Origin of the sequence: Trichocoleus sp. FACHB-46, assembly GCF_014695385.1 — a bacterium.
In the GTDB taxonomy this organism is placed as follows: Bacteria; Cyanobacteriota; Cyanobacteriia; order FACHB-46; family FACHB-46; genus Trichocoleus.
This window is the reverse complement of record NZ_JACJOD010000067.1, coordinates 1-57,671: the sequence shown is the minus strand read 5'-3', so window position 1 is coordinate 57,671 and position 57,671 is coordinate 1. Positions and strand designations below refer to the sequence as shown.

Sequence of the window (57,671 nt, the reverse complement as noted above, 5' to 3'; positions counted from 1 at the left end):
AATCCCAACATTTCGTTTACGCAACTGATTGATGAAATGGAGACTGTGACAGAACCAGCAGCCGTTGAGGGGATTTTGGATCAGCTTTTGGCGAAGTTGCAGCGGAAGCGACAGCATTTGAGTGACAGTAACCGAGAACAGCTTGAGGCGATCGCCGGGATGCCTGTTGGCGATCTAGTGCCACATTTGAAGCAGAGTGATTCGGCGCAGGTGCGGGAATGGTTCCGGCAGCGGAAGGCGATCGCGGAGATTTTGGATCGGCAGGATGGGGGGATGGCTCCAATCTTGATTTCTCACCACGCAGACGAGCTACACAGCATCGAGCGGGGCTATGGCAATGCGGAACGACCTCAAGACTATTTGGACAGCTTCAAGGCCTTTTTACTGGAGAATCTGAACCAAATTCCAGCGTTGATGGTGGTGACACAACGACCTCGAGAGCTAACGAGGGCGCAATTGAAGGAACTGAAGCTATTACTGGATGCGAAGGGCTACTCAGAAACCACACTCCAGGTAGCTTGGCGAGACGCGACCAACGAGGATATTGCAGCTTCCATTATTGGCTTTATCCGGCAGGCCGCTTTGGGTGATGCGCTGATTCCTTACAGCGATCGCGTGGATCGAGCGATTAAGCAAATTTTGGCAAGTCAAGCTTGGACACCACCACAGCGGAAATGGCTGGAGCGCATTGGCAAGCAATTGAAGGTCGAAACGATTGTTGATCGGGAAGCTTTAGATCAAGGCGAGTTTAGAACTCAAGGCGGTGGTTTCGATCGATTGAACAAGACTTTTAACGGTCAATTAGAGACGATTTTGATAGAGGTTGGCGATTACGTTTGGCAGGAAGTTAGTTAATTTCAAGGGGTCAGGCATGCCTTATGGAAAACAGTGACTGGGGAGAATGGGATGGATCACAATGGAGCAATCGAGAAGCTGAAAACTTCAAACGTCTGCTAGAGATTCTAGATAGGGGCACAGATTTTTGGAATGAGTGGAGACAGCACAATCCTCGTACAACTTGTGACCTTCACGGAGCAACTTTTAAGAATAAAGATTTAAGTAAAGTTAATTTTGCAGATGTAAACTTAAGTTCTTCAGATTTCACAAATGCCTGCCTTAGAGAGGCTAATCTAAAAAATGCAGACCTAAGCTATGCAAATTTAACAAATGCTGATATTAGTAACGCCAATCTTGAGAGCGCTAAGTTACATCAAGTAACTATGCCCAATAAAGTAGTTCATGGAGAATTACTGAACTCAACCCTTGAAATTCATCTTCAGCATTATATTCCTTGTCTTAACGACTTACGAGTTTGGTACTTTAGAGCTAGGGAAACAGGACGGAACCAGGATTATCTTGACAATATTCAGTCGTTTGCACAGGAGTTCAAGAAAGGAACTCCCAATGCAGAACAAGATCCAACAATCCGCAATTCTGAAATAGCTCTGTCCGCCATTGATATAGAGCATTTAAGCGAAGATGAATCCAATTATAGAAAATTAGTTTCTCAAGCCGTTAAGGATGCTAAATCTATTCTTGACTATCGAGGGAAAGACGCCAAGATTAACAATAAGAAAATTAGAGAATATAGTTCTATTCAAGGGAGCTATAGACTTTGTTACTTCTATCAGAAAGCAACATTAGAAATTGCGGAAAAGGAAAAAATTCTACTCTGTTATCAGCTATCTGGACAATCACAATTAGGTGTACAGCGTATTCACAATCGGCTTGCGACTTTCCTAAACCATGAAGCTAAGCATCTCAAACCTGAACTAAATCGATCGTCAAATACCAATTTGAGCCAGACAAGCTTGAAAAGGATTTAGCAAAGTTCCCAAAACTTCGTTGGGTTCTTTGATGTAGTACTGGAGCGTGGCACTTGAGGCGATGTTGCCTTTGAGGATGAGAAATTTCTAGGTGTTGATCCCAGAGGTGGCCCGCTTGGTTGGCTTCGTTGTCGGAGCAACCTAAGTTTTTCTCGTTGCGGATGCGATCAACTTCGAGGGCGCGGTACCCAGAGCGGATGGTGATGCGTCCGAAGGTGGTTTGGAGCGGTTCGAGAAGTTCTTCGCAGAGGTGTTTGTTTGCCGCGATCGCCAAGTCTGGATCTTCGGGAATGTTAGGAATGCTGTAGAAGTTGGCCACTTCGCTGTAGAGAAAGTCGCGCATGAAGAAGTTTTGGGAGAGGCGAACTCGTCCAAGATTTTCCAGGCTCTTGACTGATGCTGGTTTTTGCATACGCTAGATAAGCTGAGAACTTTGGTTCTACGGTAACCGCGATCGCCTAGGAATCCGATGAGCGCAACGAGTGATATTGTCCAAAAGCTGTGGAGTTTGTGTCATGTCCTGCGGGACGATGGCATTACTTATTTGCAGTACGTGACCGAGCTGACCTACCTGCTGTTTCTCAAGATGATGCAGGAGACGGGGAACGAAGGGCAGTTACCGGAGGGCTATCGCTGGGGCGATTTAACTAACAAAGACGGGGTGGAGCAACTGACGTTTTACCGAGCGGCGTTGCTGCATTTGGGGTCGGAGGAATCGGCGCAACGAGTGCAAGCGATTTTTGCCAATGCTCAGACAGCGGTAAAGCAACCACGCATCCTGAAGAAACTGGTGCAGAGCATTGATGAGCTGGACTGGTACTCAGCTAAGGAAGAAGGGTTGGGTGACCTATATGAGGGGTTGCTAGAGAAGAATGCAAGTGAGAAGAAGTCGGGGGCAGGGCAGTACTTTACGCCGCGTCCGTTGATTGACTGCATGGTGGTGCTGATGCAGCCGCAGTCAGGGGAACTGATCCAAGACCCCGCAGCGGGGACAGGTGGATTTTTGATTTCGGCAGACCGCTACATCAAGCAGCGCACGGATGAGTTGTTTGAACTGAGCGAAGCGGAGCAGGTGTTTCAGCGGCAGCAAGCATTTTATGGAATTGAGTTGGTGCAGGACGCCCACCGCTTGTTGCTGATGAATATGATGCTGCACGGGATTGAGGGGGCCGTGACGCTGGGCGATACCTTGGCACCCGATGGGCAGCGGTTGGCGAAGGCTGATGTGATTTTGACGAATCCGCCGTTCGGCACCAAGAAGGGTGGAGGAATGCCGACGCGGGATGACTTCACCTATCCCACTTCCAACAAGCAGTTGGCGTTTTTGCAGCACATCTATCGATCGCTAAAACCGGGGGGACGAGCAGCGGTGGTGTTGCCCGACAACGTGCTGTTTGAGGATGGGCAGGGGCGCTCGATTCGGGCAGATTTGATGGACAAGTGCAATCTGCACACGATTCTGCGATTGCCGACGGGGATTTTTTACGCGCAGGGGGTGAAAACCAATGTGCTGTTCTTCCAGCGAGGCAAGACAGAGAAGGGCAACACCCAGGCCGTGTGGATTTACGATATGCGAACCAACATGCCCAGCTTTGGCAAGCGCATTCCGCTGACTCGTGAGCATTTTGCAGAGTTTGAGCAGTGCTATGGCGATGCCCCGAACGGTAGTAGCTCGCGGGTGGATTTGGGTGAGGAGGGACGGTTCCGCTGCTTTACGCGAGAGCAGATTGCCAAGCGCAACGAAAACCTAGACATTTCCTGGCTGCGGGATGAGAGTTTGCAGTCGGGGGATGACCTGCCAGAACCGGAGGCGATCGCGGCTGAGATTATGGAGAAGTTGCGGATTGCGACGAAGGAAATGGAAGCGCTGATGGTGTTGCTGGAAGGGGAGGAAGCAGCAGAGGCAACCAGTGCTTCGGTGGGAATGCCAACTTTAGAATAGGAACAACCAACGATTCGCAACAACTCATTAAAGGCGATCGCAGGTATTGAAACCATTATTACAAACGCTGATTATGTATAATCTTGACCTTGATTTACAGCAAATAATCCGCGATCGCCTCCACATCTCTCTATCAGATATCGAGGCGTACTGTCAGCGTTGGCAGATTACTGAGTTTGCGCTGTTTGGCTCGGTGTTACGAGATGACTTTCGCTCCGATAGTGATGTCGATGTTTTAATTACTTTTGCACCGAGTCGGCGATGGAGTTTGTTTGATTTGATGGAGATGCAAAGGGAACTGGAAACAGCATTTGAGCGCAAGGTTGATCTAGTTCAGAAAAAAGAGTTAAAGAACCCCTATCGTCGAGCCAATATCTTAAAGACCCATCGAGTAGTTTATGCAAATTAATGATCGCGATGCCGCTTCTCTGTGGGATATGGCGCAGGCGATTCGGCGGATTTTAGAGTTTACCCAAAATTCTTCGCTGGAAGACTATTTAAACAGCATTTTTATGCAAAGTGCGGTGGAGCGCCAGTTTGAAATTTTAGGAGAAGCTGCCCGCCGGATATCACTAGAGTTTCAACAACTACATCCAGAGATTGATTGGAGCAACATCATTGGGCTAAGAAATGTAATTGCTCACCGCTATGAGCAGGTCAACCAGGAAAACTTGTGGCAGATTATTGAAGCGCTTTTACCTGGTTTACTGGTACATATTGAAGGGTTATTACCACCTCTCCCAGAGGAAGATTCACTTTAACAGAATGATCGCCCATCTCCACGTTAAATTCTGCTTCCATAATTTTTGATTTGATTACAAGGTATGAGTAACGAATTGATTGAACTGCCTGAAGGTTGGCAATGGGCAGAATTTGCAGATGTCACCACCAACTATGATGGTACAAGAATCCCAGTAAGTAGCTCAGATCGGCAAAATAGGCAGGGGGATTTTCCTTACTATGGAGCCTCTGGAATTATTGACTATGTTGATGATTACATTTTTGAAGGAGAGTACTTACTAATTGCCGAGGATGGAGCAAACTTGTTGAGCCGCTCAACTCCAATTGCATTTAATGCTAATGGCAAGTTTTGGGTAAATAACCACGCTCATGTTGTTCAAGTAATTAAAGATTTAGTATTAAATTCTTATCTACGAGATTATATTAACTCGACCGATTTAAGGTTTTATATATCTGGTTCAGCACAACCTAAACTAAATCAAAAAAACCTTAATCGGATTCCCATTCCTCTTCCGCCTCTTGATGAGCAGAAGCGGATTGTTGCCAAGATTGAGGAGTTGCGCGATCGCCATCAACGTGCAAAACAAGCCCTTGAAGCCATTCCAGAATTGTGCGATCGCTTCCGTCAATCTGTCCTTGCTGCTGCCTTCCGAGGCGATTTAACAGCCGACTGGCGCGAAGAAAACCCAGATATTGAAACTGCTCAAGAGTTGGTAGAACGTACTACGGCTCAGCTCACCTCTGGTAAAACAACAGGACGCGCAGCAACGATCAATATCATTCCGGGACGCGCAGCATTGAGTGTTGGAGATCCCCAAACAGCAGTTCCTAAAAACTGGTGTAGAGTCCCTTTACTTAAAATTGCTCGCTTAGAGAGTGGTCATACTCCAAGTAGGAAGCATCCAGAATACTGGGACGGGGATATAGCCTGGCTCGGGATTGCCGATGCACGTGAACATCATGGCAAACACATTTTCGATACATGTCAGCATACTAATGAAAAAGGTTTAGAAAATTCAGCAGCTAGGCTGCTCCCAAAACACACAGTTTGTTTATCAAGGACTGCATCAGTAGGCTATGTTGTGATCATGGGAAAGCCAATGGCAACTAGCCAAGATTTCGTGAATTGGATTTGTAGTGATGCCTTGCTTCCCGACTTTCTTATGTACGCCCTTCTCGCCGAGAATGAACATCTATTGAAATTTGGTAAGGGAACAACTCACACAACAATATATTTTCCAGAAGCTAAATCCTTTCACATTACTTTGCCTCCTCTAGAAGAACAGAAAGAGATCATTAGGAGGATTGGTCTATTTCTTAAGGCAATTTATAAAGTTGAGCAGGAGTATAAAATTGCTCAACCCCATCTCGATCACCTCAATCAATCCATTCTCGCCAAAGCTTTCCGGGGTGAACTCGTTGAGCAAGACCCCAACGATGAACCTGCATCGGTTTTACTTGAGCGCATCCGAGCCGAGCGCGAGAAGGCAGACAACGGCAAAAAGACCAAAGGTAGACAAGCGAAGCAACTCAAGCTGGAGGTGTGAACGCTACATCCTCATAAATCAGCGCGATCGGGCAGGAGAAATCGAGGCTTTCTAGATAGACCTCCTCCCCCTCACCGTAGGGGTTCAACTCCCACTTGCCCGCTGCATTCAACCGGAAACACTCCACCTCTGCCGTTTCCGCATTGATCAGCACATACTCTCGCAGCGTTGAGATCCGGCGATACTGAGCAAACTTGCCCCCTCGGTCATACGCCTCCGTACTTGGTGACAACACCTCCACAATTAGCGACGGGTACTGAATCAACCGCACCGCCGAGCGATCGCGCTCATCACAACTCACCATCACATCCGGGTAATAAAACGGCCCCTGAGCTTGAGCCTGCACCTTCACATCGGCCATAAACACCCGACAAGGCCCACCCCGCACATGTCCCCGCAACGCCGCAGCCAAATTCAGCGCGATCGTGTTGTGCGCCACCGTCCCCCCAGTCATGGCAAACACTTCGCTACCCACATACTCATACCGGAGTGGCTGTTGTGCCTCCCACTCTAAATACTCTTCTGGGGTAGAATACCGGGACTCTGGGCTAGCAATCATCCGCGATCGCTCCTGTAACTCAACCTCGTACCTTTCACTCTAACAGCGCCTACATGGCCGTTCTCATTCTTAACATCCGTAACGAAGTCGGCCAAGCCCTGACCTCCATCGAGGGCATTCCCTTCAGCATTGCCATCCAGCAAGGCAATAAACTCGCCGTTCAGCAGACCGCTGACCTCACCTACGCCAGTGCGACACTGGTTGATGTCACTCCGGGTCAGTACATTGCGATCGCCACCCATCCCCGAGTCGAACCGGTCGCCGCAGCCTTCCAATTCCAAGTCACCAGCGATGAAGACCTGATCCTGATTTTGTTCGTATACTTAGAGTCAGAACGGGTGTTGCTGAACATTGAAACTTTTGTAGAGCCCTGACCCATGCGAGTCCTTGATCCAAAATCCCTAATCGCTTACCGCTATCGAGTCCGCATGCTCAGCCGTGAAGTTTGTGAGCAAGCCGACCCACGCATCCGCGTCAATATTGCCAAGCAATTAGCCAATGCCGCTACAGAGCTAGCCGTGTTAGAAGCTCAAGAACTGGCCCGCCTCACCCCCACCGAACCCGCATAGAAGTGGCAAAAGAAGAACGTCCCCTATCCGGGCCAGAACTCGTCCAAGAAGTGTGCCGTCGCATTCGAGTTGCTAGAAGCTACTGGGATGCTCACAACAATGCTGCCTGCCGCCGAGAACGCGATCGCGCCCTAGCTCTCTACAACACCCTGACTCCCGAGCAAAAAGACCAAATCCCCCAAGTCCTACGAGTCTGGCTCCGCTATCGCAGCGAAAAGTACTTCGGCGCTCACCGCACTCCACCCCAGAAACAGCAAAAGAAGCGATCGCGCTAGCAGTCAGTTCAAAAACATCAGTTAATTGACTTTAAGGAAAATCAACTGCAAATCAGAAAGGAATGGCTGCTGTTTAAGTTGTCGTATTTGAGGATTTTTGAGTCACACTCAAACTGCTCATGCCGCCCAACTGGATTCTCTGATAAATCCCTTGAGTTGGAGCCAGCCAAACTTTGCCTGTTCCTCGAAAGGTTTGCAGCAAGCCTTCTCCACTTGTGAACGTTCCAAACAGGCTCTTCGTTGACTTTTCTACTGTAAATTCGATGTTGCCCGTCCGCATCAAGGCAAAATTGCCATCCACCTTCAGTGTCTCATTGTTCAGTTGAACGCAGCGGACCTCATTAGCAGGCACAGGCAATTCAAATACACAAATACCATTGCCTTTCACCCTCGTTTGAAATAATCCCTCACCACCCAAGAACGCTGATGAGAGATTTTTCTGCATTGCAACCCCAACTTCCAGCGATCCTTCGGCACAGAAAAATAACCCTTTATCGGCAATTAACTCCTCATTACGAAGTTGGTAAATCAGAAAATGGCCAAACGATGGTTCTAGGTAAAGCTCGCCTGTTCCTCGATAACGCGGCTTAAACGCTGCCTCATTCGTCAACATTTTGTTGAGCATCGCTTTCCCTAGGCCAGCTACTCCCCCAGCCTTGTTGTCCATCTCCAAACGACCATGCATGTAGTGCAAGGCCCCAGCTTCGATTTGCACCTCATGATTCTGAAGCGTAACTTTCACTTGCTTAAGCTTTAGCCCAGCTTGGTTTGCAAAGAAAACTGTTTGTGCGGTAGAGGGGTCGTGAGACCCTGACAAACTACGGTAGCCCAAGACTTCTACCTTAAAACCCCCATGCACAGCAGAATCAAGAACTTCAATGACATCACCTGAGTTCTGAGAAGCTAATGAAGGCTTTAGTCCAGCTGCTCCGTTAGCTATAGCGACTGACTGGTTTGTACGGGTTGCCCTTTCAAACAATCCACTTACTTTCGAAGCAGGCATCCACTCTCCTAGTTCCTGGCGTACCTCCGTTTCTGGCGCAATGAGACCCTGAGCAACTGCTTGCACCAGGTCGTTAGGGGAGAGCGGACCAACTTCTTGATCTATCTGCTTGTAATACCACAAGGCTGTCATTGTCCTTTTCCTTAATATTTGTTGGGTCTGCCAGCAAAGAATTTTGCTTAGAGTGAGTACCTTAGTCCTGTTTCCCAGGCTTACTGGAAGTCTAGCGAGAACCAGAGTTAAGATGCCCACAACCTAATACACGATCGCTTCTGCTCGATGCCCTTAAGTCTCGGAATGAGATAGTAGTGAAATAGGGCACAATTCAACCACAATCCCCTACACTCTTTGATGTCGCCTAAAAGTTGGCTGTGGTAAAAATCATTTCCCTCTTCAACCAGTCGGGAGGCGTTGGCAAAACCACCCTCACTATGAACCTGGGTTACCAGCTAGCCCAGCGGGGCCATCGCGTTCTACTAGTAGATATGGACCCTCAAGCATCCCTCACCAATTTCATGGGGGTAGAAGCCTATAAACTTTCTAAAACCATTTACCACGCGATCGTTCACGATGAAGAGCTACCCATCCACACTAACCTGCATGGCTTAGATCTAGCTCCTACCAACATCCAACTAAGCGGTGCAGAAATGGAACTGGTCCTAGCGGAGTTCCGTGAAGTTCGCCTCAAAGATGCCTTGGAGCCAGTGCAAGACCGTTACGATTTCATTTTGATCGATTGCCCGCCCAGCTTAGCGATCCTCAGCTACATCAGCTTGGTGGCCTCAACCCATGTCTTAGTTCCTATCCAGACGCACTACAAAAGTCTGATTGGTTGCGACATGCTGCTTGATACGGTGGCTCGTGTCCGCCAACGAGCCAACCGCAAGCTCAAAATTGCAGGCTTTATTCCCACTATGCACGAAGGACAAACGGTTCAAGGCAAGACTAGCTTGAGTACTGTGCAGAATCAGTTGTCAAGCGTAGCAACCGTTTTCCCTCCCATTCCAAGGGCGATCGCCTTTGCAGATGCCGCTCAACTGCATGAACCCTTAGCACTCAGTTTCCCCAAACATCCAGTGGTCGATATCCTCAACCAAATTACCGACGCATTAGAGGCTGTGTAATGGCACGACGAAAACCGCTTCCTGAGTACCAACTGAACAACGTGCGCCTCCTAGACGAGTTACCAACTCAAGCGGGCCAATCCGTCGCGATTGACAGGATTCAGTTGCCCCAAAAGCAACCTCGCCGCTACTTCGACCCTGACAAAATGCAGCAGTTGGTTCAGTCCGTCCAGGAGCATGGAATTCTAGAACCTCTGCTGGTGCGTCCTCTGCGTAATGATAAATACGAATTGGTAGCTGGGGAACGACGGCTCAAAGCCGCCCAAACAGTTGGACTAGCAGAAGTCCCCATTGTCAGTAAAGAGCTAAGTGACAGGGAAGCCCTCCAAATCGCCTTGATGGAAAACCTTCAAAGGGAAGACCTGAACCCAGTTGAAGAAACTGAAGCCATTCTAGAACTGTTAGCGATCGCGATTGAAGGAGACACAACCAATGTAATGTCCATTCTTAACCGTGCCAACCACGCTAAAAATCGAGAGCAAGAACTGGAGGAAAACGTTTTCCTCCAATTCAAAACCATCCAAACAGTCCTCTCTGGTATCGGACGCTTCACTCCTGAATCCTTCCGCACTAGCCGTCTTCCGCTCCTCAACCTACCCGCTGATATTCTGCAAGCTCTCCGCCAAGGAAAGCTTGAATATACAAAGGCCAGAGCGATCGCTCGCATCCAAGATGAACAGAAACGGCAGGAGATTTTAGAGGAGGCGATCGCTCAAAACCTCTCTTTGGCACAAATCAAGGAACGAGTTGCAAGTCTTAAAACTGCCAGCGCTGAATCAACCAGCTCTACCCAGCACTCACTCAAAAGTGTCTTAGATAATGCTTATCGTTTGTCAAAGCGCTCTAAGGTTTGGAATAATTCTAAAAAGCAAAAGCGTCTTGAGAAGTTACTAACCGAACTAGAAAACCTTTTCTCTGAAGCTGACTAACCATCCCAATCAAGGGTAAAGAATTTGCAGACCTTTCATAGAATTAACAAAGCGCTCTCTAGCTATAGGTTGTAGAGAGCGCTTTAAGAGCGATCGCCCCGTTGAATACATTGCATACAAACATTGAACAAGACGACCACTGATGTGATTTCAATCGGAATTTGCAGCGGCAGCAGAGCCCTAATCAGCCCAGCCAGAATGAAACCTAAACCGACAAAAATAAAGACAATCAGAATCACCTCATCGTCAAATAGCTAATGAATCTGCACCTGCACAAGGTGATTAGCGACATTACCGGCTTAACAGGGATGTCGATTATTCGAGCCATTGTCGCAGGAGAACGAGATCCTCAAGCCTTAGCTGCCCTCAAGCACTTGCGTATCCGCAGTAGCTAGGACGAGATCGCTAAGGCCCTTAGTGGCAACTACCAGGCTGAATTAGTGTTCATTCTGCAACAAGAGTTAGCGCTCTATGATCTGCATCAACAGCAGATTGCGGCTTGTGACGTACAAATTGAGCAGTGTCTGATGAGCTTTGATACCAAAACTGACCAGCCGCCACCGAGTGCGAAGAACAAACGGCGGAAGACGACTCAAAATGCGCCTGCCTTTGACTGCGGGTGTAGTTATATCGAGTGAGTGGCATCAATTTCACCCAGATGAATGGACTCGATGCGTTGAGTGTTCAGACGATTCTCTCTGAGGTGGGCTTAGACCCCAAGCGTTTCCCCAGTGTCAAGCACTTTTGTTCCTAGCTGGGATTATGTCTAGGAGCGTGGATTACCGGAGGCAAGTCGCTGAGTTCTCAGACTCGCTCGGTGGTGAATCGGGCCGCCAATGGTTTTCGTTAGCGACTCAAGCGGTCAGCCATAGTCATTCAGCCTTGGGGGCATTTTATCGACGCCTGCAGTCTCGTTTAGGAGCACCCAAAGCAATCACAGCCACAGCTCATAAGATTGCTCGTCTGTTTTACAAGCTCTGGTCTACCGGGGGAATTTATGCTGATCCCGGAGAAGACTATTACAAGCAAAAATACCGAGAACGCCTAGTTAAACACTTGAAGAAAACAGCTCAGTCTCTGGGCTTTGAAGTTGTACCCCACTCCCCTAGAGTCGAAAGTGTTTCTTGAGAGAGGGATTACTGAGCGTTGCATAATCTGGGCTGGCGCTGTAGCCGATTGAGATTATCTAACGCCTGCTGATGCTCGGAAATCTTTCCCTGAGCCTGATAGAAGTTAACAGCAGTTTGGAAATCTGATAGTGCGCCTGAGCGATCGCGAGTTAAACTGCAGCGGGCATAGCCTCGACCAAAATAAGCACTGGCATAGTCCGGTTTAAGCTGAATCGCTCGTGTGTAATCGTCGATCGCTCGTTTGTCTTGCAACTCAGAGTGCACCTCTCCCCGTCGATAGAAGGCTTCTGCATACTTCGGGTCTAGCTTGACTGCCTCACTAAAGTCTGAAATCGCTTGCTTTCCGTCGTTGGCTTTGTAATAGGCAACTCCCCGACTGACAAAGAGGAGTGGGTCACTGGAGTCAATTTTGATGGCTTGAGTGTAATCTGCGATCGCGTTGGCAAAATCACGGGTGCGGTAGCGAATCAGCCCTCGATTGAAGTAGGCCTTTATATACTTCGGTTCGAGGCGTACCACCGAACTCCAGTCCTCGATCGCGTTTGTGTAGTTGCCAAATTTGGCATAAGCTAGCGCTCGACCAAAATAAGCATCGGCATACTTTGGATCAGACTGCAGCGATTGACTGAAGGAATTAATGGCGCTCAGCGCATCTCCCTGACTATAGGCGCTCATACCCTGCACAAAGAACCCATGAGCTTTCGTTCGCCGGATGACAGGGATGGAGCGGTCAACGATTAGATCCTGGGCGCTTAGTGTGGCGGGAGCAGACAGCGGCATGGCAGATGTAAAAGCATTGATGGCAATCGCCTGATTAAACGGAGTCGAACCGCCCTCAACCTCTGGGCCAATTCCTTGGGTCAATCCGCGCAGGTTGGCTTGAATCACCCCAATCACGCGACCATCCGTATCAAACATTGCGCCACCGCTCATGCCACCCCAGGTTGCTGCCGTGTGCAAGAAGGAATTTTCAATACCCGTGCGGCTCGTCATACTGCCGCCAGTAAATTGGGCGCTACGGCTGCTGGACTCTTGTCCGCCAATATCAGGGTAGCCATACGCATAGACCGGATCACTGACTTGGGACTGGTTTGAATCTCCCAATGTTGCTACAGGATAGAGATCGGAGCTAGTAAATTCGACGAGCGCCAGATCCAGAGGATTCTGGCTCTGGCGAAAATTGTATACCACGGTCATTGGGTAGGTCTTACCGTTATGGGTGTGAATCGTATGTTTCGGTGATTTCTCTAGTCCGTGACTTGTGGTCAAGACAAGATATCGGTTTTCCTTTTTGGCAATGATGATGCCAGTACTGTCATCAAAGTCTCCATTAATTTGAACAGTGACTGGTTTAGCAAGTTCTACAATCTCTTGTGTCGATTTTGCAAAAGCAGTTGTGACGTTACTCAGAATGACAGCCGTAGTTAACACTCCAGTCATTAGCTGAACTATGAGATTAAACCGAGGAAGCTTTAGGTTCATCATGGGTGTTTTCTATTAGTTTTGTAACTACTCAGGTTGAAGACTAGGGAAGATAGGGTTTCCTTCAAATAGTTGTTTGAGGGCATCTAACACCTCAATGCCTTGCTTCCTCAAGGTAGAACGATAACCACGAATGCGATAAAATAAGCGAGCCCCTTCCAGGGAGCGAAAGCCTCCAGAGATCTTCTGCCTCAACTTCATCATGCATACATCCCGCTCTGCCTGATTATTATCAAATGGCACGCGAAAGTCGTACATAAAAGCAAGAACGGCTGATTGATTGGAGAGCCGATTGAGTAAATTCCTGGGTGGATTTTGCTTGGGACGACCTCTAGATTTTGGTTTCTCTAGAACCGTTGGAGGCATAGGGTTGTCCTGGAAACCTTGCTTGAGAAGTTGCTGGTAGCGTTGCTCAAACTCTTTGAGCTGGATTGCACTCAAAGCACTGAACCCAGCTGCTTTAGCGGTCTCGACCTGAGTTTTAATTTCCACCAGGAATGTCATCATCTCGTTTGCCCAAGACTGCCCGTAGCGTTCTACGACAAACAGCAGTTCCCGCAGATGATGGGCATTGCACCACCCATGCTGACAGGCGTAATGGGCATAGCTTGAGCAGTTATCGTGAAAGCCTATGCTGCTAAAGTGAGGCAGGATGTCCATCGCATCCATCGCTACTTGTCTGCGCTTTGGGTGGATGAAGTAGTAGGTCAATGCGGCTGTACACGCAACATGCAGCCACATCAATTGACCGTTAACCCGTATCCCTGTCTCGTCAAAATGCCCGACCTCGGCTTGTTGGATGGCACGCTTGAGATGAAGCTCGATTGTCTCCAGCGATTCATGACAGTGGGTGTAGGTGTTGTAAAGCGTCCCCTCTGACACCTCCAACCCCACAACTTCTCGCAACAAGTCGCACACCCGCATTGAGGGCAATAACTGTCCCACCATCAGGTACACCATCAAGCTTTTGATACCGCTACCATACTGCACCACGCTGTTAACATTGGCAGGAAACACTGCTTGATTCAGCTTTGTACAGCAAGGACACCGCTTCTCCTCGGCTTGATGTTCTCTCACCACACATCGCAGCGGCGGCAAATCATGCACCTGACGCAGCAACCAGCTCTCAACTTCAATCTCACTCAACGAGGCTCCACACGCCTCACATTGCAAAACTGGGTGGACTATCACCTCATCCACCTGCTCGCTCCATTCCAAGGTGCGGCCCGGATGTTCAGGTTGTCCGCCACTGGAACGCTCCCCCCTGCTCCGAAGTCTTTTCGTGCGTTTACCCAACCCGTCACCAGATGGCGGCTTGCTACTATTGCGACTATCCTGCTTTTGTTGATTCTCTAACTGATCTAGGCGTGCTTCCAACTGACTAATGCGCTCCAGCAACCCCTCGACTAAGGCGATGATCTCACCTTGAGCGTAAATCGCCCGAATTTCCTCTCGGCTAATGGGGCTTGAAGGCTTGCGTTGGCTCATTTGGTCTTGCACAAATTCAACCGCATCGGTCAAATTCTACCTGTTCTTGTTGCATCTCCCGTGAAACATCCTTAAAAACTTAAACCTGAGTAGTTACTTAGTTTTTTTCAATTGCTGCATTGCCCTAGTGCGCCCAGAAACATTTCCTCGGCTTTGATAGAGGGCGACCGCTCGCTCAAATCGTTTTTTGGCTTCTCGTTTCATGCCTCGCTTGAGCAGTTCAATTCCCTGCTGATAGTATACGTCTGGATTTTCAGAGGGTCTGGAGGAAGCACTGGTACCAAAAATTAAGGGATATATCTGTTGGAAAGTGGCGAAATCTTCCTCTGCTCCGGCAAGCCCCAAGTACTTGCGCGTCTTACCACGATCACGGTAAACAAATGGATTCCAGTCTGGATTTAGCCGAATCGCTTGGTCGTAGTCAGCAATAGCTCCTGAATAGTCCTGCAGCTCGCTGCGAATCAACCCGCGTCGATAGTAAGCCCAGTCATCCCCTGGATTGAGTTGAATCACCTGGCTAAAATCATCTTTAGCAGCGGGCAGGTCTCTAAGGCGATAGTGAGATAGCCCCTGGTAGCTGTAAGCATCGACAAAGCTGGGGTCGAGTTGAATTGCCTGCGTGAAGTCGGCGATCGCCGATCGCAGCCGTTCTGGATTCGAGGTTGGCAGCTTGGGATCTAAAGAGGCAATGCCGCGGTAATAGTAGGCGGTAGCATGCCTGGGCTGTAACCGAATTGCCTGCGTGAAATCCTCGATTGCGCCTGGAGTGCCTCCTAACTCATAGCGCACGATACCACGAGCAATGTAGGCATCAGCAAAATTTGGATCACGCTGAAGCGCCTGATTGTAATCATTTAAGGCAGGCAGAGTTTGCCGTAGATAAAAGCGAGCAACTCCTCGCTGGTAGAAGGCAGCGGCACGGGTTGGATTCAGGCGCAATGCCTGAGTGTAGGCAGCGATCGCTGCCTCATAGTTGCCCTGCTCTGCCTGACTCAATCCTTGCTGCAGAGCGTTCTCAGCGTTGATGGAAGTGGAAGCCGTCTGAGGTATAAATTGAGCAATAGTAGCGGGAGGGCAACCTCCCAGGATGCAAATCAAAGTCGCTGATAAGCAGATGACGTGACGCGGAAGCATTGAGGTGGGGGGCAATACTAGCTACCCTTACATTATCTTAGGCAGAGCAAAATCTCAGTACCTTGATGGGTAATCTTTAATCATTCACGGAGGATTGATTAAACCCTGGATTGCAGAGATAGCGATCGCGATCGTTCAAACTCCGATTGCTAGCCAGGTAGTCGTTGAGCCAATCACAGCTCCGCCTCCGCAGATCGTCTAGATCCAGATTCCAAACTTTTACCTGATTATCCAGTCCGACCGAGAGCATCGCTTGACCATCGGAGCGAACGCCAACATCCAAAACGCTATCATGGTGCCCCTTGAGAGTATATAATCGCTTACCGCTTAAACTCCAGAGTTGAATTGCTCCACTACCGTTAGCAGAAACAATTACTTGCCCATCAGAACTAAATCTGGCTGCGGAAACGCTCTCTTCATCCTGGATGGTTGCAATCAATTCACCCGTAGATTTCCATAGTCGGATGGTTTTATCGTCACTGGCTGTAGCGATTGTCTTGCCATCGGGACTGAAGCTGGCTGTCATCACTGCTTGCATGTGCCCTTTCAGGGTTGTCAGCAATTTGCCCTCCCGACTCCACAGTTTCACGGTTTTATCTCCGCTGGCAGTTGCGATCGTCTCCCCATCTGGGCTAAAGCGCACGCTGTTGATGCCATCCTCATGCCCCTGCAGCGTGCTTCGCAATTTGCCCTCCCGACTCCACAGCTTCACGGTTTTATCTCCGCTGGCGGTTGCAATTAGAGGTCCGCGCAACTCTGAAGGAATCGTCTGCCCATCGGAGCTGAAGTGAATGCTTCTGATTTCATCGCCATGTCCTTGTAGACTACCCAACAATTGGCCTTGCAAACTCCACAGCTTGACAGTGTGATGCGAACCAGTCCCCCCTTCGGAGTCATCGCCACTTGCCGTAGCCAAAATTTGACCATCGGGGCTGAAGCTCAGTGACTGGATACTTTCTTTAGCGGCAGGAAACGATCGCAGCAACGTCCCATCCTGCCTCCAAAGGCTGACGGTCCCACTTCTGTCCGCTGTAGCCAAAATTTGACCATCAGGACTGTAGCTAGCGCTAGTTCCCTGAAGCTGAATTGGTGCCCCGGCATCTAAGCGCCACAGCTTCACTGTTTCATCGAAGCTGGAGGATGCTAGGGTTTTACCATCGGGGCTAAAACTCACCTCCGAAACACGATTACCGTGCCCTTCCAACCGCTCCAGCAAGTGACCATTCAAATCCCAAAGATTCACTGTTGTGTCGTCACTGGCGCTGGCGATCGTCTTGCCATCGGGACTGAAGCGCACGTAGAGAATGCCACCGTAATGACCTTTAATGGTTCTGAACAATTGCCCGTCGCGGTTCCAGAGTAAGATTTGACCTAGTTCTTTGCTAGCGGAGGCAATCAGCTTACCGTCAGGACTAAAGCTAACAGAAGAAACATCGCCTTGATGCCCCTGAAACGTTTTCAATAACTGACCCATTTGGCTCCATAGCTTCACGGTGCGATCAGCACTAGCAGACGCGATCGTTTGCCCATCGGGGCTAAAGCTCACTCCCAAAACCTCTTTACTGTGCCCCTTCAGGATTTGCAGCCGTTGACCTGTGAGGGTCCAGAGGGTAATCGTGCCGTCCTGGTTGGCTGTTGCCAGCATTTTTCCATCGGGGCTGAAGGTGACTTCCGAAATTGGGGACGAGTTCAGTATAGAGCGAATCGGTGTGCCGTCGGGTCGCCACAGCTGTAGGATGCGATCATCGCCTGCTGACGCGATCACTTGCCCATCGGGACTAAACCGAACGCTTGAAACTGCTGCGCTGTGCCCGTTTAGCGTACGAACTGGCGTGCCGTTGCGCTGCCAGAGCCGCACGGTGTGATCCCAACTGGCGGTGGCGATCGTTTGCCCATCGGGGCTAAAGCTGACGCTAGTCACCCAATTTTGATGCCCTTCTAGCCGATTGGCTTCGTGAATTCCGTAGACTAACTGCTGCAGCACGAGCGCGAAGGGTAGCCAGGCATCTGATGCCTGCCGGGATCGCTTTAGCTGTTGCCCTGCCTCAACTCCCTTCATCAAGGCAGATAGTTCATCGTGGTAAGTAAACAGATTTTCTGCCGTCGTCTGCAGGCTTTGAAACTCTGCGTTTTCTGCTCGCTTGCGCTGTATACTGACCTGCCACAGCAGCACTCCAGCCGCAATCATCATGAGCGCAGCAACAGCCGACAGCGCCGTGAGCACAATCCAGCCCTGCCGAATCCGACGATCGGCTTCCTGGTTCGCTTCAATCAAGATGCGAGTTGATTCTTCCTCCCGTCTGAGGGCAGCCTCTGCGGCTCGTTTCGACTCTTCCTCCAGCCGCAGCGATTCTTCTGTACGCTGCAGGGCAGCTTCCTTCAATTGCTTTGCTGCTTCGACCTGACTCAGAGCCTCTTCGGTTAATTGCCGCTTCTGCCGCTCTTGCTGCAGCTCTGCAATCAGTTCAGCTTCTTTTTCTTGGCGAATGAAGAGTACAAGATAGTCATGAATCAGTTGATAGCGATCGGCAGGAGTTTCGCGCAGCACCGAGACTAATCCAGATAGAACGAAGATTTCCAGAACTAGATCTAGCCGCTCTGGTTGGGCTTCTAAATCTGCCGCGATTTCTGCTTGCGTTTTACAGGGGCGAGTATTATTTTCATCGGTAAGCAGATACAGCACCAGCCGCGCCGTGCGTCCGTTCGGCGGTCCGCAGTCGGCTACCACTTCTGCCAGATAGCGCTGCACCAATTCTGCTTTTGAGCCAAACTGGCGATAGTCCGCTAAGGTGCGAATCTTTTCGGTTTGTAGTTGGTCGCCCACAACCTGGAGCTCGATCGGACGCACTTCGCCTAAATCTCCGGCTAACTCCTGCACTAATTCCTCCACCAACGCCGGTTCTAGATAGAGCTGCGATCGTGCTGTCAGGCTTTGAATTAAGGCGGTGGCTTGCTCTGGCGAGAAATTGCCCAGGTGGTAGAGGATATCTTTATCGAGAATGTTGTTGTTGATTACCTCTAGCTTGGTGTAGCGGCTGCACTCCAACAGCAGGTGCAAATAGTCTTCCCGCAGCGACAGCATAACTTTGACAAACGGAATGTTGAGGCAGTCGCGCAAGAATTCAAAGAACTGCTGCCGCTTCGTGCGATCGCGGCAGATAAAAAAGAATTCTTCAAATTGGTCAAACACCAACATCGTCAACAGATTGCGCTCATTGTTACGCCGCAGTTGCTCCAAAATTGCCTTAGTTGTGCTGGGCGGAGGAAAAATCTTGATTGCCGCGCTCGTCGCTGTGACAGCCGCTGACAAACACTGACCTAACGTTTTAATCCAATCCGTGTAGGCTCGCAGGACTACTGGGGTAACGCAGCGGGCGGTGATGGTTAGCTGCTCTAAGGAGGGTACTAACCCTGCATTCACCAGCGAACTCTTGCCAACCCCCGACTGTCCATAGAGCACAATTAGCTTATGTTGCGTGCTGCTAATTCGGGCGATTAACTGATTCACTTCCGTTTCGCGCCCAGAAGCTGTAATTTCTTGCGCGATCGCAGCAGATGCCTGGATAACCCCTTTCGCTGGTTCAATCGGAACGAGAGAGGGATTAATCACCTGCCGTTTGGGGCGCAGTCGCCCAGCTCCAATGAAAGCCCGCAGCCCATACTGCTGCTCGATCGATCGCTGCTCTTGTTTGGCTTCAAAAGCGTTGAAGTACTCTCCTTGGGCGTAGTATAGCGATCGCAGCGTTTCCAAAATTCGGCTGTAGAGAATGGGGTCGTGTTCTGGTCGCCCCTCCCGCCGCGCCGTCTCTAGCCGCTTAATTGCCGTCTTAGGATTGCCTAACTGCTGCTGAGCCTTTGCCAGCAAGAGCAAATACCAACTACGGTGGTACTGTTTAGCCCGCCCCAAGTGCGTGTCTTCGTCAGATGCTGCTTTAATTACAGCCACCCAGGATGCATTTCTTAGGCTCTCTAACGCCATTTCCGCGTGCTGCTGGGCCAACTGCCACTGCGATCGAGCCAAAGCAACTTCAGACAACAAGCCGTGATCGTAAGCCCGTCGAACCAGATCGGGATAAGCCGCTTCATGCAGAGCCAGGGCTTCCTCCGCCACCTGCTCTAGCTCATCCCACTGCTCTAGTTTCTGCAAAACTTCTCCCAGCGACGTGATGAACTTGGCCACCAGATCTGGACGATTTGCCTGCCGAAAGACAGTCAAACACTGCTGAAAATAGTGCTTCGCCCGTTGGCATGCCCGCACATACCGAGCGTGACGTCTGATGGAATACGTGCGCCACCATATCCCTAAACTGAATAGCAAACAGCCCTGTCGCTCCAGATTTTGTGTCTGCTGCCAGAATGCCAAACTGCGACGATAAAGTCGCCAAGTTTCTGCCATTGGGCGATCGACATCTTGCCCTAAGACAAATTCCAGACTGGCATTGAGTTCTGAATCGAGATCAATATTACGGCGGTGCAGTTCATGAATGGCCGACTCCAGCTCCGACCGCCCTGGAGAGCCAACCTCCAGATGCAGCGTTGCTGTATCGACAAACTTACCGGCTCCCAGCGCCAGCACCGTGTCGAAAACCTCGTTCGCCGTTTGCCAGAGAAACTGCAGCAGATCATCGGGGTCGACCGTAAACTCAACCACCGTGGCCCAACTCTCAAAATCCGGCGCTAGCCGCACCAGTTTTTTGAGAATCGTGTCATTTACCCAAAGAATCAGCGGAAAGGGAAAGTTTTTGCGAAACTCTTCTCGCACCTGATTGGTTGAAGTGATGACGGTGTTAATGTCGTGCACTTCCTCCAGACCAAACACCATCACTGCTGCCGGAGATTCCTCCCCAAGCTCGTGTTGAATCACGGTGTAGAGCGTTCGGTCTGCTTCTGATAGCATAATCTCCCGCAGGTTGACGGAGCATTGCTGCCGAAGCCGCTCTGCCATTTGTTGTCGCAGGGTAGCGTAGTTGCAGCGCACCAAAATCAGAGAGAACTGGGCTTCTGACAGAACAACCGCCCGTGTCAGCGTTCGCAGAGCCCGATGGTTTTGGGCAGCGACACTTTCTACTGGCAGCGCATCCGTCATAACTGAAATTCCTTGGCGTCAGCCAAGATGGGGTTAATGTCAAACCAAGAGCCATTGTGATCGCGGTACTCAAACACAAACATGCTGCGAATCAACGTTTGATAGCGCTCCTCCCCTCGAACACTCTTATGCTGACCAACATGGCGCAGCAACTCCCACTCATCGTTGTCGATTGTGTTTACCAGTTCGTCTCGACGTTGCCGAATCACAGCTTCTAAGCAGTTGCGGGACAGGGGCGGGTCGTCCCGCTGCAAACAGCGGTAGAGCAGCATCAGCAGGTTGCGGACGTGCCCACCACTGACTTTGCACAAACGCTCTAGTGTATCAGAGCTATCAAATACGTGAGGGATTAATTGTAACTGTTGTGCGGGAGTTGCGTCAGGAAAGGCGCGAGTTAACACCATCTGTCTTAGCAATGCTAGCCCCTCAGCGCAGTCTGCCCCTTCTCGTAATTCGATTGGCACCATCGGCAGCACTTTTGGATCGACCCCAAATCTATTGGTCAATGGGCCTAGGCTATTGGAAAACAGCAATACCAGCGGGATAGTGTAAACGACATGGCACTTCAGTTGGTTTAGCTGCTCTCCTCGATCGACAAACAAATACTCTGGCTGGGTACGACCGCTAGGTTTCAGGGTGTTATCAACGCGATCAAGGTTGTCTACAATGACGACCAGTCCCTGCTTACCCTGTTTCTGAAGCTTTTCTCTGGCAGGGTCTAACAGCTCTTGATTGATAGCACCCAAGATTCCGTTGGTTCGGGGCTCCAGATGCTGCCTCAACTGGTTCCGCAATTTAGGACTGGCTTTGGTTTGAGCCGTGATTTTGCCAATCACAAACGAAAGCTCTGCCTGAGCCGATAGGTCGATCGGCATCTGTAGAAGGTCGGCAATCTCGGCAAACAGATTGTTGAAATAACTGGGTTTGACGTTGATTTGAATCGCTTCCAGACTCTCGCTCACCTGACGGGCAATCGCTAGCAGAATATCTGTTACATCCACGTCAGCTGTATCTAAATCCTGACTAGACTCGAAGTAAACGACATGAAATCCTTGCTGCTCAAGTTCCGCTTTTAACCGCAGGAGCTCAGTAGATTTGCCGCAGCCGATGTGTCCTGTAAACAGTTGGCAGGAGGTCGGTTCGTCGCCCGCCAGAATGGTGATGGTGCGCTGTAGCTCTCGAATTATGTTGCTGCCCCGAACCGGAGAAAAGTCAATGTAGTAGCGGCGATCGTCGGCATTCCCCATCACCAGCGTCTTGCTGGGGTTACACGCTTTGTAAAATCTTGCTAAATCAAAGGTCACAGCTCTGCCACAATAAATGCTTGTCGGAATAATACCGCAAGCGTATACCACTGAAGATTAGAGAAATTTAGAGAAATATGAGCGATCGCAGTGGAAATAAATGGTGGATGAGATAATTGCTGGTGATTGTCACTGGTCATTGGCCATTGGTAGTGCTATTCATTGTCAGATCTTTTTTACTTTACAAATAGGAAAAGCTTCAAAGAGCTAACGTACCCACGAGATGCGCAACGAGATTCATATGATTAAGACAAGGCTAGGTCTGAGGTTGTTCAGCCAATCCAGCACGCTTGAGGAAATGCCAAACAGGCTCACTCGCCAGTGGCTGACCGCATGAGCGGCTGCATTTCTATCCCAACGTTCTATCCAAGTTAACCGACGGTGCGCTCGTTGAGCCCGGGTGAGGAAGGGGGATTTTGATGATGTCATTGTCAGATGGGCGTTGGTAGATTCAACACCTCGCGCAAGCTAACTTCTCGGAGTTTGCCCATGTTTTTTGTGGCGGTAATAGGGGGGGGCTATCCTTTGCCATTCCTCATCCCTGAGGTCACTGTCACATAGCAATTCTAAATGATTCATAAATAAAAGTAGGGATGATATGGTTCCCTATAACGACTGCACCTGACCTCGTTAACCTATCTATGGAAGAACTCACTAAGTTTATCCAAAGCAACCCTGACCCTCGGGAATTCAAAAGGGCCTTGGCCGTGCAAATGGTGTTGCAGGAGTACACTTATGACGCGATTCGCGATGTCTTGCAGGTCTCAGGCGGCTTCATCACTAGATGGAAGCAAGCCTTTGAGAAGCGAGGAGCTACAGGGTTGGCTCTTTAGCATAGAGGTTCAGCTGCTTATCTCAATGCTCAGCAACGACAAGCAGTGCTTGATTGGCTCAAGGCAAAAAACTATTGGAATCTGAGCGAACTGCAACAGCACCTTGAGGAGCGCTATGGCATTGTATTTGCCTCCAACCAGAGCTATTACGACTTGTTCGCCGCTGCGGGCATTAGCTGGAAGAAGCCCCAGAAACGTAATCCTCAAGCAGACCACGAAGTGGTAGAAAAAACACGAAATCATGGCTTGGTTGGAGCGGCATCGGCAGGAGATTGTCACGGGTCAGCTCGTGGTCTTTTTCCAGGATGAATGTCATCTACTGTGGGGCGACCTCTGCGGCTACGTCTGGGGCAAAATCAACCAACGCATTGAAGTACCAATGACGAACGAACGTCAGAAGCAGAACTACTATGGAACCCTCAATGTCTTGAGCCGGGAGTTTCTCATCAAAGCGTTTGAGCGAGGAAATTCCGAGTCCACTATTGCCTTCTCGCAAGCTTTGCTGGCCGAGTACCCGCACTCGCGTATCGCCTTGATTTGGGATAGGGCCAGCTATCACCGTTCTCAAGCCATCCAAGACTATTTAGCTGCTGTCAATCAAGGGTTGAAAGAGTGTGAGTGGACTATCACTTGTCTACGGTTCGCTCCTCATGCCTCCCGGCAGAATCCAGTGGAGGATCTTTGGCTGCAGGCAAAGCAATGGATTCGAAAGTGTTATCACCCGTGTCGCTCATTCTCCACAGTGAGATGGTTATTTGAATTCATCACCCATCGTCAAACTTTAGTTTCCCCAAGGTTTTTATGTATGGCACTTTTTCATGAATCGTTTAGGATTGCTATAGCCCTCTTCCATCACTCTTGCCAGAGAATAGCTAAAAGCCCCAAATTCGTTGAGCACTGCTTGGATGAATTGGTGGAAACAATGCTTCAACAGCACTGCTATTTATTGTTTTTCGAGAGTGACAGAAAAGGGATAGTAGCGTTGGCTCATGGTTTCCTTCCCAAGAGCTTGAATTCCTTAGCAATCGCTCATTTTATTGTCTGAACTCGCTCTGTTTTACATCTATTTAAAAACACTGTATTATCGCTACAGATACGATCGCGACACTCAGTGTGGAACGATCGGTTGTGGAATACCGCACTTAGGAATTGTGTCGAGTTCAATGCGGAAGGTACCTTCAAAATTCCGACCTGCTACCTGAAACTGCCATCCGTCTCTTGTTTTTGCCATTGGAGTGCCGTTAGCAGAAAAGTTTTCATCATTATAGAGCAGGAGTTGAAAAGAGTTAGAATCTGTAACAGCCCGCACAAAGTAATGGGCAAGAAGGATGATGTTATCCGAGAAACCAATCCCAAATAGATCGCGTTCGCTTACATAAAACTGAAGACGCAGCACTAGATCAGGTTTATGGTGATTGCGCAGCAAGAAACCTTCCCAAATCAAACGATTGTTGCTTGCCCAGTCAAAAATAGCTGGTGAGTCACTAAAGTCTTTACTGCTGAAAGGTCCGTAACAATTTTCTGCTTCTCGGCTTTGATGAAATAGCTCAAAGTCGACTCCCCGTGGCTTTATAGAAACTCCCATAAAATATTCACTCTTCCCGAGAAAGTCTGCACCTTTATTGCTTGTGATATTAGCTTCGATTAAGCGCAGCCGGGCACGAATATCACCAAAAAGGAATCGGCTAGAAATTTCATACGCTTCACGAGAATTAATAATTGAGTCATGTCCACCGTGGGACTTGTGAATAAATGTTCGAGGTGCTCCTGGAATTTGGGCATACTTCTGCTTGACTAGACCATCACTGCGGTTATAGCTCAATCCCCCATCATTCGCAGCAGCAAATAATCGATTCAAAATGCGGGAGCTGGTGTAGTTATAGGTATGGTGGTTTGTGCCCACAATATTTAATAGGCGGTCGAGCGGAAAATGATCCTTGAGTTTATTGAATCCAACCTCATTGATTGGATCAGCTTGTTTCTCAGGATTGAATTGTTCGATCTCATCATCCGCTTGCAGAAAAGGAATCCAGGATAGTTCCTGCAACAGTTGAAAACTAATTCCCTGATGCGGGGTTCCTAGCGTCACAATCTTATTAATCGATTCTTCAGCAGTTGCTTGCCCCACTCTTGTTTCGTTGTCCCGAAAAGCGCACTGAATGGCTTGACGAGCAATTAGGCCTCCCATTGAATGGGCAATGATATTTACTTTGTTAACGTGTGATTCAATGCCTTTCGCTTTCAGTTTGATGTCAACCAAGGTACGGATGAAGTCGATCAACCGAGTTAAAGCAATGCCATATTGGTTAAATGCTCGATCACCTAAATCATAGTATCGAAACACCCACAATGTTTGACGCGGATCGTCATCAGAGTTGATCAAGTTGAGAGCCATTGCTGGATCAATGACAACTTTACTCTTAGAAAAAAAACCCGCTTGATCTAAGCTCCTCAATTCCTGCGGCAAATTTTCTCGCATATGGGCAATTTCTTTATTGGAGTAGTTCACTACATTAGTAGCATCCTGATATCTCCAGTTAGATTTCATCAATCGCAGAATAAGACCTTCATAGATATAATTCTCACCCTGCTTCAGAGGATAAACTGTCCCCTCATTGAAGCCCTGATACGCATTTTTCTGCTCCTCTACAACATCTGAACCACCAAAGCCACGAATCAAGATCAGAGGTAGAGCCTCTCGCGTTTGAACTGAGTTAGAGGTGTTTAACATACCTTGTTATCCAGGATTTTAGGATTGAATCTGCCACGGCGTTTGCAGAGCTCTAATCAAGGCTTTAGCAACTGCTTTGGCGGACTGAGGATTTTGACCTGTAATGAGTCGATCGCTCACTTCGACATGAGGAATGAAGGGAATTATCCCTCTTTTATAGGTAGCACCTTGCTTCTTAAGCTCGTCTTCCAAAAGATAGGGAACAGCTTTGGTCAAGCGAATCAACTTTTCTTCCAGGTTGGCAAATCCTGTAACTGTTTTCCCATATAGCAAAGAGCGTCCATTGGCAAGCTTAATGTTAAGCAGTCCAGCAGAACCATGACATACGGCTGAGATAAAGCCACCTTTTTCATAGATTTGGGCTGCTATCTGTGCCAGTCTTTCATTACTAGGGAAATCCCACATTGCCCCATGTCCACCTGCATAGTAGATGGACATGTAATCTTCTGCGTTAACGGCTTCAATCGGAATTGTGTTATTCAGTTGAGATTGAAGGTGTTTGTCTTCCCAAAATTGACGATTATCTTTATCTCGTAAATCGTAACTTCTTTGATCAAGCGGTGGTTGGCTTCCTTTAGGGCTAGTAAAGTCAACCTCATAACCTGCTTCTCTTAGAATATAGTAGAAATGTGTCACCTCTCCCAGCCAGTAGCCTGTTTCCTTACCATCTTTTAAGGTGTTATGGCTGGTGATAACAATCAGAACCTTTTTATCTTTCATTGGTTTGAAATTAGTTAACTTAACTACATAAAACTAAATCACATAGTTTTTTTGCTTAGGTAAGTGTTATTTGTTTGAAATTGATATATACACTAAGCCAATAGCAATTTTTTATGAACAAGAAATAGTATAAAATGCTGACACAAATAGGCTTTTGAACTGTAGCAATTATTTAAGGTATTTGACATGTCAAGAATTATTCTTCACCAATGGGAGATATCTCCATTTTGTCTCAAGGTACGCAAAATTCTGCAATATAAACAGTTGGTTTATGTCACCAAGAATTATAACGGTTTGTTAGCTTTAAGAGTCTCCAAGTTGTCTAAATCAGCAAAGTTACCTATGTTAAAATACGAAGGAGATTGGATTCAAGACAGTTCAGATATTGCTGAATTTCTTGAACGTCGCCATCCCCAACCCGCACTGTTTCCATCTGATCCACAACAGCAGGCTCAAGCTTTGCTGTGGGAAGATTGGGCCGATGAATCATTGTATTGGTATGAGGTCTATTTTCGCTTTATGGATCAACGAGCATTACAGTTATCCATTCCCATGTTGTGTGCAGACCGTCCTCGATTTGAAGCATGGATTATTGGTAGTTTAGCTCCGATCATTTATCGGCAACAACTTCGGGCGCAGGGGATAGGTCGATTAACCCGCGATCGCGTTGAAACAAAATTCTTTCAGCACTTAGATCGAATTGAAGTAGTATTAAGCCAGCAACCCTGGTTGGCTAGTCACGAATTAACAATCGCAGACATTGCGGTTGCTGCTCAACTTGAAGAAATCCTACGAACAAGCGCACTCAAAAATCGAATTTTGGCTTATCCAAAATTGGCAGATTGGCTGACTCGAATTAACTATAGCAATCCGGTTTGATTACTGAACATAACTTGTGTAGAAAGGGAGCAGGGAACAGCAAAGAAGGCAGTTAGAAGTGTACTGATTTTTTAAAGACCCAATATGAGTCCTATATTAAAAATGAACTGACAAGTAGGTGGACAGATGTTAAGTTAATTGCTCAACGGTTTCAGTATTTTTGAGTGCCAGCCAAAGTAAAATCCCGTTGAATATGGCGTATACACAGTCGACAATACCAAATATTAGGAATGAGCGTGTTTGCCCCTCGATAAAAACTAGCCACAACCAATAACTTCCGATTGTCATACGCACTAACACCGCAAACGTGGCGTTCCAACTGTACCGTATTGGATCGCGACCTCCAGCAACATACAAAATGGAGATCAAAAACAGCAGTAAGCCAGCTTGTCGCATCCAAATTACTGATCCCCCACCGCCTGGCAAGTTGAAGAAATCGAGATACCATTGCGGTGTAAAAATAAACGGTAGTGCCATCCCGAAAATATTAATCAACACACCAATGAAAGTAACGATGTTAAACCATTTGACGAATTTGTTCATGAGAAAAGCCTCTGGTTAAAACAAACCATAAAATACAGATGTAAAGCAACTCTTAAACCTGTTCCCTGCTATACACTTCCTTAAGTCGGATTGGGAAGTTGAGAAGCTTGTGAGTTTTCAAACTGAATTGATTGCCAGTGCTGCATAGCTTCCTTAGTCCAATTTGGATGGGATTTTAATAGATCGGGTACATCCTCAAGTTGGCTTAAAGCCTGCTGAGATTGGGGGATGATTATATATCGATAAAATCTTTTTTCCAGCCAAGATAATTCATAAACATCTTGCAATTTATTGAGAAGATAGTTTGAATTAAATCTGGGGTCATTTGCACTACTACGCAAGAAATTAACGTAACCTTGTAAATCAAAATTTGGAGCCGAACCTGTCAGTATCATTTTAGTTTTTCCATCGCTCAAAGAGGAGAATGTAGCATTATGGCAAGCTGCACAGTTAAGGCTGACTTTGGGAAACCCAGTTGTCTGTTTGGTAAGTCCAACAGGTACTTCCTCACCAGCTTCCCAATCCATTTTTAGGGAAACATAGCCTCCTGGCCTTGGCAACTTCTCAGGAAAAAGTCTTGGAAGTATGAGCCAGATCCAATAGGGTACAGTATCTACTTGTTCTACCCCAATCATCCCATAGTTAAATTGCTGTTCAACAGAGGCATAAGCAAGAGGAACTTTCCGAGACAGATGAACCCAACTCAAGTACCAAACTGATCCCACAAAAAGAGCAAGAATTAACCCACCAATTGTGACCAGCCTACCTATTTTTTCTTTTGTACTAGTCATATATTTTTCTTTCCTTTTATGTGTATTCCCACACAATAAAGATAAGGAATTATTCGCACTAGAGCTTTTTTAAGTACTCAATTAAAGCATTCTTGTCTTCAACAGAGAGTTCCGTTCCATATAAATGTCCTGTATTAGTGTTACCAGGAAGCAGCGTGTCAAACTTAAAGTATTTTTTATCACCTTCCTGAACAACATTAGACACAAAGCCAACGTTCTTCTGATCAAACAAGTCATTGCCACGATAGAACGCCTTAGGTCGATGCTCTGGCGTTTCCAACATATCTCGCAGTGTTGGAACAGAACCGTTATGCAGGTAAGGCGCTCTCAACCAGATGCCATCAAGTGGCATGTTGGCATAACCGTTAGTTTTGCTAAAATGCTTAAATCTTTCTGGATATCCTGCAAATAGGGTGTTTTGGTTGGCGAGGAGTTCGTTGGTGTAGGAATCAAGGCGGTGAGAGTCAGTGCCAATTTCTTCAATGGGAATAACTTTCCCAACGCGATCGCCCCTAAAAGTATGGCAGCTGGCACAAGTATTTTCAAAGATCGGCTGACCTTTCGCTGCTAAATCGGCATTGATTTCGTAAGGATAAGTTGGAGGCGGTAATTCCCACAGCCAATCAGCCACCCGTTTTAGCCCGGCACGATCTACTGTTGTTGGGGTAATTCCAGCACCAAGACCGGCACTGAGATTGCGCTCGTCTACAGAGGTATTGTCTCCATCCCAGTGCAACTGGAGTCCCTCGCGGGGCTTTTGATTCCAAACGGAGGGAAAGTCAGCTGTCCCAATCAGTTCTTTCTCTGGTAGCTTACCCATCGGGAAATTGAACTGAAGCGTTTTATAGGGATTGAAGGTATCTACTCTTCCTGGCCCCCATTCGGGCTGGCGATTCAAGAATGACAAGCGATCGCTCTGAATGCTCAAGGCATCCCGCGTCATCGGAATGGCAATGTAACGATAAATTAATTTTTGAATTGGGTTGAGATATCCACCGATCGCTTCAATCTGAGGTAACATCTCATCTGGTACAAATCGAGAATCTTGGGCAACCTTGCTCAAAAACTTGATATAACCCTGTAAATTGACTACGTTTGCCGGCATAGCTGAGATTACCTGGTGGGGGCTGTCAGGATTTTCTCGCAAGGTTCCGGTATGGCAAACGGCACAGTTCAACCCAACGCGATTAACAAATACACGACGTTGTGAGAAGCCAACGGGAAAATCCTTTCCCCCTTCATAGATAAAACCTAGCGATGCATAACCGCCTTTACCGTATTCGGGTAAGTACTCTGGAAACATCTGCGGCAGAACTTTCCAGATCCAATAGGGAATACCCCGTGCTGGTTCACTACCAATAGAACCATACTTAAAATGGTCGTTAATATCAGAGTATTTGACGGGATTGTTGCTAATTAGCGGCACCAGCACAGCGATCGCAACGGCGAACAAAATGCTAACAATCAAAACCCAAAACTTTTTGAAGCCTTTGGCAGGTAGCGTTGGCGTGTCTTGCGTGCTCATCCATTTCTCCTCTCATTGCTTAGTGAAACGGTGCTGGTTGGAATACCGACAGCACGTCTTGCACCATTGCTTCGCGATCACCACCGTAACGACGCTCGTCATAGCAACCCAAGGGATTTTCCAAGGTATTTAATAAGCACTTATTGCAATAGGTGCAGGGTTTGGCGGGAACATCATTTCCTTCTTCAAATTGCTTCACCAAATCGTTATTTGCGACTAAGGGACGCGCAATACTGACCGCATCACACAAGCCTTCCTGGATAGCTCGATTGATGTACGAAGCCTGTTGAAATCCGCCAGTGCAAATTACCGGAATGCTGACGTTCTTTTTAATTTCTGCAGCATGGCTGAGACTAATGCCCTGATATTTGTGCAATAGCTCCTGCATATCCTGAGTGGATACAAATTCCCGGAAAGATGGGTCTAGATCAGCTTCTTTGATCGGCTCTTCGGTGATCGGATGTTGTCGCTGTTTGGGTTTTAGCCGATTCCATAAAAACGAGAAAATAGGATGCAGTAGTCGATAGCGGAACAGCAAGTAATTACGAAAGGTATAGATCCCACTGGACAACATGAGATCGTACCAGCGACGGGCATCCTCCAAAGGAAAATCACCGACTGGATTCAACGGGTGGGGAAAGATACTCCCAGTGGAGACATGAATTGCATCGGCTCCTGCTGCTTCAACCCATTGACAGACCTGGATTGACTCTTCCAGCGTATTTCCAGGTTTCTCCCAAGGAATGACTGCATTATTGTATTCCACGGCGCTGATTTTAGCTTGCAGATGAAAATCATTGCCTACTTCTTGCCGAATGGCTTGAATCACCTCTAGGAGAAAGCGAGCACGATTCTCTAAACAGCCACCATACTCGTCTTGGCGGTCATTAATTCCCGAACTGAGAAATTGGGTAAATAGATAACCGTTAGCGCTGTGCAGCTCCACGCCGTCTAATCCAGCTTCACGGGCACGGCGAGCACCAGCAACAAACGCTGCAATGGTGTCTTTGATTTCTGACTTGGTCATTGATTGACAGAGCAACCCATGAAAAGATTCTGTCTGATTGGTTGAACTGAGGGCTTTTTTATCCAAATTCTCGATTCCGGAAATATCCTGTTGTCGCCCTGAATGGCTGAGTTGCATAATCAGCTTGCAGTCATATTCGTGAACCTTCTTACCCACTTCTCGCCAAAAGGGGATGCGTTCATCGTTGTCGATGGTGGCATAGTTAGGAATAATTCGACCGCGAATCGTTACGGGTACAAAGGATGTGATAATCGCACCAACACCGCCACGGGCAAATTTCTCTTCCCAATTAATCCGGGCCTGGTTTCCAGAACCATCATAATTGTCAAATCGGCCCGAGATATTCGATCGGAAAATACGATTTTTAACGGTTAGATTGTGAAATTGAAGGGGTTGAAGCAGAGCTTGAGTCATTGCTATTTACCAAAACGCTGATGTCTAAAAAAGAGACGACTGTCACCATAGGATGAGGCGACAAATTCAGACGTCGTTTTAATGAGCCCAATCAACTGAGCGTTTGAGCGATTTTCGGATTGTTGAGTTTCAGTGGTTCCAGTTTGGGACGAATCAGTTCCATAGACCGAAAAGAGTGGCGTTCCAGAGGGGATTGTTGCCAGATCATTACGAAAATCATGCCCAGGACTTTCTGGAAATCCCACTGTTTGGCTTGGAACGAGAAATAGCTGAGTTGGATAGCGGGCACTGGCAACACGATGCCCTTGCTGGTCAATCTCACCCAATCCCTGTAACGATAATTTAGTTGGATGTTTACTAACTCTCATAAAGATGAGATTAATCAACCTAGGACCAATTTGATTAACGACTGGAACAATATTGGAGAACTCATTGGCAAAAAAATTGTAGTTATTTCCCTGCCCTGTTAAGGAAACGAGAGCCGAAAAATCTTCAGAAGGATTTCCATCAACTAACCATTTAATGGCAAGACCCGGAGCAAAACCGCGATCGCTCGGATTACCTGTTACAGACAATCGCAGCAGTCCATAATCGGCTCCTTGAAACAATCCAGTGAAGAGGGGAGGATTTGTAGGCACAAACTGAATCTTAGCCACGCTGGCATGCGCGTGAATCGCTTTTTTCCAGTTGGGCGGTGCTTCATCCGATTCATAGTCCATTTTGGCCCTTAAAGCGGTCAAAAACAGACCTACCACATCAATGTTCTTCAGGGCAGGAAGGTGCTGATAGCGGGATTTCAGAATCCGGTCATGCCACAGAAATTCCTGCTTTTGCTTTGCAGTCCAGCCTAGATAGTCAGGCGGTAGAACATCCATCTGCTGAATCCTGACTTGAGAGTCATCGGTTTGTTCTGAGCTTTTCATAAGCGCACCGGATTATAGATTAAATAACTTATAAAATCGGAGCTATTTAATTCCCATCCCTACGGCAGAAGTGGTTCCAGGGAGCGAAAGCGTTGTTCAAACCCGTATGTGCTAGAGACAGTTCAGGGAAGTGACGACGCAAAACCGTCAACATGGTGTTGTTATCAATCCAATCCAAGCCCAGTTGGGTATACACCTCCGCCCGATAATCCTTGGTGAAGAAGCGATCGCTCTTTAAACGCCGTGACGCCATCAAGATGAAGACTCGGAAGGCTGTATCGCTAAAGCCAAATCCCTCTGGTAAATCCTCTGCAAACATCCCCACCATTAGATCAACGCTGTCGATATCGTTGTTATAGACTTCACGCATCTCCTTCGCCCATTGTGGGTTGCTGGTAATCTCCTCAAAGGAGTGCACCCGGCCCCGACCGATCAACTCTCGGAAACGGTTGTAGCGAGGAACGCCCCGTTCGCGATCGCGCAGAATATCAACTGCTGCGAGATCAAACACTTCTCCGTTATCTCGAACAAGCTGCTGCAAGAAGCGCGGGTAATTGTGCAATGTAATTGCACCCGGATGAGCAATTCCTAAGGAGTAGAATAAATCTGTCATTGGAACAGCTTCAACAATCGAACGAGTTCGTTTGCCAGATGCTTCAAAGAAATCTTTCTTCATCAGCAGTTTTCCAGTTTTAAGTTCATAGAACTCAAACTCATCTGGAATTAGCGGGTGTAATCGATAAACAGATACAAACTCTTCAGTCAAATAGTAGGGAGCTGTATGGTGATCGATTGACGACCCAATAATCCCGCTTAATATTTCACCATCTCCAATTCGACCAAATAGTCGTTTCACATGTTGTCCAAGCATCCCATACCAGTTGGCATTCATGCCAATTTCAAGGGCAGGATGTGCAAGGATACCTGGCGTCCATTCAACCGTATGAATCTTTGCCATCAAGGCAGCATTGATCAACCTTGCATGGTCGTAGAGCTGATGATCACTCCAATCAGGATACTGCCTTCTCAGTTCATCGCAGAGAGTATTGTGCTCCCGAACAAAGAGAGTATGCAGTAGGCTCAGCCCAACCCACCAGTTGTCATTGGAGCCTGTTCGGTCAACTCCTTTTTCTGGATCTAGGGGAAGCAATCCGTCGTCATTAATGGTTAGCTTACCATCCACATGGGAGCGCAGTTTATCCGCAGAATCTAAGTCATAGCCATAAATTTGTGAGCCATCCCACCAATGAGTCGAGTCACTTATAAAAGTTGGCGGGCCAGATGTATCTCCTTCAGGACGAGAGGAGTCTAGATCGGTTTGAGCGACAGTCATAGGACGGTGTTCTTGGGGCCAAGGATCACTGCCTTCTAGGGGAATCTCCAACCTCTTGTTAGGGTGGTGTTTGTGTACAAACCAATCATGGTTTTGAAACTGGATCCATGCAGCCGCTAGAATATTCAGTGTCGTTGCAGGTATAAACTCATCCCGCGTCATCAATACCCGGCTAACGGTACGCGGGTTTGGATTCATCAAATTCTTTTTATCAGGGTAGGCATCCTCCAGCGGTACGTTGCGCCCAAAACGGGTACCAATCATTCCCATCTCTGGGTTCTCAAGGTCGTTAAAGCTGCCATCAAATGTACGGGTAGTGAGATGCCGTCCTTCAGGGTCTGGGACGGGTTTGGGCAATTGCTCTTTGCCTGGCAATTGCGATGTATCGTGTAAATTCTTTTGTCGTAGGGTCTCGCGAAACTTATTCAATCTAAGAAGTGACAAGGGAAGGATCAGTCGATGCCAAGGGGTTTTAGGCATTATTGAAACTCCAAGTATTTTGATTATGAATAGATACAAACAGCAAGAAATTATTTTCCAGTACTACTAATCAAGTAGACTTCAATAGCCTTGCTGGAAAATAACGTGAAAATCGCTGAAACCATTGTGCTGCTCAAATAGTGGCAATCCCCAAAACTGCTAAAATGCCTATTAGAGCTAAGTTTTAAGCAATCTTATGGCTTATTCTTCAACAGCTCTAATGACAATCGAGAGGATACTTCAGGAGGGCACTTTGTATAAATGTATTCAGTTACGGCTACTTACTTAGTTAGCAAGTGCTGTGTGCTGCTCAAGAACTAAGTTATTTCGAGCGAATGGATAAACGTTGGTACATATTCTCCTTTCTCAAGAAACTAGCTGATCTTTACATACCGGAGATATAAGTGTCATCTTTTCATACTTATTCTTTACCTTTTGTCACCCCTAAAAATACGTAGAGACGAAAGAACTCCAAATCTTGCGGTTTTCCTGAACTAAGTGTGTGACACAACTGACAAATTACCCGCGCCCCATGAATCGTTCACCATCACCTAATTGTGTGTTGCCCAAATCTGTACGACCTTCATAGGCCTTCTACCAGTCAGTCGGTCCCCAAATTTCTCAGAGCCAACGGAACACCACTTTCATGCATCACCTGTACCAGGAAGGGAGAGATTCTCTGGTTTGTATTGATATTGAACTTCGCAAGGGTTGCATTCATACCTAGCGTTAAGGCTCGGATACGTGATTCAAGTTCATTCGTGCCAGCAATCTGAATGAGTTGTTCTGCCGTGACGAACTGCTGGGTGGCAGAGAAATCTTGAGCGATCTGTAAAGCATCAGGTTGATCATTCAATGACCGCAATACAAAAAGCCGAACGTAAGGTTCAACTGCTAAACCTCGCTCAGGTAAATTAGACAAAACGCGAATGTATTTATCAATCTCCGCATCCACTTCATGCATGCTAGGCAACCTCATCACAAGCTCGAAGAGGCGGCTGGCTGCTACATCACGATATTCACGATACTCATCCAAATCTAACTTTGCTCCATAGAGACCTACGTAAGGGAGTACGGTTTCTGGACGGGAGGGTAAGTTGGATAGGTTACGGATCACTCGGTCAACAAAATAGTCTGTTTCAGAGGCTTTTTCAGGTAGATTAAGTAGCAACTGTTGAAACTGGGTTAAACCTAACTGGCGATAGGCAAGCAGTTGATAGGTATCCATATAAATTTTGCATCATTCGATCTCGACTACGCATTGATTTTGCTAGCGTCGGTTATAAATTCTGGTGGACTCTATCCAGTCAATTTCGTAACTACATCCCCGCTATAGAAAATATGCAGTTACTCGGAGAACACACCCTAATTGATGAGTCAAATGTAACTACCGACTAATTCACTTGGCAGTCGGTAAAAGGTCAGATAAAAGTCAGACAATTTCTGCAAACTTATACGAAGGCAATCTTACCTAAACGTAGCCAAAGAGCTCTACTACGATACAGGCCAAACTATAGCAGTAGCTCTGCACCACCCAGTGCAACACAGTTATCAAGCAAAATTTGAAGGGTGGTGTGAATCGAATCATATGGCGCTAGGGCAGCAATCAAACCTCTCTAGCTAATGGTGGCTTTCTTGAGGAAACTCAGAATTTTGACGCAGTCATTGGCTAAAAGGCAGATCCAGTCGAGTGCGATCGCTGTCAACCACTTTTTCAGAAGATGGCTCTAAAGTTCTGAGTAGGTGTAGTGTAACCGTCGTCGTATTATTGGGTAAGAGACTGGTTAACCTAAGCAGCAGATAGAGTGACCTGTCTGCTTAGGTTAACCAGTCTCGGCGAGGGAAACTCAGGTTCTTGAAATTGTAGTTGCTTATCAGGCTGCGGCATTTGGCTAACGATCAGACCTTAAACAATTAGGTACTCATTTATGTAACAAAGTAAACAGAATATGTAGAACAGGACTTGGAAGGTTAAGGCTAGAGGTAGGGGAGCGTAGCAAGGTATCGTGATGATGAATCCTCAGCAGAGCAGCCAATGATTCCCCTCATCGATGTCCCTGCTACCATCGCCCAAGGGATGAGTGCTTACCGAGACGTATTCTGTCGGGACGCTGGATTTGAGCATGTTAGATGCTACCTCAATGGATTGCTGCTGAGTGAGAACAAGACCTTGCAAGGTATTCATGCCCAGCAGGTCTATCCAGAGGGAAAGGCGGTGAGCCGCCGAGCGATGCACGAGGCGGTGTTTGAGGCTCGATGGGGTAGCGAGGTTCTGATGCAGCGACATCGCCAGCTCCTTGGTTCCCAACACCGAGGACGGGGATGAGAAATCATCAGTCTCGATTGGACCCTATCGCATCATGAAGAAGGGGAGCACATCTATGGGATCAAACGCGCCTACGATTATGTCAACCACTGCATGAGTTGCTACCAAACCGTGGTGACTGGTGTGATTGCTAATAGCCACCAAATTGATGGAATTGCGGTCGAGGTGCAGTTGCCAGACTTTAGCGAGGCCGAGAGAGGCTACCTGCGCATGACGGCTCAACCCAGTTACGAGCAGATGCAATAACTCCAGCAATGGTTACTGGAGTTATTGCATTATCACAAGAACCGACTGGCCTATCGCAAGCGCACCGAGATGGTCGTGGACTTGGTGCGGCAAATCGAGGCAGAGGGGCAATTTCCCCAAGCAGACTATGCCTTTGACAACGGGGTATTGACCCTGGAATTGACGCAGATGATTGAGGCCTCCGGCAAGCATTGGGTCAGTGAGATTGAATGTTCTCGACTTGTTCTCTGGAACGGGCAATGGCGGCGGGTCGATGCTGTTGCCACCGAACTGCGCCAACAGCACCCAGAGAGTTTTCGTTCCCTACAGGTGCACTGTCGCAACGGAGAAGTGAAGTCCTTTTGGGCCTTCACCAAAACCCTTCGGCTCAAGCGCTATGGGCGCAAACGTCTCGTCGTGGTGCATCAGCAATCCGACCTCAGCGACGCTCCGCGCTTTTTGCTCAGTGATGCGCTGCCTTGGGAAAGTGCTCGAGTGATTCAGACTTGGAGTTACCGTTGGGCCTGTGAGATCTTTCATGCGTTTTGCGCTCCAAGTGGCAGGCTTTGAGGCGGCTCAGGTACGCAATCAGGAAGCGGTCAAACGCCACTTCCGCTTAAGTTGCTTAGCGCAGTCGCTACTCCAGCAGGCCACGTGTCAGGGCAGGAAATCGGAAAGATTTGTGTTTGCCAAGAATAAGCAAACGGTAGGACAGCGGCTCTACAGGCTGACGCGGGAGGCTTACCAGCACTTGCTGTATCTGGTTGAGGGGCTGTTTGCTCAGGGGCGATCTTGGGAGCAATTTCTGGAGGTGGTTATGCCTGCTTAGAACTCCGCTCTCTTTGAGCCTAACCTTCCAAGTCCTGTGTAGAAGTGGCACTGGTTTAAGGGCACGCCTCAACACCTCTTGCCCTCTTTTCTTGTATGCCCGTAGTGCTTTCAGCCTCCAAATTTGGGAGGCGAATCGGAGTATTATTTCAGTGCGATTCGAATATGTAGTTTATCTTGAGTCCTGCTGAATTTGATTAAACTGCATGAATACTAGTAGGGGACAGCTATGTCCTTCGGTTATTTGTAGTCATGCTTGATTCATGGGCAGCAGTTCGGCACGTAATAAGAAAAAAACGATTCTCTTCCTGGCAGCAAACCCTAAAAACTCAACACCGCTTGATTTAACTCGCGAGGTCAAAGAAATTGAGGCAGGGTTAGAGCGATCGCAAAAGCGCGACAATTTTCAGCTTAAGCAAGAATGGGCGGTGACTCCAAGCGATGTGCAACGGGCGATGTTGGATCACAAGCCACAGATTGTTCACTTCTCCGGGCATGGCATGGGAGAAGATGGATTGGTTCTAGAGAATGTGGTTGGACAAGCGCAATTAGTAAAGTCGAGTGCCTTAGCGGGTTTATTTGAGTTGTTTTCAGACAAGGTAGAGTGTGTGGTGCTCAATGCCTGCTACTCAGAGGTACAGGCGGTAGCGATCGCCCATCATATACCCTACGTAGTTGGCATGAATCAGGCAGTCGGAGATCGAGCTGCTAGGACGTTTGCAGTTGGCTTTTATGATGCATTAGGGGCAGGAGAATCTATCGACTTTGCTTACAAATTGGGGCGGAACCGGATTGCGCTAGAAGACATTGCGGAAGATTTAATTCCAGTAATGCAGAAGAAAAGCGATGTGGAGTCTTTACCGCTGACGGAGGTGCCGGAACCAATTTATATCCCCGCTGCGCCAGAGCGAGTTGTTGCAGAGATCCCTCGGTCAATGCTTGTTGTCCCAGCACAACCTATCTCTCTGGATCAACCGGAAGGGCAGGTGCCGTTGGAGTCAGCGTTGTATGTGGAGCGTCCGCCGATCGAAGCCCGGTGCTACGAAGCGATCGTGAAACCAGGAGCACTGATTCGGCTCAAAGCACCTCGCCAGATGGGTAAGTCTTCTCTGATGCTGCGAATTCTAAACCATGCTAATGAGCAGGGCTATCAAACGGCATCCCTGAATTTTCAACTGGCCGACCGCGATTCTCTGAGTAGTCTTGACCAGTTCTTGCAGTGGTTCTGTAGCAGTATTACTTCAGAGTTAGGGTTCGAGGAGCGATTGGAGGACTATTGGAAGGGCAAGCTAGGTAGTAAGAACAAGTGCACCAATTACTTTCAGCGGTACTTACTCGCTGAACTTCAATCTCCCCTGTTGCTCTGTCTGGATGAAGTGGATGAGGTATTCCAGTATCTGGAGATCGCTACAGACTTTTTTGGAATGCTAAGGGCGTGGCATGAAGATGCCAAGATCAAACCAATTTGGAAGAATCTGCGATTAGTGATCGTGCATTCTAAAGAGGTGTATATTCCGCTCAATATCAACCAATCACCCTTTAATGTCGGAGTGCCAATCGAGCTCCCGCAATTAACCCAATCTCAGGTGGCAGATTTAGTACACCGGCATGGGTTGAATTGGTCAGAAGCAGAGGTAGAGCGACTAATGGGCATGGTCGGGGGGCATCCCTTCTTGACACGGACAGCTCTGTATCACATTGCACGAAGTGAAGTATCGTTGGAACACCTTCTGCAAATCGCCCCGACGGAGGGTGGCCTCTATGGGGAGCATCTCCGGCGACATCTATTGAATCTGGAGGGAGATGAAAAGTTATTAGCAGCCATGAAGCAGGTGATCGGCGTGAACCATCCTGTTTCCATTAGTACCAGCGAGGCGTTTAAGCTGACGAGTATGGGATTGGTTTTATTTCAGGGCAGTGAAGTTCTGCCATCCTGCAATTTATATCGGCAGTATTTTCGGGAGCGGCTGAGGGTAAGTGCATGAGTTCTATTCTAGGGGCTGGATATGACTATCAGGTGGGTGGTAGTTTACCAGCCGAGGCTCCTACTTATGTGCAGCGACAGGCAGACGAAACCTTTTACCAGGCATTGAAGGTAGGGGAATTTTGCTACGTTTTGAATTCCCGGCAGATGGGGAAGTCGAGCCTGAAGGTGCAGACAATGCAGCGGTTGCAGGCAGAAGGGGTCGCCTGTGCAGCAATTGACTTGACTCGGATTGGCACCTCAGACATGGAGCCGGAGCAGTGGTATAGCAGTGTAATCGACAGTATCGTCAGCAGTTTGGATTTGTATGAAACGTTTGACCTCTACACCTGGTGGGAGGAACATCGGCTGTTGTCCTTTGTGCGGCGATTTGACAAGTTCATCGATGAGGTGCTGCTGGTAGAGATTCCGCAGCCGGTCGTCGTTTTCATCGATGAGATTGATAGTGTTCTTAGTTTGCCGTTTGAGCTAGACGACTTTTTTGCGCTTATTCGAGAGTGCTACAACCGGCGAGCTGAAAAGCCAGACTATGGTCGGCTGACGTTTACTCTTTTGGGGGTGACAACACCATCCGATTTAATGCAGGACAAGCAGCGGACTCCGTTTAATGTGGGTCGTCCGATCGAACTGATGGGCTTTCAGTTGCAGGAAGCGCAACCCCTAGCACAAGGCTTGGCAACAAAGTTTAGCAATCCTGAAGCTCTGATGCAGGTAGTGCTGGAGTGGACGGGAGGACAACCGTTTTTAACCCAAAAAGTCTGCAGGTTAGTGTTAAGTGCAGAGAACGTGGCTCTGGAGGGACAGGAGACAGCTTGGATTCAAAACTTAGTCCAGACCAGAGTGATTGAGAACTGGGAAGCACAGGATACTCCAGAGCATTTAAAGACAATTCGAGACCGTCTGTTGCTTAGCGGAGAACAGCGTACTGGACGATTGCTGGGGTTGTATCAACAGATTGTGCAGCAGGGAGAGATTGCCGCCAATGACAGCCCGGAGCAGGTGGAATTGCGGCTGACAGGATTGGTGGTGAAGCGAGATGGCAAACTGCGAGTCTATAACCGCATTTATGAGCAGGTATTTAACCGCAGTTGGTTGGAGCGATCACTAGCAGAGTTAAGACCCTATGGAGGAGCGATCGCGGCTTGGATGGAATCGGGCTGTCAGGATGAATCCCGCTTGTTGCGAGGGCAAGCGTTGCAGGATGCGCGAACTTGGGCAGAAGGGAAAAGCTTGGGGGATGACGATCGGCGCTTTCTGGATGCGAGTTTATCGCTAGAAGGCCAGGAGATACAGCGGAAGTTAGAGGCGGAAGCGGAAGCAAATCAGATTTTGACTGTGGCGCGACAGCAGGCTGAGAAAAATCTGGAAACTGCAAATCAGCAATTAGAAGTAGTTGCTCGCAATGTAAAGCGCCAAACATTGATTGGAGGCTCTGTGTTGATAGCTTCATTGTTGGTAGCTGTAATTGCTGTACCGGTTTCGATCGTTGCGAGTCGGCAGGCGAAAGAATCGAAGATGGACATGGAGACTGCAAAAAAGCAGAAGGATGAGCTAGCAACTAAAAGTGAAGTGCTGAACGCAAATTTAAAGACGCTACAAGATAACGAAAAGAAAGTAAGGCAGCAGATAAAACAAGCCCAAAATCAAGTCAAACTAGCGCAGCAGAACTTCATAGTGGCACGACAAAAGGAAGCTGTTGCAAACCAACAGAGGCAGTTAGCGCAAACTGCCACCCAGTCTGCACAGCAAAAAGAGCAGCAAGCAAAATTCCAACTGATAGCAGCAGACCAGAAACTACAAACGGCACAAGTAGAAACTAAGAAAGCACAAGCGAAAGCAGAGAGCGCGCAAAAAACTTATGAAGTGGCTAAACGACAGGCGGATACAGCACAGAAAGACTTAAGAACTGTGCAGAAAGAGGCAACCCTTGAACAGCAAGCAACAGCATTACTGCGTTATCCTTTTGTGCGTTTTCGGGAGCTAGATATTTTGCTAGCTACAACTAAATTGGGCATAGTACTGCAACAGCAGGAACAAGCAGAGGGGGAGCAAAGAATTAACACAAATGCTAGGAACTCTCTATTGGCCTTGCGCTTGGCAACTAGTAGCGTTGTTGAAGAAAATATAATTAAATCATCAAATAGTCTCCATTTTAGTAATGACGTACAACGAATAGTGGATGGGTCTACTCACCGCGTATTTGATACCAACGGCATAGAGACTGAGGAAATGGAATCGAAGACCAGTAGTGATGGCAAATATTTGGTAAGTGAGCATAATGAGTCGCTCAACGGAACCACTACTCGCTTATTTAATACTAGTGGAAAAGAATTATTTGAGGTTCCAGGTCAATTTCATGCCTTTAATGGTCAAAGCCTAGTTACGCATTCTTATAAAGATGGTGGTGCTATTCACCTATTTAATACTAACAGTGAAGAACTACTAAAGTTTCCAGGACATTATTTTATAAAACTCAGCAACGATGGCAGACGTCTAATTACTAACTCTACTGCTGATACCATTCATTTATTTGATATCAGCGGTAAAGAGCTACTAAAACTTACAGGAATTAGTGCTACAACTAGAGACATAACTTTTTCTAATGATAGTCAACGGCTATCGATCAACTCTAGTAATTCCAGCTATATAGTTCAACTATTTGATGCTAATGGAAAGGAGCTACTCAAAGTTCCTGGATTGTTTGAAGCTTTCAGCAGCGATAGCAAACGAATAGCAATAACGTCTAATGAGAACAATAAATCTGTTGTACAACTATTTGATACTAATGGCAATCATTTACTCAAGACACCAGGAGAATTTAAAGCCTTTAGTCAGGATAGCAGACGAATAGCAATTACGTCTAATGAGAACAATAAATCTGTTGTGCAGCTATTTGATGTTAGTGGCAAAGAAATGCTAAAAGTTCCAGGATATTTTCGAGCTTTCAGCAATGACAACCAACGTTTTGCTGTTACTGGCACTTCCAGCATTCAAGTACTTGATGTTAATGGCAAAGAACAACTAGAAACTCAAGGAGAGTTTGTGACCTTCAGCAATGAGGGACAACAGATAATTACTTCTTCCAATGAAAATGGCGGTACTATTCACCTATTTAGTAAAAATGGTGTAGAGCTACTAAGAATTCGAGGAAGATTTATGGCTATCAACAAGGATGGGAGTAAGCTAATTGCTTCAGTAGATGATGGACAAACAGTAAAGTTATTTAATCTTAAAAAGAGAAGATTCTTTATATTAGATCGCGAAGATTTCCTTGGTTTTAATTATACTGGTCAACAAATGATCATCTACTCCAAGGATGAAGATGATGACAGCAGTTTTATAGTTGATGGCAATGGTAATGAATTACTCAAACTCCCAGGGAAGCTCGTTGCTTCCAGCAGTGATGGGCGGCGATTAGTTACAAGTCCCACCCGTCTATTTGACATCAATGGCACTCAACTGCTCGAAGTTGATGTCAACAGCATTCATATAATTGAAGGAGAGGATGGATTTGAGCGTAGCCAAACTTCCGATATTGGTGAATTTAAGGGGATTAGTAATAATGGACAGCAACTAATTACTGGCACTGGCTTAAATAATACGGATATGTTGATTGATGTCAATAGTAAGAAAGGGATTTATATCTCGGGATATTTCAGGGCTTTAAGCGATGACGGTCAACAGATAGCAACAACTTTTGCAGCAAAGGATATAGACTTTAAAATCTCCTATTCTAGTTATATTTTTAATAAAAACGGCAAGCAACTTCTGGAAGTTCCAGGGTATTTTCTTGCTTTTAGTCATGATAGACAACGGCTAGCTACCTATTCCGCTGATAAAGATGGTGGCATCAGCAACCTATTTGATGCTGAAGGAAAAAATCTATTCAAAATACCAGGAAAACTGCTTGCATTCAGTAAAGATGGACAACGCATAGCAGGCAATTTTAATAATAGTCATGCCATTTACCTATTTGATGTTAATGGCAAAAAATTGTTTGAACTTCCAGGATTCTTTAGAGGTTTTAGCAACGCCGGGAACAAAATTTTGCTTTACTCAAATGATGATGACATGACTCGTCTTTACGATTCTACTTCTGGAGATCTTATTGCAGAGTTCGTTGGAGAAAAAAAGTATCTCAGCCAGGATGACAAAACTCTTATAACTCTCGACAATACGGGTCAAGTACACACTTGGGATATGAACGCTGATCTCAATACTCTTCTTGCCCAAGCATGTCAGAAGCTCAACCTTTACCTCACAAGCTATCCTAGTAAAGCCCCTGATGTAGTGTCTTTTTGTAGTCAAAAGGCGCTTATGCTCATCTACAAATAAGTACAACTGTAGAGGTTACCCAAAACTGCCATCAGAGAAAGCTTATTGGATAACAACATCCTGTGCTAGCACTAACTTGTTAATACCACCCAGGCCTTGCACTCCAACCCTTTGCGCGATGTCTGTCATCACTAAAGGCTGCTGCAAGTTCGCACTCAATTTCTCTCTCAGCGATCGCAATGGTTCCGGTCGAGGCAAAAAATGGGGGGGGGTAACTCTGGAACCGACCAAAGGCGACCTACACTACTAACCAACTGGATAGTCTGTTCTGAAACTATGCTCGAATACTCTTTCTGCAGAAGCACGGGCACTAGATGCTCTGATAGCTCATGCATTTGAATAACACTACAGCCTAGCTTGTAGGGGAGTGTCCGGATTTTTGTGTAAACAAAAGCTGGAACCTTTGATTTTCCGTCAAATTTGTCTGGTTAGACACAAGGAGATTTACACTCCCGTTGTTAGGCAAATTCGATTGACCGTCTAACACCTGGCGCGTTGTAAAAGCCAACGGCAAATTCGATCGCCGCCTTAGCACTAATCTCTTGGCGCATTCCAATCACGTAGTTGATACGCTCAGCGATCGCCTTAGCCTGCCATTCAGCACCACACAATTCACTTGATTAGTAAAAAGCTCAAAGAGGCCTGCATTAGCAGGCCCATTGACTAACTTTGCGTTGCCCATTTCATCCTCAAAAAGTAGCCCATCTTTGCCACTGCCAGCAAAGTGGACTATTTGCGGAGCGGGTTCATCTAATAGCGCTCGTTGAACATCCCTAAGGTGGACATTAAGACGTAGTTTTAAGCTGGAGGGGGGACAAACATAGCTCAAGCTCCGTCCGGGTAAACGTTCCAAGCAACTAGCTTGCAGGAAAATCAGAAGAAGATCTGGGAGATCAACAACGGAATTTGTAGGAGTTTAGCTTTTGCTAGTTGACAATGGAATCAAGAAGCTACGAAAGTGGAATCAATCTCTTTAACTCTTGAGGGGCTAGAAGGCTTAGTGGACTTAGCTTTGTGGGGTGGGTTTGTCCCCCTCCCAGAGTTTTAAGTCAAATCGATCTCGATGATGTGCTAAGCGCAAACCTTCTTCGACATCTCGAAACCCCTAATTTACCTGTCGAAGCCCATTTGGGTTGGCTGCCAAAAACAAAATGACTTGCTGTCTCTCAAGGGAATCTTCCATTGCAAAACATGAGGCCAAGAAGGACTAAGGGCTTTCGTCTGTTCTATTCTCTATGCAAATCGCGATCGCAGGCAAAGGTTTTCAAACAGCTGGGCGATCGCAAAGCTCACCGTTCAAGTAGAAGGCATTTGAATCTGAATCAAGCCGCGACCAATTCGCTCAACTAGTTCTGAGCGAGATAGCCCAACATCAGCAGCTAATTGATCCAGACCTCTCAAACCAGAATCAGTCAACATGACACTTCGCTGACGCTTGACCTCACCCTGGTACAACTCAGCTTGTCCCCGCATCGACTTTTGGCCTTTTTTACCCATGAGTGTACTTTTTAAGGACCTTAACAGGGACAGTTTTACGCCACAACTTTCTTATATCACTGAAAGCCCTATAAATCAGCAAATTAGGTCATGTATGTGATTTATAACATCTATAACAAACAACCCTAAAACCCCGAACAGGCATAAATACTTAGCAGCTAGAAACTCTAGAGCAAAGCGGTTTTTCAGCCATTTAATCGAGGATTTATGTATAACTTTTAGACCAATATATTCCGTAGGTATCTTGTCTTTTTTATAATATAAATGGTATTCTTTAGGTCATATATGCGACCTAAAGAATTACCGTATGGCTTCTATAACAATTCCTAAAAAGTTCCTCCAGCCTAAGAACCTAATGGAGGTGCTTCAGAACTACGAGGCTGAGGTAAAAACTGAAAGCCCTGACAAGGCCAGTGCGACTTTGCATCAACTGCAAACGGCTCTAATTAGGTACACACTTCCAGGTTGGGGCTTGCCGCATCCCCAAACAAACCGAGTCTCAGCTAAAGAGATCAAAGCCGCCAAGACTTTTATGAAAAAGATCAGCTTGGAACAGCTAAAAAAGGCTCTAGAAGTCCAGATGAGCGTCTATGAGCAACTCAAGGTTCCAAGCAGCAGTCAACGTACTTATCGGCACGCTCTGAACAAGCTCTTAGAGTTTTGTGATGACCAAAACTGGTGGCAATCAGAACCAAAGGTCGAACGACGACCGTTAAAGCAGAAAGATTGCGCTAAATACGTCCGAACGACGAAGCGAAAACGGCAAGAGTTTTATGCTCTAGGTGTCGTAAAAGGGGATGTCATCTCAGAAGCACTACAGAAACAGTTTAGTGAGTTTGCAGAGTTCGTATCCGAGGACTTGAAGCAAGCACCCATTTCCGTCAGATGGGCTCTGCAAGGAGCATACCAAGGGCTAGGCTGGCTTTATCGTTATGAAAATGTACCGCTCGATGAACTGAGTTTAGAAACACTGATTCAATATGTTCCTTTAAGGACAGCCATTGACAAGCTCCCGGTGCGGATGGAATTAGCTGAACGGCTCTTGCGTCAGGAAGAGGTGAGACGAGAGGCGATGCAAGCAGCAGATGCTACGGAAGACAGGCTCCGTAAATATTTATCTTGGATCAGAAAGGAACGCAAGGTTCATCCTGGAGCAGAATATGCCTTTCTACGAGCCTGTCTTAACGTTGCTAAGTTCCTGTATCGCTTTGAAACTAATAGGCACGAAGTCGCTAACTATGATGACGTTCCTGTTATTAAAAGAATCCGAGTTCTCATCCGAGATGTAAGTAAACGTCAGCGCACAGCTCCTTCTCCAGTAGACATCAGCAAGAAGTGGTTACCTTGGGAGGACTGGTTGCAAGTGGTTGAGACCCTTAGAAAAGAGTGCTGTCAAGCAACTTATATCTGCGGCACGAAGCGGCTACTCGGTGGAATTGCCCATTCTCTCCAGTGCTATCTCATGTGCGCGTTTTTCACCTATATTCCCCCGATGCGTCAGCAGGTAATTCGGGGCCTTGAGGTAGGACACAGCTTACTATGGGAAGACAATCGCTGGTACATCTATTTAAGACCCGATGAATACAAAACCGGCAAGGTTTATGGGGAATTTCGAGGTCCGGTCTCTAACCCTGACCTTGGAGATGGCACTTGTTTTTACGATTATATTGAGGCTTGGCTCTATGACTGCTCTAAGCTTCCTGGATTAAGTAAGCTGAATCTTCCTGGAGGGCTCCGCGCAACTTACAATCCTGAGCACAACTTCTTCTTCACCCAGAAGAATCGCGAACCGATGAAGCAACATACGCTATCGGAGTACATTAGACACGCTGCATATCGGATCAAAGGCAAGGCTGTTACAGCTCACTTACTAAGAGATATGTTTGTGAGTCACTTGATGGAACTAGGCTATTCTGATGCTGAGATGAATTCGGTGGCGAACGCAATGCACCATAGCCCAGAAACCCAACGAGGCATTTACGATAAGCGAACTAAGGAAAAAAAAGTGGCCCCAGGCATGGACTTGGCACGACAGATCGCTGAAAATGCCATCAAGCGTAAAACTGACATAACTGATTGAATTCAGCCTGAACCTACAAAGCAGAGAGCGATCGCGAATCTTCTATAACTGCGATCGCTCTTTGCTTTCAATGTGGATTTAGCGACCTCTCAAGCTGCAATCAGGTCCGCACCATACTCAGTAAGCGCATGGTGCCACATTGCTTTTGAATGCTGGCGTAGACCTTTTGCACTAAGACATTAGGCTGAGAGCGATCGCTTAGGTCATTAGGTTCCAGGACCACATTATTGATCGCCACCGTACTCTTCAAATCCAACTCTAGGCGATCTCAAATGAGGGCAAAGTTCCTGCGGTCGATCGCCTTGCTCTTGGACCTTTAATAGCGAGGTTTGCAGTCGGAGAAATTTAGACATTCACTATCGAGAAAGCCAGCCAGTGCCATCTCTAACACTGCCTCTACGGGGTATTCAATCTCAGCCGCCCGTCGCTCAAAGGCTTCTCTAACATGGTCAGGCAGCGCCACCAAGATCATGCGGGCTACAACTGGACTGAGATGCTCTGTAGTTTCTTGTCCAACAGTTGGCAACATGGTTAGTCCCTCATCGGTATGCGAGCATTGAACGGTGGTTTGCTAGCTTGCAGAATAATGCGCTTTAACTCTGATGATAGCGATCGCCAGTGCATGAAGTCGATAGCATGAGTGGCGATCGCCACGTCTCTATGGTCATAATCCGCCAGCCATGCCCAGATTAGAGATTTATGTCCACCTCTAAAGCGCTCCTTAATATCTTGAGCCTTGCCTACATATAGCAAACCCTCAGTGCGGTGCCTAACTGCATAAATGCCTGGTCTTGTAGTCAGCTCGGTAAAGTCTCTGCTAATCGGGACACAGTTAGAGGACCTCTAACTCGGCGATCGCCTTCTCAATGTCTCGCATCATGCGCTTCACACGGCCTTGTAAACCCTTAACAGCCGTACCTGGTTCATCATATTCATTAGCTAAAATGGCCCATTTTTGGAGGCCAACTAGCGCTCGATTCAAAACTAGGACATCTGTCCGGGTTTGGTTGTCCTGGTTTTGCTCGCCATTTTCTGCGTAGGCATCAGGCGCATCATTTAGATACCGCCTCACCTGCCTAATCGACTTGCCAATGATTAACTCCAAAGCAGGACGTAAGGCTTTTTCTCCTTTTTTGGGTTTCCCAGGCGCGTCTCTATAACCAGCTGCCCTTAACCGATCTGCGATCGCTCTGACCTCGGCGGGTGTGTAGTCTCTACGCTTTTCATTTTCAGTAGCCTCGATCGCCAACGCTTCGCCGGGCTCAGTTTCGCTATCAAAATCGTAGCGACGGATTGGAACTTGTCCGCTAGGAAACTGTTTAGCGAAAGCTCCCGGGTCTTGCTCCCGTAATAGTGCGATCGCAGCTCGTCGATGCCCACCTGCTAAAAGCCTGCCCCGACTATCAACCGCAATGGGAGCAATCAGCCCTACAACCGCAATGCTATCTGCCAATGCTTCAATGTGGGCAGGATTCAGTGGTCGGGTATCGCCATCCACTCGATCTGTGATGCTATCCAAAGACAGGGTGGCAGTTGACGATGGTGTTTCTACACTTCTGCTCTTCGCGATCGCTAAGGCCCCAGTCAGCTTGCTGACGCTCATTTTGTTCCCCAACCCTTCCAGATTTCTTTACCCAATGCTTGATAGTCGTTCCATGCAGCAGTAGCAGGATCACCGCGCAAATCTGCAACTGACAAACCTTCTAATGCCGAATCTTGATACACAGTTCTAGCTTTAATACCTGTATTAAACACCTTTAGTTCTGCCTCGTTAAGTGCTTCTCTGGCATTCACCTCTCTTTTGAGACCCCGAGTCGGCAGCATGGTTAAAAGGATGCGGTACTTATCATCAGACAGCGATCGCAAAGTGCTAACAGTAGAAATGGTGGCTTCTAACGAAAATATAGAAATTTCAGAAGGGATGATCAGCAAATCGCTAGCAGAAGCTAGGGGTAAAAGTTCAGTGGGGTCAGTGCGGGCAGGAGTGTCAACAACCAGATGGTCAAAGGCCGATGGTTCCTCATCACCATCCATTACAGTAAATGCTGCCCTCTGCTGACCACGCTCATACCAGCTTAGTGCGCTTCGGTTAGGGTCTCCATCTAACAAGATGACTTTGCTGCCCTTCCGGCGCTTACCCAGATACTCAGCTAAATGTAGGGCTGTGGTCGTCTTGCCTACACCACCCTTGAAACTTGCGATCGTAATAATCATAATTCTGAGCTTACTGAGAAGGACTTGGAATTCAGCACGAGAAAACGTCAAAAACCATTCGTGGCTTCTGTATTAAACGTTGAAAAAGTCTAGTACAGTTTGTCAGTCCTGCTAGAAACTTTTCCAGAGAAGCAGTTGCGTAGTAAATAACCCAACCGAAAATTTGCAACTTACCTGAAAACAGTTCTGAAAGCGGCAGCAATCACCAACGATAGTAGAAGTGCCTGAAAAAGTAGGTGTAAAGATACAAGTCTGTATCGAATGGAACTACTAAAATCTACTCAACAGCACACAATTCTAGGGTTCCAGTGACACAACGCTTGGATTGCTAAAAAAGGTAACCAGATTGTGTTATTTGCTGCAAGGGTTTCTGGAAGCGTATAGATTGTTGGAAATACTGAAGCGGGCAGCATTGTCCACCAACTATCCCAATTGTCTGATTCCTTATGAGTAGCACTTCGGCACGCAAGAAAAGGACAATTCTCTTCCTGGCAACAAACCCTAAGAATTCGGCGAAGTTGCGCCTTGATGAAGAATTTCGGGATGTGAGTGAAGCACTAAAAGGCTCGAAGAACCGGAGTCGGTTCGATTTGAAGCCTCAGTGGGCGACTCGGCGTCGAGATGTTCGGAGAGCAATGCTAGACTATGCTCCCCAAATTGTCCACTTTTCGGGACATGGTGCTGGAGAGCCAGGGCTGTTGATTGAAAACGAGCTTGGACAAGCTGAGTTGCTGACCTCGGATGCACTAATTGGACTGTTTGAAGATGCGGACCAAGTCGAATGCGTCCTACTGAACGCATGCTACTCGGAGGTGCAAGCCAAGGCGATCGCCCAGCATGTTCCCTACGTGATTGGCATGAATCAGGAGGTGGGGGATAAAGCGGCGTTGGAATTTGCAGTGGGTTTTTACGATGCTTTGGGAGCAGGACTTTCGATCGAACGTGCCTATAAAGAAGGCTGTAAAGGCATTCGGATGGCAGGAATTCCAGAGTATTTAACTCCAGTTCTAGAGCATATGACTGTGAAGTCAGAAGTGGAAGTGCAGGAAAAAAGTTCTCTGTCACCGCCTGAATGCTCGGCTGAATTTCGTGAAGAGACTTTGCCTGAGTCATCTGCTGTTTCTCCGTTATCTAAGTCTGCTGTAGGGGAGCTAGAAGAAACGGGCGGACAAGTGCCACTTGATTCACCATTTTATACAGAGCGTCCGCCAGCTGAATCTCGTTGCTATGGGGCGATCGTTAAACCAGGAGCACTCATCCGCGTCAAAGCCCCACGACAGATGGGTAAATCCTCATTGACGATTCGAATTTTTGACCATGCAAGCAAGCAGGGCTGTCGAGCGGTGTGGTTACAGTTGCAGCAGGCTGGTGAAGAACCTTTTTCCAGTTTGGATGCCTTTTTGCGATGGTTATGTCGGCGAGTAACTGCTAAACTGCGGCTTCAAGATAAGGTGGTGGAGTATTGGCAGAGCGTTTCTGCTAGTACGGACAAATGCACGGATTACTTTGAACTTTATTTACTAGAAGAAATCAATGCGCCGCTGGTGTTGTGCCTAGATGAGGTGGATGAAGTCTTTAAGCATCCACAAGTGGCTGGTGACTTTTTTGGACTACTGCGCTCGTGGCATGAGGAAGCGAAGATCAATCCCGTGTGGTGTAACCTGCGGCTAGTGATTACCCATTCCGAGGAAGTCTACATTCCGCTGAATATTAATCAATCGCCGTTTAATGTAGGGGTGCCAATCGAGTTACCTCCTTTAAATCAGGCACAGCTAAACGACCTTGTGCAACGGCATGGGTTGGCATGGACAGAAGCGGAGCTAGATTCGCTAATGGCAATGGTGGGTGGACAGCCCTACTTGGCACGAGTCGCACTTCAGCAAATTGCGTCGGGATCGGTGACATTAGCTCAATTTTTGCAGGTTGCTCCTACCCAAGCAGGCGTGTTTGCCGCCCATTTGAAGCGGCATTTGGGGAATTTGCAAGAGCGGCAACTGGATACGGCAATGAAGCTAGGTGGTTGCGTCTGAGCATCCAGTGCAGCTACCGATCGCCCAGGCTTCTAAGTTAGCGAACATGGGCTTGGTACGATTTCAGGGGAATGAGGTAGTACCGCTATGCAACCTATACCGCAACTATTTCCAGGATGTGTTGGGGGGTAGTCGATGAACGATACGCCTTTAGTACCCTACGACTACCAGAGCGAGGGAGGTGCGCTACTAATTGATGCGCCGACTTACGTAAAGCGGAAAGCTGATGATGAGCTTTATGAGGGGTTGAAGGCGGGGCAGTTTTGCTATGTTCTGAATGCCCGCCAAATGGGGAAATCAAGCTTAAAGGTGCGGACGCTTCAGCGATTGCGAAATGAAGGAATTGCCTGCGCAGCAGTAGACTTGCAGGGAATTGGTACTTCGGCGACCGAGGAACAATGGTATTTCGGTGTAGTCAGTCGCATTGCGCGATCGCTAGGCTTGCATCGGCAATTCAATCTGAATACTTGGTGGACAGAACAACCTCGCCTCTCGTATGTCCAGAGGTTTGTCGAGTTCCTGGAATCGCTAGTGCTGCCTTCTGTACCTCAACCGATCGTGATTTTCATTGATGAGGTTGACCTGACGCTAAGCTTATCGTTCCGGGATGACTTCTTTGGGGCACTGCGGGAAAGTTACAATCGGCGGGCGGATGAGCCAGAGTATCGTCGCCTAACGTTTGCGCTGTTTGGGGTGGCAACGCCATCGGACTTGATTCAGAACAAGCAAATTACCCCGTTTAATATTGGGCGACCTATTGATCTGACAGGATTTCAGTGGTCCGAAGCACAACCGTTGATGCTTGGACTTATTGCAAAAACAAGCCATCCGCAGGCGTTATTACAAGCGATTTTGGACTGGACGGGGGGGCAGCCTTTTTTAACGCAAAAGCTGTGTAAGTTGGCTCAAGTGGCAGATTCTGAACCATTGGCAGGGCGAGAGACCCAATGGGTTAAGCAGTTAGTACAAACCAAAGTCATCGATAACTGGGAGACACAGGATATTCCACCCCACCTGAAGACGATTCGCGATCGCCTCTTACTTAGTGGTGAACAACGCACCGGACGGTTGCTGGGGTTGTATCAGCAGATTTTGCAACAAGGGGAGATTGCAGCAGATGACAGCCCAGAACAAGTGGAGTTGCGGCTGACGGGGTTGGTAGTGAAGCGAGATGGCAAACTGCGCGTTTACAACTGCATTTATGAGCAGGTGTTTAATCGAGATTGGTTGGAGCGATCGCTGGCGGAGTTGAGACCCTATGGAGGAGCGATCGCCGCTTGGCTGGAATCCGGATGTCAAGATGAGTCGCGGTTACTGCGAGGGCAGGCATTGCAGGATGCCCGAACTTGGGCCGAAGGGAAAAGCCTAGGGGATGAAGATCGCCGCTTTTTAGATGCTAGCCAGGAGTCAGAAAAGCGTAATATTCAAAAAAAGTTAGCGGCTGAAGAGGAAGCTAAACAAGTTTTAGCAATAGCTAATCTCAAAGCCAATCGGCGTATTCGGATTGGATCTGTAGTCTTGGGAACGATGCTTTTGGGTGCAATTGTATTAGGCATGATTGTTCAACAAAAAATCTTACTAGCAAACCGTACAGTTGATGACTCGACTAAAAGAGTTGAAAATCTTCGGCAAGAAGCGGAAGAAGTCTCAAAAAAATTAGAGATTACAGAAGAACAACGCCAACTTGCACAATTAGGACAACGATCAGCAAAGGCTGAAACCCAACAGGTAAATCGAACTCTAGCAAAGGCAAGGACTAGATTAGAAATTGCAAATACAAAGATCAATACAACAGAGCAGGATATTGAAAAAGCAAATTTGAAGTTAGTGAATCTTGAAAAAGAGGTTGGAATTTCAAATCAACAACGTCAGCGAGCAGTTCAAGAACTTGAAATTGCAAAATCAAAAGCTGGAAAGGCAAAAGAAGAACAAAACCAAGCCCAGGAGGGTCTAAAAACTGCTGAAATGGAAATCACTAGTCGGAAAGAAGAATTAGAAAAATTAAATACTTATTTAAGTCGAAGTCAGGACGAGCTTAGACTTGCACAACAGGCAGTTGTGGAGAGTGTTGGAGATACTCCAGCCAGAATCATGAAGCAAACAGGGCAAAAACCTGCTGTTATTTATATCAGTTTCTACCCTTCACGAGAGGGGCGTAAGAACTTAGGACTATTAATGGTTTCTGCTGAGGGACAATTTTCAACCAAGCTAGATTCAGTTGATCAAGAAGAAGCTTTAAAGGCTGCTCACAGTTTTCGCGATGAAGTTTTTACGGGAAGCAAAGAACATCTAATTCCTGCTCAAACCTTATATCAATGGATAATTAAACCATTAGAATTAGAACTCAAAAGGCAGAATATTACTAATCTTGTCCTCATAGTGGATAAGAGCCTTCGTAACATACCATTTGCTGCTCTTCATGATGGCCAAGGATATTTAATTGAGAAATATAGTCTTGGAATAATGCCTGGACTCACTTTAACAAATAGCCATCATAGAAACATAAGGAATTCTAATGTACTTGCGATAGGGGTATCTAAATCAAACTTAGAATCTCATCCAATGCCACATGTAAAAAACGAGATCATAAGTATTATGACCTTTTGGAAAGGTAAATCTTTCTTAGATGAGGAGGCTACTTTAGACAAGCTTAAATCACGGGAACAAAATTTTCATATTGTTCATATTGCCGGAGTTGGATATGAACGTTTGTCAGGTAGGACAAGAGAACCATTTATTGAGCTCTGGGGTTCAGTATTAAAAAGTAGTAACTTTGAGCAAGTAGATTGGTATAGTCCTCCAGTAGAGTTATTAGTTCTAAGTTCTAGTGTTTCAGGCTTAGGGGAGGAATACGGTCTAGCTGGATCTGCGATTCAGGCAGGGGTTAAATCTGTTCTAGGTAGTCTTTATGGAGTTTCTGATGAAGAAACCATGATATTGATGGATGAGTTTTATCGAAACCTGAAAAATTCACCTATTAAAGCAGAAGCCTTAAGGCAAGCACAACTCTCAATGATAAAGGAAGAAGACTTTTCTAGCCCTCGTTATTGGGCAGGTTTTACAATAATAGGTAATCCTTGGTAGCCACAGAAAAGAAGAAAATTTTATAGTGAAAAACAGCTAAATCTTCCCTGAAGAAATTATCTTGTCGAGGACCATCATTACTCGACTTTATGCGACCTCATGCGCGAAAAAGCAATAGGTATAGGCTGTATTTCCTACACCATAAAGATGCGGTTGCCTGCCTTCAATCTCTTCTACTGTCCTGGCTTGGCAGTGAACTTCTCAAATTTATCAAATCAGGGATGCCATTGAATTCGCCAGTATTAGTTTTTCTTGCGCGATTGAAACCTTTCTACTAAATTGTTACCCAGCTATTGTAAAGTACAGCAACTCACGCTTTAGAGCAGCAAAGATCAAAGCTAAACTGTAGCCAGAAAACAGCCTTCATATAAACAAATGGGACAACTCACCCCAATTACCCTTGAAGACGGAACAACAATTTACATCGAAGCGATCGACCGTTCCAGTTCAACACCTGACGTAGTTGTTCCTAACCCACTGGTTGAGAATGATATCAAGCGTGGCGGTGGCATTGTCTTTGAGACACCTGCTAAAAAACAAACTCAAACCTTTCAAGCTATCGAGCATACCATTCGGGCATATACCACCTACACCCTCAATGCCTTTAAGAATGTCGCGATCGCTGAAGTCAGCGAAGTTACTCTTAAGTTTGGCGTGAACATCAGCAGTGAAGCAGGCATCCCCTACATTGCCAATGCCAAAGGCGGCTGTAGCATGGAAATCACCGTCAAATGCGAGTTTCCTAAAAAAACTGATTAACCAGAACTTGCAATTCTGCCTCTCATGGGTGTGCCCTATCTGCTACAGCTCCTAATTGCCTGCTTACACTGAGGACCACAGTTGATGTAGATAGGCTTAGTTTCAACTCCGCTGATCAAAGTCCGCAACGTAACAGCTAAACGTTAGATCTCCTGCTATATAAGTCTTGCAAGCATAGCTACAGGGTCCGCTCAACCCTATAGCTATGCTTAAACACCAATGAATGTTCCTTAAAGGACAGGCTCTAATACGTTGTAGATGCGATCGCACTGATGCCCTTAAACCTTCCGAACAAAGAAGTATAAGCGATAGATTCCCTCGCTATTAGTACCTAAGTCCCAAGTGAAATCAGCTACGGGGTCACCACTCTCAGCTTGCCTTGCCATCCGAATCAAATTATCCTTCGTTAGCAATTCAGCACGTCTGCCTACATCATCATCCCCTGCACCAACCAACTCACTCAGTTTATTGGATATGAGTTTAACAACATCGCTAGGGACTGAAGCACCCGTCTTAAGTTTAAGCGCAGTATTACCCAGCTCTAGAATTGACCTGAAAGTTCCAGAGAAAGCATGTGGGTCTCCTTCATCATTTTCGCGGATCACCACTGCCAAAATGACGTCCGCTGCGACACCGGAGTACAGTCTCGTTGCAGAGCGGATAACAGTACCTTTATCTACCGAAATCACCCCAGTTTCATGGGGTGTCTGCGCTTGTCCAGAAGTAGAAACGCCTAAGAACATATAAGGCTCATCACTACCTGACCATTCGTTGGATTCGTCTAGGCAACGGAAGCCTGAGAACCAAATTTCTACGTTAGTTTGATAGAGTTTTACTTTCGCTCCACCTGCGGGTGTCCAGTAAACTTCTCCGCCCTCAAAGATGCTATGTCTACCTTGGCCATTTGTGCCTTCCGTCACTAATTCATCAGTGCGAGGATAACCCAAGCTGCCCGTTTCCCACCCTTGGGATGCCCAAGCATCTCGAATGAGACCTATAACAAAATGGGCTCCAGTATTTGGAGTCCAATAGATTGACCCACCCTGGAAGTGGTTGAAGCGACCCACTCCATCAGGGCAGCCTAGTTCATCAGTCACGGGGTAACCTAAGAAGGAGGTTTCCCAGCCTAACGAAGACCATTTTTCTCGAATGGAACCGTAGATTAGTTGGGCTCCAGTATTTGGAGTCCAGTAGATTGAGCCGCCTTGGAAGTGGTTGAAGCGACCCACTCCATCAGGGCACCCTAGCTCATCAGTCACGGGGTAGCCTAAGAGGGAGGTTTCCCAGCCTAACGAAGACCATTTTTCTCGAATGGAACCATAGATTAGTTGGGCTCCAGTATTTGGAGTCCAATAGATTGACCCACCTTGGAAGTGGTTGAAGCGACCCACTCCATCAGGGCACCCTAGCTCATCAGTCACGGGGTAGCCTAAGAGGGAGGTTTCCCAGCCCATCGAAGCCCATTTTTCACGAATGTCTCCATAGATTAGTTGGGCTCCAGTCGCAGGAGTCCAGTAGATTGAGCCGCCTTGGAAGTGGTTGAAGCGACCCACTCCATCAGGACATCCTAGTTCGTCGGTCTGTGGTGCACCTAGGAAAGAGCTGTTCCCTCCTATAGACATCCACTTATCTCTTATCGCACCAATAACAGTAGGCACAGTGTTGCTCCTTTGTAGATCAAGACTCAGGGACTATGTAGACAGCAGTGTTTAAGGCTTAGTCAAGGCGGAACTGCTTTCTATGCCTTGTGTCTCAAATCTAAAAAGTAAGAAGAGCTTTGGCAGCACCCGAAAGGGTACCTTTTAAACTAGGGCGTGTTTTAAAACTACAGGCACATCATGATAGAGGCTAGAGTCATCATGGCAAGGTAGTTTTCAGCTTTTTTCTCATAGCGCGTTGCAATGCGACGGTTTTGCTTCAAGCGATTGAAACAGCGCTCCACCTGATTCCGTTGACGATAGACAGACTTGT

At 47.2% G+C, this 57,671-nt stretch carries 58 protein-coding genes (1 of these 58 running past the window's edge); 29 read left to right on the top strand and 29 right to left on the bottom strand.

Annotated elements, in window-relative coordinates; all coding sequences use genetic code 11:
* Together hsdR and H6F72_RS26715 are read left to right on the top strand one after the other, a co-directional pair.
* Positions 1-855: the 3' portion of a type I restriction-modification system endonuclease gene (gene hsdR, locus H6F72_RS26720; RefSeq protein ID WP_242017156.1), read on the top strand. It extends 2,505 nt beyond the left edge of the window; 855 of the gene's 3,360 nt are visible here — the last part of the coding sequence; the start codon falls outside the window, past its left edge; the stop codon is at positions 853-855.
* Positions 856-878: 23 nt separating this feature from the next.
* A complete protein-coding gene (locus tag H6F72_RS26715; RefSeq protein ID WP_190442628.1) occupies positions 879-1,826 on the top strand; it encodes a pentapeptide repeat-containing protein in 948 nt (315 codons plus the stop codon).
* Here H6F72_RS26715 and H6F72_RS26710 read toward each other — a convergent pair.
* On the bottom strand, positions 1,762-2,238 hold the full coding sequence (locus H6F72_RS26710; RefSeq protein ID WP_190442626.1) for a hypothetical protein: 477 nt from the start codon (positions 2,236-2,238) through the stop codon (positions 1,762-1,764). The genes H6F72_RS26715 and H6F72_RS26710 overlap by 65 nt on opposite strands.
* A 57-nt stretch (positions 2,239-2,295) precedes the next feature.
* Between H6F72_RS26710 and H6F72_RS26705 the strand changes: the two genes are divergently transcribed.
* From H6F72_RS26705 to H6F72_RS26690, 4 genes are all read left to right on the top strand, one after another.
* Positions 2,296-3,768, top strand: a complete 1,473-nt coding sequence (locus H6F72_RS26705; RefSeq protein WP_190442624.1) for an N-6 DNA methylase — start codon at positions 2,296-2,298, stop codon at positions 3,766-3,768.
* Positions 3,769-3,841: 73 nt separating this feature from the next.
* Positions 3,842-4,177 (top strand): nucleotidyltransferase family protein, encoded by a 336-nt coding sequence (locus H6F72_RS26700; protein WP_190442622.1) that lies wholly within the window; start codon positions 3,842-3,844, stop codon positions 4,175-4,177.
* Positions 4,167-4,529: a DUF86 domain-containing protein gene (locus H6F72_RS26695; RefSeq protein WP_190442620.1), complete on the top strand. Its 363-nt coding sequence runs from the start codon at positions 4,167-4,169 to the stop codon at positions 4,527-4,529. The genes H6F72_RS26700 and H6F72_RS26695 overlap by 11 nt, the downstream gene beginning before the upstream one ends.
* 63 nt (positions 4,530-4,592) lie before the next feature.
* A complete protein-coding gene (locus tag H6F72_RS26690) occupies positions 4,593-6,056 on the top strand; it encodes a restriction endonuclease subunit S (protein ID WP_190442618.1) in 1,464 nt (487 codons plus the stop codon).
* On the opposite strand, the gene H6F72_RS26685 is transcribed toward H6F72_RS26690, so the two are convergent.
* Positions 6,040-6,615, bottom strand: coding sequence for a Uma2 family endonuclease (locus tag H6F72_RS26685; RefSeq protein ID WP_190442617.1), 576 nt, complete (start codon positions 6,613-6,615; stop codon positions 6,040-6,042). The genes H6F72_RS26690 and H6F72_RS26685 overlap by 17 nt on opposite strands.
* A gap of 53 nt (positions 6,616-6,668) precedes the next feature.
* Here H6F72_RS26685 and H6F72_RS26680 point away from each other — a divergent pair, with 53 nt between their 5' ends.
* From H6F72_RS26680 to H6F72_RS26670, 3 genes are read left to right on the top strand one after another with little or no spacing between them, the layout of a single operon-like run.
* Positions 6,669-6,989 (top strand): hypothetical protein, encoded by a 321-nt coding sequence (locus H6F72_RS26680; RefSeq protein ID WP_190442614.1) that lies wholly within the window; start codon positions 6,669-6,671, stop codon positions 6,987-6,989.
* A 3-nt stretch (positions 6,990-6,992) separates the two neighbouring features.
* Entirely contained in the window at positions 6,993-7,184 is a 192-nt protein-coding gene (locus tag H6F72_RS26675) for a hypothetical protein (RefSeq protein WP_190442612.1), read from the top strand.
* Positions 7,185-7,186: 2 nt separating this feature from the next.
* Entirely contained in the window at positions 7,187-7,459 is a 273-nt protein-coding gene (locus tag H6F72_RS26670) for a Precorrin-3B methylase (protein WP_190442610.1), read from the top strand.
* A gap of 73 nt (positions 7,460-7,532) precedes the next feature.
* On the opposite strand, the gene H6F72_RS26665 is transcribed toward H6F72_RS26670, so the two are convergent.
* Complete coding sequence (locus tag H6F72_RS26665) at positions 7,533-8,594, bottom strand: AIM24 family protein (RefSeq protein ID WP_190442608.1); 1,062 nt, start codon at positions 8,592-8,594, stop codon at positions 7,533-7,535.
* Positions 8,595-8,833: 239 nt separating this feature from the next.
* Here H6F72_RS26665 and H6F72_RS26660 point away from each other — a divergent pair, with 239 nt between their 5' ends.
* Both H6F72_RS26660 and H6F72_RS26655 read left to right on the top strand, forming a co-directional pair.
* On the top strand, positions 8,834-9,586 hold the full coding sequence (locus tag H6F72_RS26660; RefSeq protein WP_190442606.1) for an AAA family ATPase: 753 nt from the start codon (positions 8,834-8,836) through the stop codon (positions 9,584-9,586).
* Entirely contained in the window at positions 9,586-10,515 is a 930-nt protein-coding gene (locus tag H6F72_RS26655; protein WP_190442604.1) for a ParB/RepB/Spo0J family partition protein, read from the top strand. Before H6F72_RS26660 ends, H6F72_RS26655 begins: the two co-directional genes overlap by 1 nt.
* 83 nt (positions 10,516-10,598) lie before the next feature.
* On the opposite strand, the gene H6F72_RS26650 is transcribed toward H6F72_RS26655, so the two are convergent.
* Positions 10,599-10,754: a hypothetical protein gene (locus H6F72_RS26650; RefSeq protein ID WP_190442601.1), complete on the bottom strand. Its 156-nt coding sequence runs from the start codon at positions 10,752-10,754 to the stop codon at positions 10,599-10,601.
* A gap of 18 nt (positions 10,755-10,772) precedes the next feature.
* Between H6F72_RS26650 and H6F72_RS26645 the strand changes: the two genes are divergently transcribed.
* From H6F72_RS26645 to H6F72_RS26635, 3 genes are all read left to right on the top strand, one after another.
* A complete protein-coding gene (locus tag H6F72_RS26645) occupies positions 10,773-10,910 on the top strand; it encodes a hypothetical protein (RefSeq protein ID WP_190442599.1) in 138 nt (45 codons plus the stop codon).
* 45 nt (positions 10,911-10,955) lie between these two features.
* On the top strand, positions 10,956-11,153 hold the full coding sequence (locus H6F72_RS26640) for a hypothetical protein (RefSeq protein WP_190442597.1): 198 nt from the start codon (positions 10,956-10,958) through the stop codon (positions 11,151-11,153).
* 124 nt (positions 11,154-11,277) lie between these two features.
* Positions 11,278-11,643: a hypothetical protein gene (locus H6F72_RS26635; RefSeq protein ID WP_190442595.1), complete on the top strand. Its 366-nt coding sequence runs from the start codon at positions 11,278-11,280 to the stop codon at positions 11,641-11,643.
* Positions 11,644-11,651: 8 nt separating this feature from the next.
* Here H6F72_RS26635 and H6F72_RS26630 read toward each other — a convergent pair whose 3' ends face one another.
* The 7 genes from H6F72_RS26630 to H6F72_RS26600 all read right to left on the bottom strand — a co-directional run bounded on the left by H6F72_RS26630 (position 11,652) and on the right by H6F72_RS26600 (position 22,568).
* Positions 11,652-13,130, bottom strand: coding sequence for a tetratricopeptide repeat-containing serine protease family protein (locus H6F72_RS26630; RefSeq protein ID WP_190442593.1), 1,479 nt, complete (start codon positions 13,128-13,130; stop codon positions 11,652-11,654).
* A 24-nt stretch (positions 13,131-13,154) separates the two neighbouring features.
* On the bottom strand, positions 13,155-14,648 hold the full coding sequence (locus H6F72_RS26625; RefSeq protein WP_190442591.1) for an IS66 family transposase: 1,494 nt from the start codon (positions 14,646-14,648) through the stop codon (positions 13,155-13,157).
* Positions 14,649-14,708: 60 nt separating this feature from the next.
* Complete coding sequence (locus H6F72_RS26620) at positions 14,709-15,749, bottom strand: tetratricopeptide repeat protein (protein WP_206755468.1); 1,041 nt, start codon at positions 15,747-15,749, stop codon at positions 14,709-14,711.
* Positions 15,750-15,825: 76 nt separating this feature from the next.
* Positions 15,826-20,835, bottom strand: a complete 5,010-nt coding sequence (locus H6F72_RS26615; protein ID WP_190442586.1) for a hypothetical protein — start codon at positions 20,833-20,835, stop codon at positions 15,826-15,828.
* Complete coding sequence (locus tag H6F72_RS26610; protein WP_190442584.1) at positions 20,832-22,139, bottom strand: P-loop NTPase fold protein; 1,308 nt, start codon at positions 22,137-22,139, stop codon at positions 20,832-20,834. The genes H6F72_RS26615 and H6F72_RS26610 overlap by 4 nt, the downstream gene beginning before the upstream one ends.
* Complete coding sequence (locus H6F72_RS26605; protein WP_190442582.1) at positions 22,136-22,279, bottom strand: hypothetical protein; 144 nt, start codon at positions 22,277-22,279, stop codon at positions 22,136-22,138. Before H6F72_RS26605 ends, H6F72_RS26610 begins: the two co-directional genes overlap by 4 nt.
* A 97-nt stretch (positions 22,280-22,376) precedes the next feature.
* Entirely contained in the window at positions 22,377-22,568 is a 192-nt protein-coding gene (locus H6F72_RS26600; protein WP_190442580.1) for a hypothetical protein, read from the bottom strand.
* A gap of 212 nt (positions 22,569-22,780) precedes the next feature.
* Here H6F72_RS26600 and H6F72_RS29850 point away from each other — a divergent pair, with 212 nt between their 5' ends.
* The 3 genes from H6F72_RS29850 to H6F72_RS29840 are packed head-to-tail and all read left to right on the top strand — an operon-like array spanning position 22,781 to position 24,017.
* A complete protein-coding gene (locus tag H6F72_RS29850; RefSeq protein ID WP_199299332.1) occupies positions 22,781-22,972 on the top strand; it encodes a helix-turn-helix domain-containing protein in 192 nt (63 codons plus the stop codon).
* A gap of 45 nt (positions 22,973-23,017) precedes the next feature.
* Positions 23,018-23,281 (top strand): winged helix-turn-helix domain-containing protein, encoded by a 264-nt coding sequence (locus tag H6F72_RS29845; RefSeq protein WP_199299331.1) that lies wholly within the window; start codon positions 23,018-23,020, stop codon positions 23,279-23,281.
* Positions 23,214-24,017 (top strand): IS630 family transposase, encoded by an 804-nt coding sequence (locus tag H6F72_RS29840; protein WP_199299330.1) that lies wholly within the window; start codon positions 23,214-23,216, stop codon positions 24,015-24,017. The genes H6F72_RS29845 and H6F72_RS29840 overlap by 68 nt, the downstream gene beginning before the upstream one ends.
* A gap of 63 nt (positions 24,018-24,080) precedes the next feature.
* Here H6F72_RS29840 and H6F72_RS26590 read toward each other — a convergent pair whose 3' ends face one another.
* Positions 24,081-25,703 (bottom strand): hypothetical protein, encoded by a 1,623-nt coding sequence (locus tag H6F72_RS26590; RefSeq protein WP_190442579.1) that lies wholly within the window; start codon positions 25,701-25,703, stop codon positions 24,081-24,083.
* Positions 25,704-25,721: 18 nt separating this feature from the next.
* A complete protein-coding gene (locus tag H6F72_RS26585) occupies positions 25,722-26,423 on the bottom strand; it encodes a type 1 glutamine amidotransferase domain-containing protein (RefSeq protein ID WP_190442577.1) in 702 nt (233 codons plus the stop codon).
* A gap of 186 nt (positions 26,424-26,609) precedes the next feature.
* Between H6F72_RS26585 and H6F72_RS26580 the strand changes: the two genes are divergently transcribed.
* Complete coding sequence (locus H6F72_RS26580; protein WP_190442574.1) at positions 26,610-27,302, top strand: glutathione S-transferase family protein; 693 nt, start codon at positions 26,610-26,612, stop codon at positions 27,300-27,302.
* Between the two features lie 129 nt (positions 27,303-27,431).
* Here H6F72_RS26580 and H6F72_RS26575 read toward each other — a convergent pair whose 3' ends face one another.
* The 7 genes from H6F72_RS26575 to H6F72_RS26545 all read right to left on the bottom strand — a co-directional run bounded on the left by H6F72_RS26575 (position 27,432) and on the right by H6F72_RS26545 (position 35,566).
* Positions 27,432-27,845: a hypothetical protein gene (locus H6F72_RS26575; RefSeq protein ID WP_190442572.1), complete on the bottom strand. Its 414-nt coding sequence runs from the start codon at positions 27,843-27,845 to the stop codon at positions 27,432-27,434.
* A gap of 80 nt (positions 27,846-27,925) precedes the next feature.
* Complete coding sequence (locus H6F72_RS26570) at positions 27,926-28,636, bottom strand: hypothetical protein (RefSeq protein WP_190442571.1); 711 nt, start codon at positions 28,634-28,636, stop codon at positions 27,926-27,928.
* Positions 28,637-28,694: 58 nt separating this feature from the next.
* Entirely contained in the window at positions 28,695-30,161 is a 1,467-nt protein-coding gene (locus H6F72_RS26565) for a c-type cytochrome (RefSeq protein WP_190442569.1), read from the bottom strand.
* A gap of 19 nt (positions 30,162-30,180) precedes the next feature.
* A complete protein-coding gene (locus tag H6F72_RS26560) occupies positions 30,181-31,602 on the bottom strand; it encodes an NADH:flavin oxidoreductase (protein WP_190442568.1) in 1,422 nt (473 codons plus the stop codon).
* 2 nt (positions 31,603-31,604) lie between these two features.
* On the bottom strand, positions 31,605-32,525 hold the full coding sequence (locus H6F72_RS26555; protein ID WP_190442567.1) for a hypothetical protein: 921 nt from the start codon (positions 32,523-32,525) through the stop codon (positions 31,605-31,607).
* A gap of 46 nt (positions 32,526-32,571) precedes the next feature.
* Positions 32,572-34,338: a peroxidase family protein gene (locus tag H6F72_RS26550; protein ID WP_190442566.1), complete on the bottom strand. Its 1,767-nt coding sequence runs from the start codon at positions 34,336-34,338 to the stop codon at positions 32,572-32,574.
* Between the two features lie 601 nt (positions 34,339-34,939).
* On the bottom strand, positions 34,940-35,566 hold the full coding sequence (locus H6F72_RS26545) for a hypothetical protein (protein WP_190442565.1): 627 nt from the start codon (positions 35,564-35,566) through the stop codon (positions 34,940-34,942).
* A gap of 807 nt (positions 35,567-36,373) precedes the next feature.
* Here H6F72_RS26545 and H6F72_RS30540 point away from each other — a divergent pair.
* The 6 genes from H6F72_RS30540 to H6F72_RS26530 all read left to right on the top strand — a co-directional run bounded on the left by H6F72_RS30540 (position 36,374) and on the right by H6F72_RS26530 (position 44,036).
* Positions 36,374-36,664 carry a hypothetical protein gene (locus H6F72_RS30540; RefSeq protein WP_242017155.1) on the top strand — a complete coding sequence of 97 codons (291 nt, stop codon included), beginning with the start codon at positions 36,374-36,376 and terminating at the stop codon, positions 36,662-36,664.
* 93 nt (positions 36,665-36,757) lie between these two features.
* Positions 36,758-36,910 (top strand): hypothetical protein, encoded by a 153-nt coding sequence (locus H6F72_RS30535; RefSeq protein ID WP_242017154.1) that lies wholly within the window; start codon positions 36,758-36,760, stop codon positions 36,908-36,910.
* A 24-nt stretch (positions 36,911-36,934) separates the two neighbouring features.
* Positions 36,935-37,459 (top strand): hypothetical protein, encoded by a 525-nt coding sequence (locus H6F72_RS30530; protein WP_242017153.1) that lies wholly within the window; start codon positions 36,935-36,937, stop codon positions 37,457-37,459.
* Positions 37,428-37,718, top strand: a complete 291-nt coding sequence (locus H6F72_RS30525) for a hypothetical protein (RefSeq protein WP_242017152.1) — start codon at positions 37,428-37,430, stop codon at positions 37,716-37,718. Before H6F72_RS30530 ends, H6F72_RS30525 begins: the two co-directional genes overlap by 32 nt.
* A 262-nt stretch (positions 37,719-37,980) precedes the next feature.
* Complete coding sequence (locus tag H6F72_RS26535; protein WP_190442564.1) at positions 37,981-39,702, top strand: AAA-like domain-containing protein; 1,722 nt, start codon at positions 37,981-37,983, stop codon at positions 39,700-39,702.
* Positions 39,699-44,036, top strand: coding sequence for an AAA-like domain-containing protein (locus H6F72_RS26530; RefSeq protein ID WP_190442563.1), 4,338 nt, complete (start codon positions 39,699-39,701; stop codon positions 44,034-44,036). Before H6F72_RS26535 ends, H6F72_RS26530 begins: the two co-directional genes overlap by 4 nt.
* Positions 44,037-44,494: 458 nt before the next feature.
* Here H6F72_RS26530 and H6F72_RS26525 read toward each other — a convergent pair whose 3' ends face one another.
* Together H6F72_RS26525 and H6F72_RS26520 are read right to left on the bottom strand one after the other, a co-directional pair.
* Entirely contained in the window at positions 44,495-44,647 is a 153-nt protein-coding gene (locus H6F72_RS26525) for a hypothetical protein (protein WP_190442560.1), read from the bottom strand.
* Between the two features lie 685 nt (positions 44,648-45,332).
* Positions 45,333-45,533, bottom strand: coding sequence for a hypothetical protein (locus tag H6F72_RS26520; protein WP_190442661.1), 201 nt, complete (start codon positions 45,531-45,533; stop codon positions 45,333-45,335).
* 307 nt (positions 45,534-45,840) lie between these two features.
* On the opposite strand from H6F72_RS26520, the gene H6F72_RS26515 reads away from it, so the two are divergent.
* Positions 45,841-47,613 carry a tyrosine-type recombinase/integrase gene (locus H6F72_RS26515; protein ID WP_190442558.1) on the top strand — a complete coding sequence of 591 codons (1,773 nt, stop codon included), beginning with the start codon at positions 45,841-45,843 and terminating at the stop codon, positions 47,611-47,613.
* 100 nt (positions 47,614-47,713) lie between these two features.
* Here the strand turns inward: H6F72_RS26515 and H6F72_RS26510 are convergent, their stop codons facing one another.
* Genes H6F72_RS26510 through H6F72_RS26490 form a run of 5 tightly spaced genes read right to left on the bottom strand, consistent with a single transcriptional unit; the run spans position 47,714 to position 49,827 of the window.
* Positions 47,714-47,869, bottom strand: coding sequence for a hypothetical protein (locus H6F72_RS26510; RefSeq protein WP_190442556.1), 156 nt, complete (start codon positions 47,867-47,869; stop codon positions 47,714-47,716).
* 60 nt (positions 47,870-47,929) lie between these two features.
* Positions 47,930-48,142, bottom strand: a complete 213-nt coding sequence (locus H6F72_RS26505; RefSeq protein WP_190442554.1) for a hypothetical protein — start codon at positions 48,140-48,142, stop codon at positions 47,930-47,932.
* 2 nt (positions 48,143-48,144) lie between these two features.
* On the bottom strand, positions 48,145-48,396 hold the full coding sequence (locus H6F72_RS26500; protein ID WP_348252530.1) for a GIY-YIG nuclease family protein: 252 nt from the start codon (positions 48,394-48,396) through the stop codon (positions 48,145-48,147).
* Between the two features lie 49 nt (positions 48,397-48,445).
* Positions 48,446-49,216 (bottom strand): ParB N-terminal domain-containing protein, encoded by a 771-nt coding sequence (locus H6F72_RS26495; RefSeq protein ID WP_190442549.1) that lies wholly within the window; start codon positions 49,214-49,216, stop codon positions 48,446-48,448.
* On the bottom strand, positions 49,213-49,827 hold the full coding sequence (locus tag H6F72_RS26490; protein WP_190442547.1) for a ParA family protein: 615 nt from the start codon (positions 49,825-49,827) through the stop codon (positions 49,213-49,215). The genes H6F72_RS26495 and H6F72_RS26490 overlap by 4 nt, the downstream gene beginning before the upstream one ends.
* Before the next feature lie 446 nt (positions 49,828-50,273).
* On the opposite strand from H6F72_RS26490, the gene H6F72_RS26485 reads away from it, so the two are divergent.
* The 4 genes from H6F72_RS26485 (at position 50,274) to H6F72_RS26475 (ending at position 55,700) form a co-directional block, all read left to right on the top strand.
* Entirely contained in the window at positions 50,274-51,857 is a 1,584-nt protein-coding gene (locus tag H6F72_RS26485; RefSeq protein WP_199299329.1) for an AAA-like domain-containing protein, read from the top strand.
* On the top strand, positions 51,844-51,996 hold the full coding sequence (locus H6F72_RS31260) for an AAA-like domain-containing protein (RefSeq protein ID WP_199299328.1): 153 nt from the start codon (positions 51,844-51,846) through the stop codon (positions 51,994-51,996). The genes H6F72_RS26485 and H6F72_RS31260 overlap by 14 nt, the downstream gene beginning before the upstream one ends.
* Entirely contained in the window at positions 51,993-54,941 is a 2,949-nt protein-coding gene (locus H6F72_RS26480; protein ID WP_190442545.1) for a CHAT domain-containing protein, read from the top strand. Before H6F72_RS31260 ends, H6F72_RS26480 begins: the two co-directional genes overlap by 4 nt.
* A 375-nt stretch (positions 54,942-55,316) precedes the next feature.
* Positions 55,317-55,700 carry a CU044_2847 family protein gene (locus H6F72_RS26475; RefSeq protein WP_190442544.1) on the top strand — a complete coding sequence of 128 codons (384 nt, stop codon included), beginning with the start codon at positions 55,317-55,319 and terminating at the stop codon, positions 55,698-55,700.
* Positions 55,701-55,978: 278 nt separating this feature from the next.
* Here H6F72_RS26475 and H6F72_RS26470 read toward each other — a convergent pair whose 3' ends face one another.
* Both H6F72_RS26470 and H6F72_RS26465 read right to left on the bottom strand, forming a co-directional pair.
* A complete protein-coding gene (locus tag H6F72_RS26470; protein ID WP_190442524.1) occupies positions 55,979-57,322 on the bottom strand; it encodes an LGFP repeat-containing protein in 1,344 nt (447 codons plus the stop codon).
* 203 nt (positions 57,323-57,525) lie between these two features.
* On the bottom strand, positions 57,526-57,671 hold a 146-nt coding region (locus H6F72_RS26465), incomplete at its 5' end, for a transposase (protein ID WP_190431017.1).

Bases quoted from the DNA above. Each gene is read 5' to 3' on its own strand.
- H6F72_RS26715 (WP_190442628.1), top strand. From the start codon at position 879: ATGGAAAACAGTGACTGGGGAGAATGGGATGGATCACAATGGAGCAAT.
- H6F72_RS26470 (WP_190442524.1), bottom strand. From the start codon at position 57,322: ATGTCTATAGGAGGGAACAGCTCTTTCCTAGGTGCACCACAGACCGAC.
- H6F72_RS26565 (WP_190442569.1), bottom strand. From the start codon at position 30,161: ATGAGCACGCAAGACACGCCAACGCTACCTGCCAAAGGCTTCAAAAAG.
- H6F72_RS26675 (WP_190442612.1), top strand. From the start codon at position 6,993: ATGCGAGTCCTTGATCCAAAATCCCTAATCGCTTACCGCTATCGAGTC.
- H6F72_RS26690 (WP_190442618.1), top strand. From the start codon at position 4,593: ATGAGTAACGAATTGATTGAACTGCCTGAAGGTTGGCAATGGGCAGAA.
- H6F72_RS26570 (WP_190442571.1), bottom strand. From the start codon at position 28,636: ATGACTAGTACAAAAGAAAAAATAGGTAGGCTGGTCACAATTGGTGGG.
- H6F72_RS29850 (WP_199299332.1), top strand. From the start codon at position 22,781: ATGGAAGAACTCACTAAGTTTATCCAAAGCAACCCTGACCCTCGGGAA.
- H6F72_RS26680 (WP_190442614.1), top strand. From the start codon at position 6,669: ATGGCCGTTCTCATTCTTAACATCCGTAACGAAGTCGGCCAAGCCCTG.
- H6F72_RS30540 (WP_242017155.1), top strand. From the start codon at position 36,374: ATGATTCCCCTCATCGATGTCCCTGCTACCATCGCCCAAGGGATGAGT.
- H6F72_RS26655 (WP_190442604.1), top strand. From the start codon at position 9,586: ATGGCACGACGAAAACCGCTTCCTGAGTACCAACTGAACAACGTGCGC.
- H6F72_RS26590 (WP_190442579.1), bottom strand. From the start codon at position 25,703: ATGTTAAACACCTCTAACTCAGTTCAAACGCGAGAGGCTCTACCTCTG.
- H6F72_RS26575 (WP_190442572.1), bottom strand. From the start codon at position 27,845: ATGAACAAATTCGTCAAATGGTTTAACATCGTTACTTTCATTGGTGTG.
- H6F72_RS26630 (WP_190442593.1), bottom strand. From the start codon at position 13,130: ATGATGAACCTAAAGCTTCCTCGGTTTAATCTCATAGTTCAGCTAATG.
- H6F72_RS26685 (WP_190442617.1), bottom strand. From the start codon at position 6,615: ATGATTGCTAGCCCAGAGTCCCGGTATTCTACCCCAGAAGAGTATTTA.
- H6F72_RS26600 (WP_190442580.1), bottom strand. From the start codon at position 22,568: ATGACATCATCAAAATCCCCCTTCCTCACCCGGGCTCAACGAGCGCAC.
- H6F72_RS30525 (WP_242017152.1), top strand. From the start codon at position 37,428: ATGCGTTTTGCGCTCCAAGTGGCAGGCTTTGAGGCGGCTCAGGTACGC.
- H6F72_RS26535 (WP_190442564.1), top strand. From the start codon at position 37,981: ATGGGCAGCAGTTCGGCACGTAATAAGAAAAAAACGATTCTCTTCCTG.
- H6F72_RS26475 (WP_190442544.1), top strand. From the start codon at position 55,317: ATGGGACAACTCACCCCAATTACCCTTGAAGACGGAACAACAATTTAC.
- H6F72_RS26585 (WP_190442577.1), bottom strand. From the start codon at position 26,423: ATGAAAGATAAAAAGGTTCTGATTGTTATCACCAGCCATAACACCTTA.
- H6F72_RS26700 (WP_190442622.1), top strand. From the start codon at position 3,842: ATGTATAATCTTGACCTTGATTTACAGCAAATAATCCGCGATCGCCTC.
- H6F72_RS26705 (WP_190442624.1), top strand. From the start codon at position 2,296: ATGAGCGCAACGAGTGATATTGTCCAAAAGCTGTGGAGTTTGTGTCAT.
- H6F72_RS26580 (WP_190442574.1), top strand. From the start codon at position 26,610: ATGTCAAGAATTATTCTTCACCAATGGGAGATATCTCCATTTTGTCTC.
- H6F72_RS26545 (WP_190442565.1), bottom strand. From the start codon at position 35,566: ATGGATACCTATCAACTGCTTGCCTATCGCCAGTTAGGTTTAACCCAG.
- H6F72_RS26505 (WP_190442554.1), bottom strand. From the start codon at position 48,142: ATGTTGCCAACTGTTGGACAAGAAACTACAGAGCATCTCAGTCCAGTT.
- H6F72_RS26620 (WP_206755468.1), bottom strand. From the start codon at position 15,749: ATGCTTCCGCGTCACGTCATCTGCTTATCAGCGACTTTGATTTGCATC.
- H6F72_RS26490 (WP_190442547.1), bottom strand. From the start codon at position 49,827: ATGATTATTACGATCGCAAGTTTCAAGGGTGGTGTAGGCAAGACGACC.
- H6F72_RS26605 (WP_190442582.1), bottom strand. From the start codon at position 22,279: ATGACCAGTGACAATCACCAGCAATTATCTCATCCACCATTTATTTCC.
- H6F72_RS29840 (WP_199299330.1), top strand. From the start codon at position 23,214: ATGGCTTGGTTGGAGCGGCATCGGCAGGAGATTGTCACGGGTCAGCTC.
- H6F72_RS26710 (WP_190442626.1), bottom strand. From the start codon at position 2,238: ATGCAAAAACCAGCATCAGTCAAGAGCCTGGAAAATCTTGGACGAGTT.
- H6F72_RS26550 (WP_190442566.1), bottom strand. From the start codon at position 34,338: ATGCCTAAAACCCCTTGGCATCGACTGATCCTTCCCTTGTCACTTCTT.
- H6F72_RS26530 (WP_190442563.1), top strand. From the start codon at position 39,699: ATGAGTTCTATTCTAGGGGCTGGATATGACTATCAGGTGGGTGGTAGT.
- H6F72_RS26615 (WP_190442586.1), bottom strand. From the start codon at position 20,835: ATGACGGATGCGCTGCCAGTAGAAAGTGTCGCTGCCCAAAACCATCGG.
- H6F72_RS26645 (WP_190442599.1), top strand. From the start codon at position 10,773: ATGAATCTGCACCTGCACAAGGTGATTAGCGACATTACCGGCTTAACA.
- H6F72_RS26495 (WP_190442549.1), bottom strand. From the start codon at position 49,216: ATGAGCGTCAGCAAGCTGACTGGGGCCTTAGCGATCGCGAAGAGCAGA.
- H6F72_RS26560 (WP_190442568.1), bottom strand. From the start codon at position 31,602: ATGACTCAAGCTCTGCTTCAACCCCTTCAATTTCACAATCTAACCGTT.
- H6F72_RS26665 (WP_190442608.1), bottom strand. From the start codon at position 8,594: ATGACAGCCTTGTGGTATTACAAGCAGATAGATCAAGAAGTTGGTCCG.
- H6F72_RS26520 (WP_190442661.1), bottom strand. From the start codon at position 45,533: ATGGGTAAAAAAGGCCAAAAGTCGATGCGGGGACAAGCTGAGTTGTAC.
- H6F72_RS26635 (WP_190442595.1), top strand. From the start codon at position 11,278: ATGTCTAGGAGCGTGGATTACCGGAGGCAAGTCGCTGAGTTCTCAGAC.
- H6F72_RS30535 (WP_242017154.1), top strand. From the start codon at position 36,758: ATGAGTTGCTACCAAACCGTGGTGACTGGTGTGATTGCTAATAGCCAC.
- H6F72_RS26555 (WP_190442567.1), bottom strand. From the start codon at position 32,525: ATGAAAAGCTCAGAACAAACCGATGACTCTCAAGTCAGGATTCAGCAG.
- H6F72_RS26480 (WP_190442545.1), top strand. From the start codon at position 51,993: ATGAACGATACGCCTTTAGTACCCTACGACTACCAGAGCGAGGGAGGT.
- H6F72_RS26515 (WP_190442558.1), top strand. From the start codon at position 45,841: ATGGCTTCTATAACAATTCCTAAAAAGTTCCTCCAGCCTAAGAACCTA.
- H6F72_RS26485 (WP_199299329.1), top strand. From the start codon at position 50,274: ATGAGTAGCACTTCGGCACGCAAGAAAAGGACAATTCTCTTCCTGGCA.
- H6F72_RS26695 (WP_190442620.1), top strand. From the start codon at position 4,167: ATGCAAATTAATGATCGCGATGCCGCTTCTCTGTGGGATATGGCGCAG.